The organism is Gordonia sp. OPL2, from assembly GCF_003797825.1.
Classification (GTDB): Bacteria; Actinomycetota; Actinomycetes; order Mycobacteriales; family Mycobacteriaceae; genus Gordonia.
The window spans coordinates 1-57,671 of the sequence record NZ_RKME01000005.1; the positions used below are offsets into that span (position 1 = coordinate 1).

Here is a 57,671-nt window from a genome sequence, read left to right on the forward strand (position 1 = left end):
TCCGCGTGCTCGTAGCAACAATCCACGATTCCCGTGGTAGGCCCCGCACCCCACACTGAGGAACTGGCTCACTGACACAAGGGAAGCGTCCGGGGACGGCCACGATCCACCCATCAATGATCCCCCCACCGACCCCAGGTGGCCAGCATCCACTCTTCGCTCCCCACCACGGCCGCCACCGGCGGCCTCAGACACTGAGGAGCGAGCTTGCGAGCGTCACGAAGGGCTCGTCAACCCTCCGACGACCCCGAGTCCGACGACCCCGAGTCCGACGACCCCGAGTCCGACGACTCAGAACCGTCTCCGTCGTCGGACGTCGATTCTCCTGATGTCTGATCGCTCGACGGCCCCGACTCCGAGCCTTCCGACTCCGAGCCTTCCGACTCCGAGCCTCCCGACCGCGAGCCGGCGGCCGATTCGGGCGCAGAGGATCCGGGCGCAGCGGATTCGGATGCAGAGGATTCCGATGCAGCGGTTTCCGTTGCCGAACCGGCCGGCGCCGTCGGCACCGATCGCGTCGGCACGGACTCGGTCGGATCCGACGACGGTGACCCGCCTGGAGGTGTCGTCGATGTCGAAGCGCTGGGCGAGGTGGCCGTTGACGATTGGTCTTGCGACGTCGGGGCAGAGGAGCTCGCCGACGACCGTGAGGTCTCGCCCGTCGCCACCGACGACGGGACGGTCACGTCATATCGACCGGCCGGCGTCGCCGACGGCGTGGCCTTGACCTTGACCGCGGCATTGTCGACGCCGGGTCGCTGCAGTGGATAGAAGGCCTCGGAGTCGCGATTCCAGCGGGCGACGTCGTCACCGGTGTACGACAGGCCGAGTTCGTCATGGGCCCATTGCGTGAGCAACGCCAGGGGATGGCCGGCGTCGTAGACCGCGTAACGGGTGTTGCCGTCGACGCTCTTGTACATGGTCGGTGTGTCGGAGCGATCCAACGTCGCATACGACTCTGGCCCATTTCCCAGGTGAATCGTCCAGAATCCGGCGGCGTCGACGATGAGCGACGACACCGGCCGATCCCATCGCCACTGGAAGTTGGCGGCCGGATCACCGGCGATGATCACCGACATCACGTCGGCGTCCTCGGTGTTCGCGGGATTCCGCGCATCGTCGGAGTCGATACCGACGACGCCCGCCACCTGTGGCAGGACCGGCATGTCGGCCAGCCACGCCTTGATCCCCCACGGACTGCGCGGATCGGACACGAGGACGACGCGACTGTTGTCGACGTCGAACAGTTCGTCCTCGACCGCTTTCTCGGCTGCATCACCGACCGCGTCGGCGCCTTGCGAATAGCCGGTGTAAACCGTCATCGGCGGCTTGCCCGCGCCCGCGGCCGTGAAGGCCGCCATGATCTTCAGGTTCTGCTCGACGGCGGTGGCCTTCGAGTCGGCATAGCCCGGCGCGAGAAAGAACGGTTTTCCGGATCGTCCCGCGATGATCGGGCCGAACGACTGCGGATAATTGACGATCAGTGCTTGCCGATTGGTGATCAGCGGTTTGATGCGCGGAAACAATGTGGTGTCGTCGGTGCCGGGTGTGACGACAATTGTCGACTTTCCGGGCAGGTCGTCGAAGAAGTCGATGTCCCCGGCGTCCGGGTCGTAATCGCGGCCCGTGACGTCGTAGACGATGCCGTCGGCTATGAGTCCGTCGACCACCGAAACCGTCTCTGCCGATGCGGTTCCCGTCGGTGCGAGTGTCGCGATGCACACGGCTCCGGCCACCGCCGAGAGGACCGTCACACGAGTGCCGACGGTGCTTCGGGAATGCGACATCGCTGATTGTCGAATCCGATGTTTGCCACCATGCACGCCCATGCGCCGATCGTACAAAGTGATTGATCGCGAATCACTCGTACGAAGAGACCATTCACAGAATGTTTGCCAGGCACACAATCCTGTGCAGAACCGACTGGTCACAAATGTTTTGACGGAGCGGCATGAGAAAATGCGACACGCTGTCTCTTGGTATCGAGCCTTGTTCTTACGGCATCTCGGTGAGACGACGGGAACCGGACCGCCGTGCCGGTTCGGTCAGCCGAGCGATGTCGGTAGGCGTAGATTGCAGTCTCATGCGCACCGAGCAGGACGATTCAGACCATGCGCAGGCGATCGTGTTCGTCGCGGAGTTCGAGCGGATCGCCGACGTGCTCGTCGCGGATCTCGAGAACCCACGGACGCCGAGCAAGCAGTTGGCCGGCCTTCGCGACGAGCTGTATCAGGTGCGAGCCCAGATAAGACGGCTCGAGGACGCCTACGGCCTCCGGGCGTCAGTACGCGAGCGCGGCTAGCTCGGCTCCGGCACGGCGCTCGACGAGCAGGGGGATGAAGTCGCGCACACGGGTGTCGCCCAGCTCGCGGTATGCGGCGTCGACGGTGGCAGCGACCGCGTCGGAGGACTGATCGGGGAAGCGTGCCGCCAACCGGTCGCGAACTTCGTCGATGTGCTGTTGTTCGGATTTCCCGCTCATGACCCGATCGTACGTCTGTGCAGGTCAGCGAGTAGAACTCGCTGTCTGTGATATTCAAGACAGTGCGTTCCGAATTTCACCCCCGGACACCGGTCGGACACCTCGGACGTGCGCTGTCGTCAGCCGCCCAGCTCCGCGATCGACGTCACGATGGTCACCGGGTCGTCGTCGGCGACGGGGGATGCATCGGTGTCGTGCTCGGTGAGCGTGAACTCCTTGACGTTGGCGAGTGCCACCACGTAGGCGGTGGTGTCCTTTCCCGTCGACAACACGATCGGTGCTCGGTCGCGGACGATGTCGCGGACGAAGCCGACCACGTCCGTCACCGGGTCGGTGAAGATGACGCGGATCGCGAGCTCGTCCGAGGAGAGAAGTGTTGCTGTCGCCATGACCATCGTTCCTGACCCGGCTATCGCCGAAAGAGTTTGTTACCCAGCCACACCAGCGGATCGTATCGACGATCCACCACCCGTTCCTTCATCGGGATCAAGGCATTGTCGGTGATCTTGATGTGCTCGGGACACACGTCCGTGCAGCACTTGGTGATGTTGCACAGGCCCAGGCCGTGCTCGGACTGGGCCGTCTTCCGTCGCTCGGCGACGTCCAGCGGATGCATGTCGAGCTCGGCGATGCGCATCAGGAAACGCGGCCCGGCGAAGCTCCGCTTGTTCTCCTCGTGATCACGCACGACATGACAGGTGTCCTGACAGAGGAAACACTCGATGCACTTGCGGAACTCCTGGGAACGCTCGACGTCGACCTGCTTCATTCGATACTCACCGGGTTCTAATCCCTCCGGCGGCGTGAACGACTGGATCTCACGGGCTTTCGCGTAGTTGAACGAGACGTCGGTGACCAGGTCGCGGATCACCGGGAATGTCCGCATCGGCGTGACCGTGATGACCTCGTCCTCGCTGAACGTCGACATCCGGGTCATACACAGCAGTTTGGGCCGCCCGTTCACCTCCGCCGAGCAGGATCCGCACTTGCCTGCCTTGCAGTTCCACCGCACAGCCAGGTCAGGAGCCTGGGTGGCCTGCAACCGATGGATGATGTCGAGCACCACCTCGCCGTCGTTGGCGAGCACGGTGTAGTCCTCGAGGCCGCCTGAATCGGTGTCACCACGCCATACCCGGAACTTCGCGTCGTAGCCCATGTCAGCTCTCCTTGTCGCCCCTGGCGTCGGGGTGCCCGGCGATCTCGTCGGCGGTGTAATACTTCTCGATCTCATCGAAGTCGAAGAGCTCCAGGAGTTCTGGTCGCATCGGGATCTGCTCCTCCTTGACCACCGTCACCTCGGGAACCGGCGATTCGTCCGCCTCGTCGGCGGTGCACACCAGCAGTGTGTTGCGCCAGGTGCTGTCCATCGACGGATGGTCGTCGCGGGTGTGTCCGCCACGGCTCTCGGTGCGCAACCGCGCTGCCTTGGCGACACATTCGCAGACCAGCAGCATGTTGCGCAGGTCGACAGCCAGGTGCCATCCGGGATTGAACTGCCGGTGTCCTTCGACCTGCATGTTGCCCAACCGGCCGCGGATGTCCGCGAGGACCTCGATCGCCTCTTCGATCTCCTCTTCCTTTCGGATGATGCCCACCAGGTCGTTCATGGACTGCTGCAGATCGGTGTGCAGGGTGTACGGATTCTCGGGTGAGCTGTCGGACGGCGGGTCGAAGGGAGCCAGCGCAAATGCGGCCGCGCGGTCGATGTCGTCGGCGGAGATCTCCGGCCGCGATCTCAGCGATTCGACATACGACGCGGCGCCGAGTCCGGCGCGTCGACCGAACACGAGGAGGTCGGACAACGAGTTGCCGCCCAACCGGTTCGAGCCGTGCATCCCGCCCGAGCACTCACCGGCCGCGAACAGGCCGGGCACCCGCGCGGCCCCGGTGTCCGGATCGACCTCGACCCCGCCCATCACGTAGTGACACGTGGGCCCGACCTCCATGGGCTCGGCCGTGATGTCCACGTCGGCGAGCTCTTTGAACTGGTGATGCATAGAGGGCAGTCGGCGGATGATCTCATCGGCGGGCATCCGCGAGGCGATGTCGAGGTAGACGCCGCCGTGCTCGGTGCCGCGGCCGGCCTTGACCTCCTCGTTGATCGCGCGGGCAACCTCGTCGCGCGGTAGGAGATCGGGTGTGCGGCGGGCACTGTCGTTGTCGGCAAGCCACTTGTCGGCCTCGTCCTCGGTCTCGGCGTACTGCCCCTTGAACACCGGGGGGATGTAGTCGAACATGAAGCGCTTGCCGTCGGTGTTCTTCAGGACGCCACCGTCACCTCGGACGCCCTCGGTGACCAGGATCCCCTTGACGCTGGGCGGCCACACCATCCCGGTCGGGTGGAACTGGACGAACTCCATGTTGATGAGACTGGCACCGGCGCGCAGCGCGAGCGCATGGCCGTCTCCGGTGTACTCCCAGGAGTTTGATGTCACCTTGAACGACTTGCCGATCCCGCCGGTGGCCAATACCACCGCGGGGGCCTCGAACACCACGAAGCGACCGGATTCGCGCCAGTACCCGAACGCCCCGGCGATCGCATCCCCGTCCTTGAGGAGTTCGGTGATGGTGCATTCGGCGAAGACCCGAATCCGTGACTCGTAATCGCCGGTGGCGGCGTAATCCTCCTGCTGCAGAGAGACGATCTTCTGCTGCATTGTCCGGATCAGTTCGAGACCTGTGCGGTCGCCGACGTGCGCCAGCCGCGGGTAGGTGTGGCCGCCGAAGTTGCGCTGGGCGATGCGACCGTCGGGCGTTCGATCGAACAGCGCCCCATAGGTTTCCAGCTCCCAGACCCGGTCAGGGGCCTCCTTGGCGTGCAGTTCGGCCATCCGCCAGTTGTTCAGGAACTTGCCACCGCGCATGGTGTCCTGGAAATGGGTCTGCCAGTTGTCCTTCTCGTTCGCGTTGCCCATCGACGCCGCGCAGCCACCCTCGGCCATCACGGTGTGCGCCTTGCCGAACAGCGACTTGCATACCACGGCGACCGAATAGCCCTTCTCGCGGGCCTCGATGACGGCGCGTAGGCCGGCGCCGCCCGCGCCGATCACGACGACGTCGTACTTGTGGCGTTCCGGTTCGGTCATCCAGCAGGGCTCCCAGCGTGAAATCGGTTGAGTGACAACAAGAGCGGTACGGTCACGGGATCAGCCCACGAATCGCAGGTCGGAGATCGTGTTGCTGGCCACCAACATGATGTAGAAGTCGGTGAGCACCAGCGTCCCGAGCGTGATCCAGGCGTACTGCATGTGTCGGGTGTTGAGCTTCGAGACCTGGGTCCAGATCCGGTATCGGATCGGATGTGCCGAGAAGTGCTTCAGGCGACCACCGGTGACGTGCCGGCACGAGTGACACGACAACGTGTAGACCCACAGCAGGATCACGTTCCCGACCAAGATGACGTTGCCCAGCCCGAAGCCGAAACCGCCGCCTTTGCCGTGGAATGCCGTCACCGCGTCGTAGGTGTTGATCAGCGAGACGATCAGTGCCACGTAGAAGAAGTAGCGATGCGCGTTCTGGAGGATCAACGGGAGTCGGGTCTCTCCGCTGTACCGGCTGTGCGGTTCGGCCACGGCACATGCCGGCGGCGACAGCCAGAACGACCGGTAGTACGCCTTGCGGTAGTAATAACAGGTGAGGCGGAAGCCGAGGAGGAAGGGCAGCACGACGAAGCCGAGCGGGATCCACATGGGGAGTTCCGGAAACGGGGTCCCGAAATGGCTTGACCCGGGAACGCACGACTCGCTCAGGCACGGCGAATAGAACGGCGTCAGGTAGTGGTAATCAGCAACCCAGTAGGCGCTGCGGACGAACGAACGAACCGTCGCATAGACGACGAACGCCGACAGACCGAGCACAGTCAGCAGCGGGGACACCCACCACCTGTCGACTCGAAGTGTGCGCGCCAGGATGCGCGCTCGTCCCGGAGAGAAGACCCCGGTTGCCTCCCGCTCAGTCGCGGGGGCGCTCACTTCGTTCGCTCACGCGAGTGGAAGCCCAGCCCTTCGTCTTGCGCCCCGAGCCATGCGGCTTCGTCTGACTTGCTGTCGGGAACGTAGACGACGTCCTCCCGCTTCGACGGCTTGAGCAGAGGCGGCGGCGAGTGCTCGAAGTCGTGTAGATCGATCTCCAGTCGGTCGAGGTCGTTGGTCATCCGTCGGACGGCATCGACGTCCCCGTACTGCACCTTCAGGCTGCTGATGTGATGCCGTAACAGCCCGATACTTCGGCGGAGGTCCTTCATCTCGATGGTTGCCATGCCACTCCCTCCAAACGGTGTGATGTGTACCACAGTAACGGCAGGGATGGTCGAGTCAACGGCTTTGGTCGAACGTGTCGGATGGAGCAGGGGTCTCACCTGCACTGATGGGTGGTCGACGCTGATGTGGTGCCCCCAGTCGGACTCGAACCGACACTGGGCGGATTTTAAGTCCGCTGCCTCTGCCAATTGGGCTATAGGGGCGCGCTCAACAGCATGCCATGCACGTCGGAGGCGCCGACGAGGGCCGACGGGCGGGCTCACACGAACACCGGGGCCCTGCGCTGTCCGCGCAGGGCCCCGGGCCTGTGAGAAAGGTCAACAACATGGGGGAGGGTCAAGGCAGATGGGGAACAACGCCCGTAAATGTCAGTCCCCCGTGTGACTTCGGCCGGAGGTCGATTCAGCCCAGGCTGAACGGTTTCCCGTACAGCCAGACGACCTGTGTGGTGTGTTCGGTCTGGATCGCGACCTTGGCGTATGACCGTGCCTGCGCGTAGCCCGCGCATCCGTTGATCATCATCGTCTCGTTGGTGTAGGCGACGGCGCCCTCTCCGCCACGGAACTTCACCGCCGATTCGTGTGCCCGCGAACCGAATGCGTCCGCATACTCGATGTCGTTGATGACGTAGTTGGCGGCCTGGCCCGGTCCCAGTGTGACGGCGGCGCCGGTCTGTGCAGTGCCGGTGATGGCGACTTCCTGGCCTGGCGAGCCGGCTCCGGGCTTGGCCGTCGACGTCGTCGAGGATTTGCCGCCCAAGGTCAGCTGACAGCCGACGATGTACCCCGAGCCGATGCCGAACTTGGCCTTCTTGTCCGACGTGGTCACGTCGTACCGTCCGGAAACCCACGCGTTGCGGTGCAGAGGGGTGCCGCCGAGGGACGGATTGATCCGCGCGCGCTCGTTGGTGCGCTTGATGGTGATCGTGGACCCGTCGGCAAGCTTCTTGGTGACGGTCTGGTCCGGCAACCGCACGAAGGTGTCGGCGTGGGCGACGCCCTGATCCATCAGCGGTAGCGCCGCGAGCACGCCGATCGTCAGCGCGCCGGCACGGCATGCGTTGCGTGAGAGCCGTGTTCTGAGAATGTTGTTCATGTCGACCTCTGTCATCCGATGGAGAAGGGCTTGCCGTACAGGTTCACCTTCTGGTGCAGCTTGCCCGTCGTCTCGACGGTGCTGAAGGCGCGGGCCTGCGCGTAGCCGCCGCAGTTCTGGATGGCCAGCTGTGCACGGTCGTAACCGATGTTGTACGTACCCGGCTTCTCGATGTCCTTCCGCGAGAGCTGCACGAACGCAACCTGTCCCGCCGCGAGCGGAACCGACAGGCTCGCCGTCGCCGACGGTGCTGCGGACAGGGTGGCGGACAGATCGCCCGACAGCCCCTTGATGTCGACCTGGCAGCCGACGATGTAGCCGGTCGACAAGGTGGCCGCCGCACCGTTCGTCATGGTTCCGTTGCTGCCCGGGAGCTCGGACTCGCCGGCGGGCCCCGCACTCGGTCCTGCCTTGGCGGGCTTGAGTTTCGGCGCCTTCAGGGTGACATTGCCGCTCACCCACGCGGTCCGGGACGCCGGGTTGCCGGCCATCGACGCCGAGACCTGCGCGCTCTCCCCGCTGCGGCTCAGCGTGATGCCTTCCCCGTGGACGGTTCCCCCGGGCAGTCGAACGAAGGCGTCGGCTCCGGCCGAGCCGACTCCCGCCACGGCGGCGGCGGCCGCGGCCCCGATCGCGGTTGCGGTCACACCGGCAACCCGAAAGGCCTTGTGTCTATACGTCATCCACTCCTCCTCGTTTGTGCGGCACCGAGCTCCCCGGGTCCCGACCGTGCCCGGAGCAGGAGTGATCGATGACGAGCCGGGCGCTCTGCCCGCAAGTATGAGTACCGCATAAGTAAGAGTTAGGAAAGTCTAATGTGACCGTCGTCATGTCTGCGCGCGCGCGCGGGGTCGTTGGTCGGTGCAGGAGGGGGCGCTGCGAATGAGCGGTTCGTCGACCATCCGACCCCGGTGGGGGTTGCGTCGGGATAGTGAGCTTAGGTAAAGATAGCCTTAGTAAACCGAGCGACACCCGCCATCGGTCAGGGGGACCGGGGCGAAATCGACGAAACGGACACCACCACCGCGGTGGTGTGAACGCGACGGGGATGACAGTGACGCAGCTGGTAACACCATGCTCCTTGATGAGCGACGCGCAGGACTGCTATGGATGCAGCCCGGCCGTGACGATCGACGGCGATGCCGTCGACTTCGAGCGATTCGCCGAATGTGTCGAGTTCCTCGCCGACGACCTGATGGCCTGCGGGGTCGTGAGGGGACGACGCGTCGGCCTCGGCATCGCATCCGGATGGGTATTCGTCCTGACCTGGCACGCATTGGTGGCGGTCGACGCTGTCGTCGTTCCCGTCGACCTGTGCGACAGCTCGTCGATCGAGCGGGCGCGGGAACTCGACCTCGACTTCCTGCTCGCTCACGAGGAGTACAACGATGTGCTCGAGGACGCGATCGACGGCCTGATCGACGACGAGTCGTCGATCCCGGTGTTCCGGGTCGCCGACGAGTTCGCCCTGGTCGACGTCAGCTCGCCGGAGACCTCGCGGAACCCGCTCTCCGCAGGCGGGGGCGGCCTGGTGTCCGATCTGGACACGGGCCGCGTCGAGGCGACCGACGACCTGCTGGCCGAGGCGGATCGCCTCGGCCGGCGACTCGACCTGTGGCCAGGAGTCTCGGTGCAACTCGGGGGCGTACTCAACACCCGGCGCACGATGCTGTTGATCATCGCGTGCGCCGCACGGGGCGCGTGCGCGTGCGTCGACGCGACGCCGCCGATCGACCCCGGTGCCCGACGGCTGGAGATGGTCCCGGTGATCGATCGTCCGGAATGGCAGTTCGACGGCCCGCTGCTGTCGGTGGGCTGAGCTGCTGTCAGTGGGCTGAGGTCCGGGCCGCCCGGGTCAGCCGAGCGTGGCGCCGACGAGATCGGCCAGCTCGGTCTCTTTGCGGCGGCGTAGCGTCGCGACGATCTCATCCGCGTCCGCATCGGTGGTCAGCCACAGGGATTCGCGCAGGACGTCGAGCAGCGCACTCCGCGCGAGGCGGGACCGCCGGGGTCGGCCCAGCCGCGCCAGGATCTGCGCGGTCGGTGACCCGGTGGGCTCGACGTCGGCGACGCGCACATCGAATGTGGCGTCGGTGAAGTCGAGGAGGATCGGATCCCCTTCGGCCAGGCCGAGTTCGGTGAGGAATCGTTTGATGGTGCCCGACCGTGCCTGCACAGACACCCACATGAACGATTGCGGCCCGTGCCGCGTGGAAAGCTGAACCGGTGAGCCGGGCGCCACGCCGATGATGCCGGCCAGTGCAGACGGGACGTTGAACGCGGAACCCTTGAGGTGGGCGGCAGTTACGGTGGTGGACCAGTGGACGGTGCCGCCGTCCCGGTAGAGCCCGCGGGTGCGGGTGGGCGACTTCCGCGGCGTGTAGGGGCGGGTGCGTCGAGTCACGATGTCGTCGGTGGTGACGAAATCGCCTGCACTGGCGTAGGCGCGGACGCTCGCCTCGGTGACGTCGTATGTGCTGGTGATCTCCTCGATAATCGCGGGGAGCCGGGCGGATCCGCCGGCCCCGGTGAGGATGCGATCGATCTGGACGTGTACCGGTACGTAGGGAGCCAGACCCCAGCGACGCAGCCCGTAGCTGCTGCGGTCGGTCTTGACGATCCGGTCATCGGAGACCAGCGCGTTGCGCACCGACGACGGTGCGCGCGGGAAATCGGTGAGACCACTGATGATCTCGTCGAATGTGCGGGGTGCACCCGCCGTCGACAGGACGCCCGCGACCAGGTCGCCGGTCGAGGCGGTCGAGGAGATCACGTGGTCACCGAGGAACGAATACCCGCTGCGCCGCAGCCATTGTCGTGTGGCGCCGACGGAGAGTCCCAGACCATCGGCCACCGCCGCGAGTGCGGACACGTTTTCCGGGCTCGCCACCGAGTCGACGGTGGCGCGGGTGGTGGCGGCGGCCTCTTTCAGTGAGCCCCGCACGATCCACTCGTCCACGGTGAGCAGGTCTGGTGCACCGATCGTGAGCAGGTGCCACATCGGTATGCCCAGGGAGGAGACGACCACGGCGAGAGTCGGAAACTCCATGGTGATTGAATCGATGTCGACGACGGGATCGGTGCGGCGCAGGATCTCGGCCTCGAGGTCGCGCAGGCCCGGCGTGGCGTCGAGTAACTCGCGCAGACGATGCCGGAGACTCCGGTCGATCTGGGTCACCCGTTCACGCGAGGTGCCCAGCATCCCGGCGAGTTCGGACTGCGTCCGAGGACGGGCGGCGAGGACACGGTCGAACAGGACGAGCCGGTCACGTTCGGTCAGTTCGGCGACGAATGCGCGTATGTCGTCCTCGCTGACAGTGCCCGGTCGGGTCACGTCCTCCGTGGCGCGCTCGCGCACGACCCCCGATCGCGCGACCAGCCGTGCGATCAGATTCACGACTGTCACCGGGCCGACTCCGGGAAAGTGCATCAGGTCCGCCACCGACAAGGTCATGAGTTCGGCGATGGTCCCGACGCGCTCGGTCGCGAGGGCGTCGCGGGTCGACCGGGGCAGTGGGAGAGGCTCGGATCCGGCTCGTACGGCGGGGAAGTCGTCGGTGAGCCGTCGTGCGGAACGATCGGCGACGTAACGCTCGGCGATGCGGTGACAGAAGCGTTCGTGGTTGACGTCGGTCAGCGTGTCCGACGGCGAACTGCGAATCCACGCGTTGACGACGATCTCGTCGTCGGCGAGGATTCCCGGACCGCGTCGATACTCGGACAGCCACGGCAGCAGTTCGATCCACGGGCTCTCGGACAGACGCTGACCGCGGAGCCGTTCGGCGAGCTCGCGGTCGTCGGGGACCATGGCGTCGTCGGAGGTCAGAACCTCGGACGAGGACGATGACATCGGTGGCGACTTCCCTGACTGGTGAAACACGACGATTTCAGAATAGCCTATCGCCGAACGGCCGCAGCTGCGGTGAAGCGCTCAACCCGCGATGTCCAGGGCGGATAGCACGGTGCGGAATTTGGCGGAGGTCTCGGCGAGTTCGGTTGCGGGATCGGATTCGGCGACGATTCCGCCTCCGGCCCAGGTGATCAGCTCGCGTCCGTCGGATGCGAGGTCGGCGCACCGGATGCTCACCATCCATTCGCCGTCGCCGTTCGCATCACACCAGCCGACGGCCCCGGCATAGAACCCACGGTCACCCTCCACTGCCAGGATGTGATCGCGCGCCGCAGGGGTCGGTGTGCCGCAGATGGCGGGCGTCGGATGCACCGCGGCGGCGAGGTCGAGAGCGGTGGTCGCCGGATCCGCGACGTGTCCGCTGATCGCACTGCCGAGATGCCACATCGTCGGGGTGGAGGTGAGCGACGGTTCGGTGGGCACGTCGAGATCCGCGCACAGGGGTGCCAGCGCGGCCGCCAGCGCGTCGACCACGTAGCCGTGTTCGCGACGGTCCTTGGGTGATGACGCGAGACGTCGTCCGTTCTCGGCGTCCGCGATCGGATCGGGGTCGCGCGGCAGAGAACCGGCGAGTGGGTGGCAACTCACCACGTCGCCCTGTTTGCGGACCAGTACCTCGGGGCTCGACCCGATGAGATGACGACCGTCGAACGGCGGCCCGGCAGGCGAGAGATCGGTCGCGAATGCGTTCCCGTCATGGTCGCGGGCGCCGAGTCGGGCGGCGAGATCCCACGGCGACAACGGTTCTGCCGATCGCACGTCGAGCCGGCGCGCCAACACGATCTTGGCCACCCCGTTGGCCGGATCGGCGATCGCACGGACCGCATCCTCGACCCGGCGGACATGTTGGTCGGGTTCGGGATGGGACGCGGTGATCTGTGCGTCGACCGAGATGTCGGTGGTGCCGCAGTGCCATCGACCGGGTCGACGGGTCAGTTCGATCGGCGCCGTGAGAGCGCACGGTTCGCGCAGATCGAAGGGCAGGGCGCCGACGATGCCCGGGATCCCTCCGGAACCGAGGTGTTCGCGCGCCTCGTCGAGCCGATCGAATCGATTGCGGGTTCCGGTCGCGATCACGTGCTCGTCCGGTCGGGACAGCAGGAACACCGGGTCGTGACGCGTCTCATGCTCGCTCATGCACCGGAATCTACCAAGTGTGGTTGTTCTACGATAGGCTTTGTTGCTTGTGAGTGGCGGCACCCCGAACCGCCCGAATCGACCGATTACAGGGAGCTGAGATGCTGCGCACCGTTGTCAACGGAAAGATCCACCGAGCCACCGTGACCCAGGCCGACCTGCACTACGTAGGGTCCATCACGATCGACGAGAACCTCATGCGTGCCGCCGATCTGGTGGAGGGCGAGCAGGTCCAGGTCGTCGACATCACCAACGGCGCCCGCCTCGAGACCTATGTCATCACCGGTCCCGCCGACAGCGGCGTGATCTGCATCAACGGTGCCGCCGCGCATCTGGTGAACCCCGACGACCTGGTCATCATCATGTCGTTCCTGCAGCTCGACGAGACCGAGCTCATCGCGCATCAGCCGAAGGTCGTGCACGTGAACGGCGACAACGCCATCGTCGCCCTGGGCAACGATCCGGCCCAACCCGTCCCGGGTGCCACCGACCAGATGGCGTCGCGCTGAACGCATCGGCCACATCCACGGTGATGACATCCACGACACTGCCGACCGCTCGCCGCATCCGGGCCACCGACGCCCAGGCGGCGATGTGGTTCGGTCACCAGATGGTCGGCGATTCGGCCGCGTTCGTCGTCGCGCAGTCCTGGGAGCTGCGGGGAGAGGTCGACGTCGACCTCCTGCGGGAGTCGCTGTCGGTCGCGCTCACCGAAGCCGAGGGGCTCTCGGTGACGTTCGACGTCGACGCCGATGCCGTCACCCAGGACCTGTCGGCCCGCGCTGTCGGTGACGTCGCCGACATCGAGGTGGTCGACGTGGCCGATCGCACCGCCGCCGCGGAGTGGATGGACCGCGAGCGTCGTCTGCCGATCGACCCGTCGATCGGACCCTGTTGTGCCGCAGCCATTCTCACTGTCGACGTCGATCACGCCATCGTGTTCCTGCGTGCCCATCACATCGTCGCCGACGCCTACGGACTGACCCTGCTGGGCAGACGTGCGGCGCAGGTGTACACGGCGCGAACGGCAGGCGAGCCCGTGCCGGATCGCTGGTTCGGATCCCTCACCGACGTCGTCGACGAGGAGGCGTCCTACCGGACCTCGCCCCGTCGCGAGGCTGATGTCGCGTTCTGGCACTCCTACGGGCGGGGGCCCGGTGACGTCGCATCGCTGGCCCGGCGGCCCGGGGCCGGAACAGTCGCGACATCGGTGCGTTCGCATGCAGTGACCGTGGACCCGGCGATCTCCGCCGAGATGGCCGCCCGCGCCGCAGACAGCGGCACGACCTGGAGTGATGTGCTGACCGCCCTGATCGGCGCCTGGGTGGCGTCGCGCCGCTCGTCGTCGGAGGGCGCCCCGGTCACGGTCGGCTTCCCGATCATGAACCGATTCGGTTCGGCCGCGCTGACCGTACCCGTCACCGCCGTCAACGTGGTGCCGATCCGACTCGCACTCGGAGCCCGGACCACGCCGCTCGCAGCACTCGACGTGGTGCGCGAGGCCATCGCGGAGGTCCGGGGCCACACGACCCTGCGCGGCGAGGACATCGCGCGCCTCGGTGAGGGGCTGCGACCCGCGGTGTGGATCAACATCAAGCCGTTCGGTGACGAACTGCGTTTCGCCGACGTCACGGCGACCGTCGGCTCGCTGGCCCGCGGTCCGGTTCAGGAGCTGACCGTCACCGGACGACGTGTCACCGCCGACGGCTGCATCGAGTTGCAGTTCGATGCGGACGCCGAGCGCTACGACGACGCCGAGCTGACGGGCCTCGCCGAAGGTCTTGCCCAGTTCATCTCCGCGGCAACAGAACCCGATTGCTGGAAGCGGCCGATCGCCACGCTGCCCGCCGATGGGGTGCGGCGTGGGGGGCGCCACGAGACCGGGCGGGAGATCGACAACGAGGACCGGACGCTCGACGACCTGATCCTGACCGGGCGACGCCCCACCCTGCTCACCGCGAACTGCGAGATCTCCGCCGACGAACTCGATGTGCGGGTGGCCCGGCTGGCCCGGCTGCTCATCGATCGCGGCGTCGGACCCGATGATCACGTCGCCGTGATCCCGCCCCGTACCGACGATCTCGCCGTCGCCGTGCTCGCCGTCCTCGCGGCCGGGGCCGTGTGTGTGCCCGTCGATCCGGCTGCGCCCGACGCGCGACTGCGGATGATGATCGACGTCGCGGCTCCTCGCCTCGTCGTGACCTCGGCTGCGGTCGCCGCCCGATCGATCGTCGACGGCACCGTCCCCGTGGTGGCACTCGACGATGATGACATCGCCACGGAACTCTCCGGATCGGCGTCGGACCGGGTGACTGACAGCGATCGACACTCCCGGCTGCTACCGGCACACACCGCGGTCGCCATCTTCACCTCGGGCTCCACCGGGCACCCCAAATTGGTCGCCGTGCCCCATTCGGCTCTCACGAATCGTCTGATGTGGGCCGACCGCGAGTGGGACGCAGCGACATCTATCGACCCCGACCGCGGGGTTGCAACCCCCGACACCCGTATCGCCAAGTCCTCCATCGGATTCATCGACGGCATCACCGAGCTGCTCGACGGACTTCTCGCCGGGGCACGCATCGTGATCGCCGGCGACGACGAGATCGCCGATCCATCGCGCCTGGCGGATCTGGCCGACGCGTCCGCCGCCACTGCTTTGACCGCCGTCCCATCGGTGGCCGCCGCCATGCTCGACCGCATGGATGCCGATGCCGATGCCGAACCTGACGCCGACACCCGGCGCCTGCCCACGATCCGGCGCTGGACCCTCAGTGGTGAGGACCTGCCCGCGCGCGTCGTCGAACGGGTCCGCGCGCAGGGACCGTCGGTCATCGTCAACTCCTACGGCTCCACCGAGGTCACCGGTGACGCCACCTACTCCGACCTCTCCGACTCCGGCTCGACGGTGGACATCGGTACTCCGGTGTCCAACAGCGTCATCCGCGTGCTCGATCCGTGGATGCGTCCTGTCGGAGACGGCGAGCCGGGCGAACTGCACGTCGCAGGTGCGCAATTGGCCCGCGGATATGTCGGCCGTGCCGATGAGACCGCGTCACGTTTCGTCGCCGACCCCTGGGCGCAGCAGCCGGGCACCCGGCTCTACCGCACCGGTGATCGCGTCGTCCGGCGCGACGGCCGGCTCATCTACCTCGGCCGCACCGATCATCAGATCACGTTGCGCGGCCTGCGGATCGATCCCGGTGAGGTCGAGAGCGTGCTCGCGAGTCTGCCCGGTGTCGCCGCCGCTGCGGTCGCCGTACACGAACTCGTCGACGGAGAACCGGTGCTGGTGGCCTACGCGACACCCGTCGACGCCGAACAGCCGCCGGTCGCCGCCGACCTGCGCAGGCAACTCGCCGATCGCCTGCCTCGGCACCTCGTCCCGGCCACAATCGTCCATCTCGATCACCTTCCGACGACGCCCAACGGCAAACTGGACCGGACGGCACTTCTCGCACCGGACGGCGAAGACCATCTCTCCGACAACGAGGTCGGCGACGACGTCCGTCTGCTCTGTGACGCCTACGCCGACATCCTGGGCATCCCCGCCGTCGGACCGCGCGACAGCTTCTTCGCCCTCGGCGGACATTCCTTGTCCGCGAACCGTCTCGTCGCGCGGCTGGCCGCTCTCGGGATTCCTGCGACCATCCGGCAGATCTTCGATCACCCCGAACCGATCGATCTGGCCGAGATCCTGGTCAAGCCCTCGATCGACGATCCGGCTCCGCCGGCAATAGGCGACCTGGCGGACTACGAGCTCGGAACCTGCGCACCGGCATCGTATGGGCAGCAGGCACTCTGGCTGACCGAGCAGATGTCCGACGACCGCTCGGCCTATCGTGTCGGAGCCGTTTTCGACATCGACGGCACGATCGATGAGTCGACCTTGCAGCTGGCCGTGCGGGACCTGATCGAGCGGCATCCGATGCTGCGCACCGTCTATCGATGGGACGGCACCCAACTGCAGCAGCAGGTGCTCGACATCGACGAGGTCGACCACGCGGACGTGTTCCGGGTGCAGACTCCGTCCGGCGGACTCGGAGCCGACGGCGAGGTGGCCGAGACGATCCGCGAATTCCTCACCGCACCGATGGATCTGTCCACCGACACTCCGCTGCGAGTGTTGCTCGTACGCGCCGAGTCCGGCGACATGCTCGTCGTGTCCGGACATCACATCGCGACCGACGAGGGTTCCTTCCCGCTGGTCGTCGACGGGCTCGTCGAGGCCTACCGCCTGCGCGCCGCCGGGCGGGCTCCGGCGCGGAACCCGGGCACGGTGACGTACGCCCAGTTCGCGCGTCGCCACCGGGAGCTGCTCGGCGACCGGACCGAGCCGACCTCGCTCATCTCTCGCGATCTCGGGTTCTGGCGCAATCGATTCGCCGACCGCCCGTCGGTGCTCGACCTGCCACACACGACGCCTCCCGCGCCGGGACAGACCTACTCGGTCGCCAGCCGTCGCGTTCGCATACCGTCATCGATCGCCGGAGGACTACGCGCGTGGGGCAACGAGCACACCGCCAGCCCGCTGATGGTGACGGAACTGCTCATCGGCATCGCGCTGAAGGCCTACGGCGCCGGTGATGTCATACCGCTGGGAAGTCCGGCGACGCTCCGAGACGACGAGCGCCTCGCGCAGGTCGTCGGATTCTTCGTCAACACCCTCGTCTTCACCGTCGAACTGTCGGATGCCATCGACGCCACCGCGGCGTTGACCCGTGTCCGCGACGACAATCTGGAGGCCCTGTCACATCGCGCCACCCCATTCGAGTCGGTCGTCGACGCCGTCAGCGGCCCCGACGATGCAGCGCGCCGCACTGGGCGGACCCCGCTGTTCCAGGTGATGGTCGCCTATCGTGACGCCGGTGCGCGCCGCGAGTTCGACGCCTACCCGGCCACCCTGCGCCGGGTCGACCGGGCCGATCTCCTCGATCGCATCGGGATGATCCCGGATTCGGACACAGCGAAGTTCGAACTCGTCTTCGGCGTGGAAGAGACCGCGGACGGGGAGTGGCTCCTCGGCGTCGATTACGCACGTGAACTGTTCGACGAGGCCACGATGGACGGGCTCATGGAGACTGTCGCCGCGATCGGTGCGGCCATCGCGGTGGACCCGTCGACCACCGTCGCCGAACTCGCGGGACTGTCGACGCGTGCCCTGACCGACACGGCCGAGCCCGTCGACGTCATCGCCGAGGCAGACCGTGAGGCAGGCGCGGAACTCGCGGCGCAGATCGGCGAGATCCGGCTGCCCATCGGCGAACCCGTTCCCGTGTGGGCGGTGCGCCGGGCCTACCTGGCCTGTGCGCCGATCATCTTCGCTGCCGCGGACACCGCCACGACCACCGACACCGACCCCGCCGGAACCGTCGTCGCCGACGCACCGGTCCGCGGGCAGGATCCGCTGATGCCTGCGCACGCCGAGCATGCGATGGCGGTGGCAAGCGGCTTCACAATCGCCGACGACGCGGCGGACACGCTGTCACGCAGCGATATTGGGCTCGAGTGTGTCGTCGATGCGAACGGAATGGTCAGCGCTGGGCGACTGTCGATGCGCTATGGCGACCCCGTGATGGTGGACACCACCGCACAGGTGCTCGTGACGATCGCGACCGACCTGCAGACCGGCCAAGTGAGCAGCGCGCCGCATCCGGCGGTACCCGAGCCCTGCGACGTGACACGCCCGTGGGCCGATCTCGTCGACGATGATGCGCTCCTGGACGACGACTTCTGGGTCGAGTTCATCGAGGACACCGCCGACGCCGACACCTTCCGTCTCCCCGATGCCGGCAGTGCCGGGGACACGACGGTGACGCGAACGGCCGAGGTGAGATGTCCGGTCCGCGAACGCTCGTCGGTGGACACGATGCTGACGGCGCTCGCGCTGATGCTCGGTGATCAGGCGGGATTCGAGGGGACGGACACGGTCGTCATCGATCTCGAGACGTCGGCCCGTGACACCGAGGCCGCCTGTACGCCAGGACGTCTGGTCCATCGATGCCCGATCGCGATCCCCACCGACCTCGACATCGACGATCCCGACGCCGCGCACCGCTCGATCAGCGAACTGCGCGTCTCTCCGGAACAGGCGCGGCAGTATCACGTGCTGCGGCACGAGATCGTGCACACCCGCGACATGTTCGACGAGACGGATGACGCCGAGATCCTGTTGCAGGTGTTCGACACCGACGTGGAGTGTGGTCCCGGCAGCACCGAACTCGGCCGGTACCGACTGGTGGTGACGGCACACGTCGGTGCCGACGAGGGCGGCTCGCGCCGGGTACGGCTCTCTGCCGTCGGCGACGAAGGAATCGCGGAGGCCTCGGTGGACCTCGCAGTCATGGCCGACACCCTTGCCCGGCTCGGCGTGGAGACCGACGCGCAATTCCGCGCGCTGGTGCGCGAGGGCGCGGCGAACGCGGTGACCTCGGCCCACCCCGCCCCGCTTGTCGAGCTTCCGCCTGCCCACGCACATCGGGTGACCGACCTCTTCGGGCAGCCCGACGATGTACTGCCGGTGACGCCCCTGCAGGAAGGTCTTCTGTTCCACCTGCGGATGTCGGCCGAGCAGGGTGTCCCTGATCTGTATGCCTCGCAGGCGAAACTGCACCTGAGCGGTCCGGTCGACGTCGAGCGGATGCGGTCGGCCATCGCGGAGTTGCTACGGCGCCGGCCCAACCTGCGCGCCGGGTTCTGGACCCATGCCGATGCGAGCGTGGCCGTCATTCCCCGGACACAGGACGTCCCATTGCGGGTCGAACACGCGACACGCGGTGGGGTCGAGGCGATCCTGCGAGAGGAACGGGCACGCCCGTTCGCTGCAGAACGTCCACCGCTGATCCGATTCCTGCTCGTCGAGGAGGACCACGACACCTGGATCCTCGCAATCACGTTCGAGCACATCCTGATCGACGGCTGGTCCTATCAGTTGGTCCTGGGGGAGCTGCTGGCCCTCTACGACGACCCGACCGGGGCGACCCTCGCGGACCCGACCCCGTATCGCGACTACTGCACCTGGCTGTCGGCGCAGGATGTGCCCGCCGCGGCGGCGGCCTGGGGGCGGTATCTGTCCGGGCTCACCGAGCCGACGCTGTTGCGTCCCGACGCCGTCGACCGTGAGGCCGATCCGTCGGCCGCGCGCGATCATCACCGCGATCTCTCGCGCGAGACGACCGACCGTGTGCGTGCCCTGGCGCGCACGACAGGCACGACCGTGAGCACCGTGTTGCACGCGGCCTGGGGAATCACCCTGGCCCGTCTCACCGGATCATCGGACGTGGTATTCGGGACGACCGTGAGCGGTCGGCCCCCAGAACTGCCGGGCTCGGACGAGATCGTCGGACTCCTCTTCAACACCGTGCCCGTCCGGGTCGAGCTGAATCCCTGGGACACGGTGGCCGATCTGCTGGCGCGACAACAGCACGCCCAGATCGACGTCGTCGACGCCCCCTTCCTCAGCCTGGTCGACATCACCCGGGAAACCGGGCTGCACCAACTGTTCGACACGCTGTTCATCACCCAGAATCATCCGGCGACGGACACCGATCGCGGATACGGTCCCGACCCGGTCCGCGTGACCGACACCGTCCTCGACGATTCGACCCACTATCCCGTCTCCTTCGCGGCGCATCCGGGCGAGACGATCCACCTGCGCTGTGCCTATCGCGGCGACGTGCTCGACGACAACGAGATCATCACTCTCACCGATCGTTTCGTATCGGTTCTCGAGGAGATGGCCTCCGAACCGACGGTGAGCGTCGGTTCGCTCGACGTGATCACCGCCGCGGAGCGTGGGAAGGTCTTGACCACCTGGAACGACACCGGACGCGACGTCGCCGAGGTGACCGTCGCCGATCTGTTCGATCAGCAGGTGGCCCGCACCCCGGAGGCCGTGGCCGTGGTAGCCGGTGAACGCCGAATGTCCTTCGCCGAGCTCGGCTCGGAGGTCCATGCCACGGCGCGGCTGCTGATCTCGCGCGGGGTGGGTGTGGAGAGCCGGGTCGCACTGCTGCTCCCGCGGGACGAGCGCATGGTCGTGTCGATGTTCGCGGTGTTCGCCGCCGGTGCCGCCTATGTGCCGGTCGATCCGGATCACCCGGTCGAGCGGATCGCGTACATGCTCGATGTCGCGGAACCGGCAGTCGTGCTGACCACCACGTCGCTACGCCCCTTGCTCGACGAGACCGTTGTCGACGTGATCGAACTGGACGGCGAGGCCGAGCGCGCTGCACTCTCCTCGACCGCCGACGTACCCCTGACCGCCGACGAACGCGGCGAGGTGCGCCCCGACAACCTCGCGTACGTCATCTTCACCTCGGGCTCCACGGGACGGCCGAAGGGTGTGGCGGTCGGCTACCGCGGGCTGACCAACATGTACGTCAACCACCAGGAGAAGATCTTCGATCGCGTCGTCGCCCATCAGGACGGGCGACGGCTGGCGATCGCACACACGACGTCGTTCTCGTTCGACGCCTCCTGGGAACAGCTGTTCTGGCTGCTCACCGGACATCACACGCACATCATCGACGAGGAGATGCGCAAGGAACCGCTCGACCTGCTCGCCCATTACGACACGACGTCGATGGACGGATTCGATGCGACGCCGTCCTACATCGACGTCCTCGTGGAGAACGGACTTCTGGACCGCGATCGTCCGGCCGGCTTGTCGACGGCCGCCGACGGCACCGGTGTCGTGTTCGTCTCCCTGGGTGGCGAGGCCGTACCGGAAGCGCTGTGGCAGAAGCTGCGCGACGCGCCCGGCGTCGAGTCCTACAACCTGTACGGGCCGACCGAGTACACCATCAACGCCCTCGGCGCGGATCTGGCCGACAGTCCGTTCCCGACGCTCGGCGAGCCGATCGCCAACACCCGTGCGTACGTTCTCGATCGCGGGCTGCGCCCCGTGCCGCCGGGCGTGGTCGGCGAGCTCTACCTCGCCGGTGCGGGCACCGCCCGCGGCTACCTCGGCCAATCCGCCAAGACCGCAGAACGTTTCGTCGCCTGCCCCTGGGGTCGGGACGGGCAGGAGGGCGCCGGGGAGCGGATGTACCGGACCGGCGACCTGGTCCGCTGGAACAGCCGGGGCGCCCTGGACTATCTCGGGCGCAGCGACGATCAGGTCAAGATCCGTGGATACCGGATCGAACCCGGTGAGATCGCCGATGCACTCGCGACACATCCGAGCGTCGCCCGCGCGGCGGTCGTCGCACGCACCGGGACCACCGGGCAAGCGCAGTTGAACGCCTACGTCGTCCCGTCTGATCCGACGGCGGGTACCGATTCGGCGGATCTGCGCGCACATCTGCGGGACAGGTTGCCCGACTACATGATCCCGGCCGGGCTGGGCGAGGTGACGGCCATCCCGCTCACGGTGAACGGCAAGATCGACACGCGCGCACTCCCGCCCCTCGACGTGGCCGGCGAGCACCACGAACCGCCGGCGACAGAGACGGAGCGGCAGGTCGCCGACCTGGTCGCGGACCTGCTGGGCCTGGAGTCCGTCTCGGTCGCGTCCTCGGTGCGCGATGCCGGCGGCAACTCGCTGGTCGTCATGCGGCTCGTGTCACGGCTGGCCGACATCGATGGCGGAGAGCAGATCACGGTCCGGGACCTGTTGTCGGGGGCCACCTTGCGGCAGATCGCCGAGCGTATCGACGCCGACGCGCCGCAGACGCCGGCCGCGGACGAGTCGTCGGCCGGCTGCCATCCACTGGTCGTCGAGTTCGCCCCGACGCGTAACGGCCGCGTACTGGTCTGTCCGCCGGAGGGATTCGGTCTGGTCATCCCGTACGCGTCGCTGTTGCCCCATCTGCCGGACGGATGGGGCCTGGTCGCCCTGCGTGACCCGGCCCAGGCGGATACACCTGTCCCATACCACGACATCGCGGAGATGGCGTCGCTGTATGCCGACGCGCTCGAGTTCATCGGGGTCGCCGGTCCATCCGGTCCGGACCTGCTCGGCTGGTCCTACGGTGGTCATCTCGCGTTCGCACTCGCGAAGGAACTCGCAGATCGGGATCGCCCGGTGTCGTCGCTGACGATCGTCGACGCATATCCGACGACTCCGCGCACCGACGGGCCGATGACATCCGACGAGGCGATCTCCGAGACCTTGCGCGGGATGCGCTCTGCGACCGGTGCATCCCACGACATCGGCGGCGCCGAACTGGTTCGACGAATGCTGGGTCTGTCCGAGAGTGCGGCCGGCGGCGCTGCTCTGGCGGGTGGCAACGATCCGGACGGTGACGAACACCGGGACATGTTCGACGCCTATGCCCGATGTGAGCAGATGTTGTCGGGCGGTACGGTCGGGGCAGTCGGGGTTCCGGCCGTTCTCATCGGATCGACGACCTCACGTACGGCGGATCTGCCGTCGATCTCGCAGGCCTGGCGAGCACACCTGCAGGACATCCGGAGCGTCGGCGAGTACCCGATCCCGCACGCCCGTCTCCTCGACGAGGCGTCGGTGCGCGACTGGGTGTCGATCGTCGACGAGGTATGGCATCGCCCATGACGACGCCCCCGGTGGCCAGACGCCACGAGACGTTGCCCGATCGGAACACCGTCGGGCACCTGAGAAAGAGATGGAGAACCGAGAACATGCGACGAAATCTACGAGTGGTGACGGCCGCCGGTGTCGCGGTCGCGGCACTGGTCGCCTCCGGATGTTCGTCCGGCGCATCGGACGATGCAGGCAGTTCGGCCGATCAGGGCGCGACCCGCACCTTCGCCGCCGCCAATGGCAGTTTCGAGATCCCGGCGCAGCCGAAGCGCATCGTCGCCCTGTCGCGGGTGATACCGTCGCTGTTCATCGCGGATGCTGCCGTCGTCGGGGCCACATCGGGTTACGACACGAGCACCATCGTCGACGACGACGCGATCGCCCGGTACAAGGAGGTCGCCACCCTGTCGACCGGCTCGGCGAAGACGAATGCCGGTGGTGGCACGCAACTCTCGTACGAGCAGATCGCGGCGCTGAAACCCGATCTGATCATCTCGGGATTCCCGCAGAAGGCGTACAAGGCGTCGATCAGCGACGAACAACTGCAGGCGATCGCTCCGACGCTGAGCCTGGGTCCCGCCACGCCGACCGAATGGCGCGAGGTGGGGGAGAAGGCCGCTGATGCCGCCGGCAAGACCGACGAGTTCGATCAGCAGAAGGCCGAGTACACCGAGCTCGCCGACGAACTGAAGTCGAAGTACGCCGGGAGTATCGCGGGGAAGAAGTTCGCCGCGTTCTCCGTGTTCAACTCGACGCAGGCCGACTCCTACCAGCGTGAGTACGACGACTCGTTCACCACCAACATCGCCAACGACATCGGGATCACCTTCCCCGGCGGCACGCCGAAGAAGACCTCGGAGATTGTGTCGATCGAACGGCTCTCCGACATGGCCGACGCCGATGTGATCGTCTACCAGGTGAATCCGGACGGATCCCTGAAGTATCCGCGGATGCAGGAAGTACTCGACTCCGAGGCGTGGAAGAACCTGCCCGCAGTGAAGGCCGGTCGTGTGGTACCCGTGGTATGCGTCATCGGAGACCTACGCAGGTGCCATCAAGAGTCTGCAATCGCTGTCGGCAGGCCTCGACAAGTTGCCCGCGCCGACCACGGGGAGCTGACACCTGATTGTCTGACCACACACGCCCCTCGGTCCCCGAGGAGCCCGCGAGGAACGAGCCTGCGGCACCGGTCCCTGAGGAGCCCGCGAGGATCGTGCCTGCGGCATCGGTCCCTGAGGAGCCCGCGAGGAACGAGCGCGCGTCACGAAGGGCCCCCGTCGGGCTGATGCGCATCATCCGTCCGGTCCGGACGCAGGTGATGGCGTCGATGTTGCTGCAGATGCTCTGCGCGGTCATGGTCGTCGGGGCGTACATCGCGATCGTCGCCGCGGTGCGGCGGCCGGCGGATACGGGAGAGGTCTCGTGGACGCCGGTCGTCGTCGCATCGCTGCTGTTCCTGGCGGTCCCTGTGGTCCACGCCTGCTCGTACTCGGCGAGTTTCGCGGCGAGCCGGCGGATCGAACTGCGTCTGCGCACCGAGGTGACCGATCACGTGTCGCGGATTCCGTTGGGCTGGTTCACCAGCGGGTCAGCGGTCACGCGACTGCGCAAGACGGTCAACTCGGACATCGCTGCGGTGACCGGCATGATCGGGGAGGCGCTGCCGAACACGGCGCGGTACAGCACGGTCACCGTCGTCGCGTTCGGCTATCTGTTCACGGTCTCGTGGATTCTGGCCGCCGTCGTCGCCGTGCCCGTGGTGATCGCCTCGGCCGTCGAATGGCGAAGGATGGGAATGACATCCGAGGCGGACCGTCGACACGAGGAGACGACCGCGGAGCTGTCTGCGCGGACGACCGAGCTGACCCAGGGCATCGGAGTCGCCAAGATCTTCGGTATGGCCGACCGCGAGAACAATCGATTCCGCAGAGCAGCCGACGCCTACGCCGACAGTTATCTCCGCCGCGAGATCGACCAGCAGCGGCGAGGACGCGTCACGTCGGTGCTGGCGTCGTGGATGTCGATCCTCTCGATCGTCGTCGTCGGTGGTACCGCGCTCGTCTCGGCCGATCTCATCGACGCGGTGGATGTCGTCGCGTTCCTGATGCTGTCATGGATCGTCTCGCGCGGGGTGTGGGCACTGCCGATGGCGTTGATGACGTGGCGCCGGGCGAGGAACGTGCTGGGCGGTGTCGACGCGATACTCGGCATCCCGCCGCTGCCCACTCCCGACGAGGCGCCCCGGATGCCGACGGCGCCCGTCACGGTCACCTTCGACCACGTCGGATTCGGATACACACCGGACGAACCGACGCTGCAGGACATCTCGCTGCGCCTGGCACCCGGGACGACGACCGCTCTCGTCGGTGCCTCCGGTTCGGGCAAGTCGACCCTCGCGCGTCTCGTCCCGCGGTTCTGGGATGTCGACACCGGGTCGATCCGGATGAACGAAACCGATGTCCGGGATCTCGCGCCCACGGGCCTCTACCGGTTGGTCTCGTTCGTCTTCCAGGACGTCACCCTCATGCGTTCCTCGGTGGCGGACAACATCCGGCTCGCCCGACCCGACGCCGACCAGGCCACCGTCGAGGCCGCCGCGCGAGCCGCACGGATCCACGATCGGATCGAACGTCTGCCACGGGGGTATGACTCGGTGGTCGGTGTCGACGCCCATTTCTCCGGCGGTGAGGCCCAACGCATCTCGATCGCTCGCGCTCTCGTCGCCGACACCCCGGTCGTCGTCCTCGACGAGGCGACCTCCGCGGCCGACCCGGAGTCCGAGGCCGCGGTCGGGCATGCATTGGCCAGGTTGATGGAGGGCCGGACGGTCCTCACGATCGCGCATCGGCTCGCCACCATCGCCTCCGCGGACCAGATCGTGGTGCTCGACCATGGTCGTGTGGCCGAGATCGGCACCCACGACGAGCTGACCATCGCCGACGGTCATTACGCGCGGATGTGGCGGGCGGATCGGATGGCGTTGCGATGACGGATCATTCGCGGGAGACCCTTCGTGACGCTCGCAAGCTCGCTCCTCAGGGATCGGGGGAGGGCCGCAAGCTCGCTCCTCAGGGATCGGGGGAGGGCCGCAAGTCCGCTCTGACTCCGGTCCCTGGGGACGGTCGCAACTCCGCTCCGACTCCGGTCCCTGAGGAGCGAGGCGATAGCCGAGCGTCACGAAGGGTTCGTAACGGTCGCAAGTCCGCTCCAACTCCGGTCCCTGAGGAGCGAGGCGATAGCCGAGCGTCACGAAGGGGCGGCATGATCGCCGGTCTGCGTCAGGTGGTCGGACCGGATGCCAGCCGGCGACTGACGCGAGCGCTCGGCGTGGTGGCCGCGGCCGCGGTGCTCGAGGCCGGCTGCCTGGCGCTGGTGGTGCCACTGATGGTCGACCTGTTCGCCGACCGCTTTCCGCGGGCCTGGTGGTGGGCCGGCCTGTTCGTCGTCGTCGGCGGCATCGCACTCGCGTTGGAGCGCTGGGCGATCCGCGCGCAGCGCTCGGTGACGACAGAGGTGGTCGCGACCCTGCATCACCGCGTCGGGGACCACGTGATGACACTGCCCCTGGGATGGTTCACACCGGCACAGCAGGATTCGTTGAACCGACTGCTCAACGACGCCACCCAGTCGCTGGCGGTCATGCTCAACGCCATCGTCACCCTGAACGTCCGTGCGGTCGCGACCGCGGGAACGCTGTGGGTGGTGATCGCGGTGGTCGACCTGCCGACAGCACTCGTGGTGGCCGTCGCGGCGGGAGTGCTCGTCGTGATCTATCGCGTCGCGACGCATCTGAACCGCCAGGGCAACACCGCCCGGGTGGCCGCCACGCAGGAGATCGGCGCGCAGGTTCTCGAATTCGCCCAGAAGCAGGCGGTTCTGCGGGCACACGGTCGTCTCGGCGAAGCCGGCACGGACCTGCGCGCTGCGCTGCATCAGGTTCGTCGGGCGTCGTCGTCGTACTTCCGTGGTGCGATCATCGGTGTCACCGCCTTCTCGGTCGGGACGGCTCTGCTCGTGTCCGCCGTCCTGTGCACGGCATGGTGGCGCCTTCAGGACGGCGCCATCTCGGTGGCGGTGGCGATCTCGCTGGTCGTGTTGGCCACGCTGATCGTCGACGCCGTTGCCGCGCTCGGCCGCACGGGTAGCGTCATCTGGGCCGCGGAACAGACGGTGCACGAGATCGGCGAGATCCTCCAGACGCCACCGCTGGCGGAACCCGGCCAGTCGGCCCGTATCGCGGACGCAGGCGTCGAGTTCTGTGACGTGCGATTCGGTTACGAGGCGGATGTGCCGGTCGTCGACGGAGTCTCGTTCCGGATTCCGTCCGGTGGGGTGTGTGCCGTCGTCGGACCGTCGGGGACGGGCAAGACGACGCTCGTCCGACTGGCCGCCCGCTTCTGGGATGTCGACGCGGGTCGAATCCTGCTGGGCGGCGCAGATGTCCGCGAACTGCGCACCGTCGACCTGATGCGGCACGTGGCCGTGGTCTTCCAGGACTCGTACCTGTTCGACGGCACGATTCGTGACAATGTCACGATGGGGAAACCCGACGCCGCGCCCGCCGACATCGACCGCGTCGCAACACTCGCCCGCCTCGACGAGATCGTGGAACGTCTTCCCGCCGGCTGGGATACCCAGGTAGGCGATCGTGGCACCGCATTGTCCGGCGGTGAACGCCAACGGGTGTCGATCGCCCGAGCCCTGCTGAAGGATGCCCCGGTCGTCCTGCTCGACGAGGCCACGTCTGCGCTCGACCCGGAGAACGAGTCCGCCGTCCGCGAGGCGCTCGGACATCTCGGCGAGGGACGCACCCGCCTGATCATCGCCCATCGCCTGCAGACCGTGCGGGCGGCAGATCAGATCGTATTCCTCGACGGCTCGGGTGGCCCGGTATCCGTGGGCACACACGATGACCTGATGGACGGCAACATCCGATACGCCCACTTCTGGAAGGAGATGAGATGAGCACAGCCCGGCTCGCACCTCACCACACCGATGTCAACCTGGTCATGTACGACCTCACGCCACGGTTCCTGGAGGTGATCCGGTCGGAATCGTTGACCCCACAGATGCAGCGGGTGACGTTCCGCTGCACCGATCCGGACGGCTTCCACTTCGTACCGATGGCGCCCGACGAACACGTCAAACTGTTCTTCCCGCAGCCGGGGACCGACGAGATCGTGATGCCCGGGATCGGTCCGAACGGGATCGTGCCACCCGCCGACGGAGTGCGTCCGACCTATCGCGACTACACCGTTCGCGCCTTCGACGCCGAGCGAGCCGAGGTCGTCATCGATTTCGTCCTGCATACCCACGGGGTGGGTGGATCATGGGCGGCGAAGGCTCAACGGGGAGAGCGCCTCGGCATGCTCGGTCCGCGCGGCTCGCACATCTATCCGACCGGCTACGACTGGTATCTGCTCGCCGCGGACGAGACCGCTCTCCCCGCCATCGGCCGGTGGTTCGAGGAACTCCCCGCCGAGAAGGAGATCGTGGCGTTCATCGAGGTGTCGGGACCGCAGAACGAGGTCGACCTCCCGGCCCGACCCGGTGCGCGCGTCACCTACCTGCACCGAGGCGACTCCGAACCCGGCAGCAGTCCGCTGTTGCCGGAGGCCATCCGCGACGCCGAGTTCCCCGCGGGCGACTACTTCGCCTGGATCGCCGGCGAGGCGAACACGCTCAAACCGATCCGTCGGTACCTGCGCCGTGACCTCGGCGTCCCCAAGAACCGCGTCAAGGTCGACGGGTACTGGCGCAACGGAACCGTCAATCTCGATCACCACGATCCCGGCGACGACGAAGACTGACACGGTGCCACAGGACAATCGGCTCGAGCCACGGACGGCCGAGGCAGCTCCCGCGACGCCGCCGGCGCAGTACACGGTGAGCGCGTCGAACACACGACGCGTCATCGGCGCGGTCGTCGGTGTCGTGCTGCTCCTGGTCGTCTGCGCGCTCAGCGTCGCGATCGGCGCGAAGACGATCCCCCTCGGCACCGTCGTCGACGCCGTCTTCTCGGGCGCCCACACCGACGACGCGATCATCATCCGTGAACTGCGGGTGCCCCGAACAGTTCTCGGACTGATCGTCGGAATGGCGCTCGGCGTGGGTGGTGCACTCATCCAGGGCATGACGCGCAACCCGCTGGCCGACCCCGGACTGCTCGGTGTCAACGCCGGCTCGGCGTTCTTCGTGGCCGTGGCAGTCGGACTGCTCGGACTGACCGGGATCTGGTCGTACGTATGGTTCGCGTTCGCCGGTGCCGCCGTCGTGTCCGTCGCGGTGTACCTGCTCGGGTCGATGGGCCGCGCCGCACCATCCCCGATCCGGCTGACGCTCGCCGGGGTCGCGGTGAGCGCGCTGCTGACCGGTGTCACCACCGGCCTGACGCTCCTCGATCCCGAGGCCTTCGACCAGATGCGGTACTGGCGAGCGGGATCCATCGCGGGCCGTGACCTGTCCGTCACCGCCGCGGTCGCACCGTTCATCGTGGTCGGTCTCGTGCTGGCGGTGGTCGCGGCCCGGTCGCTCAACGCGCTCGCCCTCGGCGACGACACCGCGCGGTCGCTGGGCGCGAACGTCGGCCGCACTCGGGTCATCGGCACCGTCGCGGTCACGTTGCTCTGTGGCGCAGCGACTGCGGCAGCCGGACCGATCTCCTTCGTGGGACTGATGATCCCGCACATCGCACGCTGGGTCGTCGGGCCCGATCAACGGTGGATCGTCGCCTACAGCGTTCTCGGTGGAGCGATCCTCGTGTTGCTCGCCGACGTCGTGGGCCGAGTGATCATCCGCCCCGGGGAGATGCAGGTGGGCGTGGTCACCGCATTCATCGGTGCGCCGGTGCTGATCCTGCTGGTGCGCCGGGCGAAGGCGAGCGGCCTGTGACCCGCACACTGACCCGGGAGACCACGGCGATCGACTTCGGTCGATCGGTGATCGTCCTCCGTGGCCCACACGGATCGCCGTCGGTGCGCATCGGCGTCCGGTCTGTCATCGTCATCCTCACGCTCACCATCGCCGCCCTGCTCGTCGCCGTGGTCGCGCTTGGCACCGGAGATTATCCGATCGCCCCCGTGCGGGTGATCGAGACATTGGTCGGCGGCGGAACACGATTCGAGAACCTGGTGATCACCGAGTGGCGGTTGCCGCGCGTTGCCTGTGCCCTCGTCCTGGGTGCCGTGCTCGGGGTCAGCGGTGCGATCTTCCAGTCGCTCACCCACAACGCACTGGGCAGCCCCGACATCATCGGCTTCAACACCGGCGCCTATTCCGGCGCGCTGGTGACCATCCTGATCATCGGCACCGATCACCAGTACGGAACGGCGCTGGGCGCGCTCCTCGGCGGTGTCGCGACCGCGCTCGCGGTCTACGTGTTCGCATTCAAACGGGGCGTCCAAGGATTCCGGCTGATCATCGTCGGCATCGCGCTGAGTGCCATGCTCGCGTCGCTGAACACCTGGCTCATCCTCAAGGCCGACCTCGACGACGCGCTCTCGGCCGCCACGTGGGGCGCGGGCACCCTCAACGGCATCACCTGGGCGGATGCCACACCAGCGTTGGTGGTCTCGGCGATCCTGGTGCCGTTCATCATGATCGCGGCGTACATCGGGCCGGTGATGGAGATGGGCGACGACACGGCTCGCGCGTTCGGCGTGCGGGTGGAACCGACGAGACTGTTCGTGATCGTGCTCGGCGTCGCACTCACAGCGATCGCGACCTCCGTCGCCGGACCGATCGCCTTCGTATCCCTGGCCGCCCCGCAGCTCGCCCGTCGACTCACCCGCAGCGCGGGTGTGGCCCTCGCGCCAGCAGCCGCGATGGGTGCGCTCCTACTCGTCGGCAGCGACTACGTCGCCCAACATGCGTTCGCGCCCACCCAGCTTCCGGTCGGCGTCGTCACGGCATCGGTCGGCGGCGTCTATCTGGTCTGGCTCTTGGCACAGGAGGCTCGACGACAATGACCACGAACCACACACCGGTGCCTGCCGCAGAGAGCCGGCTGCGAGCGCAGGACATCACCATCGGCTATGACGAACGTGTCATCAGCGAGTCGCTGTCCATCGACATCCCGGATGGGGCCTTCACCGTCATCGTCGGGCCGAATGCCTGCGGCAAATCGACCCTGCTGCGGGCGCTCTCGCGACTTCTCACGCCGACGTCGGGATCGGTGATCCTCGACGGCAGGTCGATCCGCGCATATCCCGCCAAGGAGGTCGCGCGCCGTCTGGGTCTGCTGCCGCAGACATCGGTGGCGCCCGAGGGCATCCGCGTCGCCGAACTCGTCGCGCGCGGCCGATTCCCCCGGCAGTCGATGTTCCGGCAGTGGACACCGGACGACGAGTCGGCGGTGCAGGAGGCGATGGCCGCCACCGGGGTCACCGAACTCTCGGCTCGGTTGGTCGACGAACTGAGTGGTGGTCAGCGACAACGGGTCTGGGTGGCGATGGTCCTCGCCCAGGAGACCCCACTGGTCCTGCTCGACGAACCCACCACGTTCCTCGACATCGCCCATCAGATCGAACTGCTCGATCTGTGCCACGAACTCAATCGGGAACGCGGCCGCACCATGGTCGCCGTGCTGCACGACCTCAATCACGCCTTCCGGTACGCCGATCACCTCGTGGCGATGAGGGACGGGCGGATCGTGGCCCAGGGGCGGCCGGCCGACATCGTCGACGCCCAACTGATCGACGAGGTCTTCGGCCTGCGTTGCCGAATCATCGACGACCCGGAATCCCATACACCACTGGTGATTCCGCGACTGAGAGGAACCTGATGACCGAACAGACCGTCACCGCGATCGGCGTCACCGGCGCCCAGGCGGGAGTCTGGTACGGCCAACAGCTGATCGGGCCGTCGTCGACATTCGTCGTCGGACAGGTGTGGGAACCCCACGAACCCGTCCACCTGCGTTCGCTCGTCGACGCGATCTCCGCCGCAGTCGGCGAGGCGCCCGGACTGTCCTGCGCGTTCGGCACCGCCGACGGTGAGGTCATCGCCCGGCCCCATGCACACCGGGTGGATGACGTCTCCGTGATCGACCTGTCCGGGGAGGTCGACCCGGCTGCCGCAGCCACCAGATGGACGTGGGACGCTGCGCACACACCCCTCGACCCCGCCACCGACCCCTGCTTCGAGGCGACGGTGCTCCGGCTGGGTGAGGACTCCCCGGAGGCGCCGGGCCACACCCCGGTCATCGTGTGCGTGCGTGCACATCACATCGTCGCGGACGTGTTCGCGCTCGGACTGCTCGGCCGGCGCGTCGCCGAACTGTACGCCGCCGGCCGAACCGGGTCTCCGGCTCGTGAGGCGTGGTTCGATCCGCTGACCGACGTGCTCGACGCCGAGTCGCGCTACCGCTCGTCCGAAGATCATGCTCTCGACCAAGACTTCTGGCGCGACGAACTGGCCGCCACCGGAGACGTCACCACCCTGCGCCGGCCCGACGGGCCGGAACGTCGGACGAGCGGGGTCATCTCGGATCGGGCGACCGTCGACGGCGCCACCGCCGAGCTTCTCGCCGACCTCGGTGCGCGGCACGGCGGGTCGTGGGGGGATGCGGTCACCGGAATCCTCGCCGCGCACATCGGCGGGCGAGCGGGGTCGCCTCGGGTCGTGCTCGGCTATCCGATGATGAACCGGCTCGGCACACCGGCCTTCGCCGTCCCGACGATGGTGGTCAACGTGGTACCACTCGCTCTGTCGGTCGACGGGTGGTCGACGGTCGACGAAGTGACATCGGCCGCCATGACCGGCATCCGGCGCATCCGTCCGCACTCCCGATTCCGGGGCGAGGACATCGCGCGTCTCGGGGAACGCGGACTGCCGTCGATCTGGCTGAACGTCAAGGCCATCGACGACCATCTGAGCTTCGGCGACGTGGACGTGACGGTGCACTCGCTGGCGCGTGGCCCGGTCGAGGAACTGACGGTCACGGTGCGACGATCCGTCGGCGGTGCCATCGAATTGCAACTCGACGCCGACGACTCGCGATATGACCGCCGGCGGCTGTCCGAACTGGCCGGGGATCTCGCCGACGTGCTCTGTCACGCAGCACAACCCGAAGGGTGGGAAAAACCGGTCGCTCGAGCGGCGCAGGTCGCATCGTTCACCGACGTGCAGTCGGCGGATCCCGCGCTGTCGGTGTCGACGTTCGCAGATGCGCTGTCGGCGAGCCTGGGTGCCGGCGCCTGTACCGATCGTGACGGGATGGCGGTCGTCGCCGGGGATGTGCAGATCGGCCGGGCGGATCTCGAACGGCGCGTTCGGCTGCTCGCCGGGCTGTTGCTCGCCGACGGCGTCCTGCCCGACGACCGGGTGGCCGTACTCCTGCCGCGCGACGAGTCCGCGGTCGTCGCACTGGCCGCGGTCGCCATCACCGGAGCCACTCTCGTCCCGATCGATCCCGACTATCCCGCAGATCGCCTACGCCACATACTCACCGACAGCCGTCCGAGGATCGTCCTCACCCGGCAGGATGTCGCAGTGCCGGACACAGCCGCGACGGTCGTGCATCTCGACGACCGCGCGACATGGGCGCGTGCAGAGGCACTGGAGTCCGAACCACCTCGCGCAGAGGCACATCGGATTCCGATGCACCCGGATCACCTGTCCTGCATCGCATACACCTCCGGCTCCACCGGCGTCCCGAAAGGCGTGATGGTCACCCAGGCGGGCCTGGTGAACAGACTGGCCTGGGCGGCGCGGGAGTGGCTGCACCACGACGTGGGGCACAGCCCATCTGATCGGACCACGTTGTGGAAGAGCCCGATCGGCTTCATCGACGGGATCACCGAGGTGTTCGGGGCGCTCGTCCGCGGCGATCGGATCGTCGTCGCCGATGGCGATGCCGCCAGGGACCCGCGGGCTCTCGTCGACTTCCTGGCCCGCCACCACGTCGCGAGTCTGACTGCGGTGCCGTCGCTCCTTCGCGAACTCGTCGACAGCGGCAACGGGGCGACGACGTCGACCGGCCGGCTGTGGGTCTCGAGCGGTGAATCGTTGCCGGAGGCGGTCGTGCGCCGGGTGTACGAGTCCGATCCGGCTGCGCGGCTGATCAATTCGTACGGCTCCACGGAGGTCACCGGTGACGCGACCTATGGTGAGGTCCGCACCGACGAGGTGGTGACGATCGGATCCGCGGTCCCCGGATGCCGGGTGGCGATCCTGGACTCGTGGTTGCGTCCGGTGCCGGACGGCGACGTCGGAGAGCTCTACATCGGCGGCATCCAACTCGCGCGCGGCTATCACGGCCGACCGGAATGGACCGCCGACCGCTTCATCGCGGACCCGAGCGCATCGGGCGCCCGGATGTATCGCACCGGCGACCGTGCCGTCCGCGGCGACGGCGGTCGCATCCGGGTGATCGGACGTGCCGACGACCAGGTCAAGATACGTGGTGTCCGGGTCGAACCGGCCGAGGTGGAACGTGCTGTCGCGCAGGCACCCGGGGTCGACGAGGCGATCGTGTCGGTCGTCCGCGACGCACACGACGACCCGATGTTGGTCGCCTATGTCACCGCGTTGACGTCACCGATCGATGTCGCGACGGTGCGTGCGCACGTCGCAGATGCTCTGCCCTCGCAGATGATCCCGTCGAGCATCGTGGAGATCGCCGAGGTCCCGCGATCGGCACACGGGAAGATCGATCGGCGGGCGCTACCCAAGTTCCACGTCCGATCCGACGACCTCACGCCGCCCGCGACAGCGACCGAGGCGGCGGTGGCCGAGGCGTTCTCGACGGTCCTCCGGCGGGGTGGCCGATCGCGGACCGACGACTTCTTCGCTCTCGGCGGACATTCCCTGCTCGTCACCCGGTTGCTCAACACCCTCGGCGAGCAGTTCGGTGTGGGTCTGGAGATGCGCGACGTCTTCGACCGTCCCACCGTCGCCGAGATCGCCGACATGATCGACCGACGCCGGGACGATGCACGTCCCGAGAGCATCGTTCCCCGGATCGGCGACGTCGGGCCACGACCCGCGATCACCGGGTTGTCGGCGGCGCAGGAACGGCTGTGGTTCCTGTTCCGGCTCGAAGGCCCGACCGCGGCCTACAACATCCCCATCGTGTTGCGTGTACCGGAAGAACCCCATCTCGCGGCGCTCGACGCCGCCCTGTACGACGTGATCGAACGTCACGAGACGCTGCGGACCGTCATCACCGAGGACGGTGACGGTGTCGCCTGGCAGCAGGTCCTGCCGATGGACGAGGTGCGGTGGACCGCAACGGTGATGGATGTCGACAGCCGAGCCGCCGACGATACGATCCGCTCGGTGGCGGCGTACCGCTTCGACCTCGCGACACAGACACCGTTCCGCGCCGTCGTCATCCGTGAGGGCGCCGGTGTGGACGGTACCGAATCCGACTGTTGGATCGTGCTTCTCGTCCATCACATCGCCGGGGATGAATGGTCATCGCCGATCCTGGTGGACGATCTGTCGCGTGCCTACCTCGCGCGCGCCGCCGGTGACTGGACATCTCCGTTCGCCACCGCGCCCTTGCCGGTGTCCTACCGCGATCACACGCATTGGCAGCACGTGGTGCGTGATCATCCCCGACGACAGGAGGGGATCGACCGGTGGCGGCGCCGATTGGACGGTGCGCCCGAGGAACTCGCGTTGCCGTATGACCGTTCACGGCCGTCGATCACCAGCTACCGCGGTGACCGGGTGGCATTTCGCCTCGATCCGGCGATCGCCGATCGTCTGCGGGGGACTGCTCGCGACCGTCGGGTGTCGATGTTCATGCTCGTCCATGCGGCAGTCGCCCTGGCGCTGTCCGAAGACGGTGCGGGCGACGACATCGTCGTCGGCACGCCGGTCGCCGGACGCGACGATGCCGCCGTTCACGCGCTGGTGGGGTTCTTCGTCAACATGGTCGTGCTGCGTACCGATCTCGGCGGTGACCCGACACTGGGTGAACTGATCGACCGGATTCGGGCCGACGACCTGGATGCCATGTCGCTGTCGGATGTGCCGTTCGAAGCCGTCGTCGACGCGGTGTCGCCGGAGCGGGCCATGGGTCGACATCCGTTGTTCGGCGTCATGGTTCAGTTCCGGGCGGACTGGGGGATTCCCGACTTCGCCGGCCTGCCCACCGAGGTCACACCCGTCGATCCGGGGACCGCCAAATTCGATCTGACCGTCGACGTGACCGAGCATACGGGCTCCGGCGCCATCGACGTCCGGCTCGACTACGCGACCGACCTGTTCGACCGCGCGACGGTCGAGATGGTGGCGCGACATCTGGATCGTGCACTGGGGCTTCTGTGTTCCTCACTCGACCTGCGCCGCTCGCAGGTCAGCCTTCTCGACGACGACGAGCGCGCGGTGGTGCTCCGGGAGTGGGCACTGCCGTCCGCAGATCCCGCATCGCCCGGAACGGAGCGTCCGTGTGGCCGAACCACAGTCGACCAGCAGCTCCGGGAAGTCGCCACCCGGTACGCGGACAAGCCCGCGATCCGCCTCGGGGAGACCGTGGTCGATCACCGGGACCTGGACCGCGCGGCCACATCGGTGGCCGACAGGTTGCGCCGGGCGGGTGTCGTCGGTGGCGACCGCGTCGCGGTCCTCATGTCACGCAGCGAGCTCCTGCCGATCGCGATCGCGGGAGTGTGGCGCGCCGGCGCCACGTGCGTGCCGGTCGATGCGACCCATCCGGCCGATCGCATCGAGCACGTCCTGCGTGATTCCGGTGCCACGGTCGTGCTCGGGGATGGGGTGACCCTTCGTGACGCGCCGCTCGTTCCTCGCGGCGCTCCTCAGGGATCGGGCGGTGACGCGCCGACGGGTGGCTCATCGGCTGATGAGGAGCGAGCCGGTGCGGGTGGCTCACCGGTCCCTGAGGAGCGGGCCGGTGCGTGTGGCTCACCGGTCCCTGAGGAGCGAGCTTGCGAGCGTCACGAAGGGCCCCAGACGATCCTCCTCGACCGCGACATCCTCGACCGCGACACGCTAGAGCCGACCGCGCCGGACGTCGTCGTGTCGCCCGTCGATCCCGCGTCGTCGGCGATGCTCCTCTACACGTCGGGCTCGACGGGGACGCCGAAGGGCGTGGTGCTGTCGCATGCGGCGCTCGCCCATCGGATCGGGTTGGCGGAGAGCGACTTCGGGATCGGTCCGGACGCAGTCGGAATATCGAAGTCCGCCATCGGATTCGTCGACGCGTCGACGGAACTGTTCGGTGTGCTCTGCGCGGGTGGGACCGTCGTGATCGCCGACGACACGACCGCCCGCGATCCGTCTGCGCTCGCCGAGATGATTCGCGCACAGCAGATCACCGAACTCGTCACTGTCCCGACGATGGCTCGTCTCGTAGCCGATGCGGGCGCGCTGCCGTCGCTGCGCCGATGGGTCTGCTCGGGTGAGGTGCTGACCGCGGAGACCGCACGACGGATGGCCGCCTGCGCACCTGACGCGACGATCGTCAACCTGTATGGGAGTACCGAGATCACCGGTGATGTCACCGGTCACACGGTCGGTGCCACGGACCCGGACGCGTCGGTGTCGATCGGGCGTCCGTTGCCCGGATCGTCGGTGTACGTGCTGGATCGCAGTCTGCGCCCGACTGCGCCGGGCGTCCGGGGCGAACTCTACGTCGGCGGAGCGCATCTGGCCGACGGCTATCTCGGCCGCGGCCCGGAGACCGCACTACGGTTCATCGCCCACCCCCTCGCCTCCACACCGGGCGAGCGGCTCTACCGCACCGGTGATCTCGCCAGATGGGACCGTGCGGGAGCACTCCATGTCCTCGGTCGCTCGGACGACCAGGTCACGATCCGCGGTGTGCGCATCGAACCCGGTGAGATCGTCGGCGTTCTCGAGGCGCTGCCGGACGTCGAGGGAGCCGTCGTCCTGCCCACGACCTCGACACGCACGGGGGCGACGATGCTCGTCGCCTACGTCGTGCTGCGCGAACCGCATCGGGGATCGGATCGATCCGATGGGCAGACACTGCGGGCGTCGTTGATCGGTCGACTTCCGGAGAGCATGATCCCGGCCGCGGTGATCATCCTGGACCGGTTCCCGGTGACACCGAACGGCAAGATCGATCGACGCGCGTTGCCCGCTCCGGAGGCCGACGCGCCGACGCGGCATCGCGAACCGACCACCGAACGAGAGGCGACATTGCGCGAGATCATCGCGCGCGAACTCGGTCTCGGGCCGGACCGGATCAGCGAGGTGGGCGTCGACGACGATTTCTTCGCCCTCGGAGGTGACAGCATCGCATCGCTACGGGTCGTCGCGGCCGCGGTGCAGGCGGGGATTGCGGTGACCTCCCGGCAGATGCTGGAACTGCGAACGGTGGCCGCGCTCGCCGAGGCGGCCGGAGAGATCGACGATCACGGTGACGGACCGAAGTCCGAATCTGTGGTGGACACTCCGATTCCGATGCCGCCGAACCCCGTTGTGCACTGGCTGCGCGCATCGGGTCGGGACGTCGACGATTGCGTGGTGACGGCCGAAGTCCCCCTCGACACACCACCCGATGACGCTGCCTTGGCAGAGGCGGTCGGCGCCGTGACCCGACGTCACGATGCATTGCGGCTGCGGGTGACCCCGAAGAACAAGCTGGTGTGGGTCACCGAGGTGATGCCGGTGGACTCCGTTGTCGCAGAACGCCCTTCCGAGGCGCCGTCGGCGTCGGTCGCGGACGCAGCCGAGCGCGCCGTCGGACGGGTGCGCATCACCGGGGGCGCCCCGCTCGCGGTCGAGGTGGTGGCGGGTCGACGACCGTCGATCGTCGCCGCGGCCCATCAGGTGGCAGTCGACCGCGAATCCCTTCGTGCGGTGTCGGCCGAGATCGTCGGAGCCCTGGAGGGACGCGCACCCACGGCGTCGGTCCCGTCGATCGTCGAGATCACCACCGCCCTGGACGATCTGGCCCGTTCGGAGGAGGCCGAGCGGCGTGCCGAGCGAATGGTCGCCGGCGCCCCGGCCGTGCTCGCGGCCCGACCAGCGCTTGCAGGTTACTCCGGGCGAAGCCCGGTCGCCGCCGCGACCGGCGTCCTCGCGACCGCAGATCCGGACGCGATCCGCGATGCCTACGTCGCGGCCCTGCTCGCGGAGACAGGCGACGGGACTGTGGACGTCGTCGTCGATCTCGGCGCCCTGCTACCGGATCCGGGCGCCTTCGGCGTGGCAGCCCGGTCGGCGGTTCATCCGTGGTCGGCCGCCGACGGTACCCCCCTCGACCTCGGGATCGACGGCGTCCCGGCAGAGGCGGGGGCGTGGTTCGCGTTGCTCCGCCACGGGCATCGTGGGGCGCGCAAGGCGTTCAAACGGCTCGCGAACGGTCCTGCATTGCTGACCGGGAGCCATGGTCTCCCGTCCGCCCGTCCCGCGACGCGTGAGGGAATCGAAGCCGACCATCTCATCGTCGGCCGATTCCGGATCGCCGACGACCCGGACACCGGCCTCCCGGCCGCGACGGAGATCACCGTGCTCGCACCCGGCGCGGAGCTGGCCGAGCGGCTCGTGGCGACATGGGCCTCGGAGACCGCCGAGCGAAAATGACCGAGGGAGATGACCAGGTGGGATCGTCCGGTCAGACGATCCCGCTCGGCGCCCTGCGGGTACCGGGTTGCTGGCGCGGCATGCGGTTGGGCGGGACCGGGTAGGGCCGGCCCCTGCCGAGGGTTCCCGCTGCGACATTGGGTCCGCACTGCACCAGCGCATTCTGCACGCCCGGTACCGGATCGCCGAAGTGCGGTCGCGCCGCGTCGGGTCGGCGGGCGAGGTCGAAGGTGGAGGTCATGTCGCCGACGACGCGACGCCGCCATGGCGTCAGGTTCGGGACGTCGACGCCGAATCGCTTCTCGATGAGCCGCAGCTGGGAGGTGTGGTCGAAGGTCTCCGACGAGACGAGACCTCCGCGGCTGTACGGTGAGATCACGAAACACGGTACGCGGTAACCGAGTCCGATCGGGCCTCGGATGCCTTTCGACGATGCGACGGCACCGATGTCGGGGACGCTGACGTATTCGCCCGGGGTGCCCGCCGGCGGCGTCGGTGGGGTCACGTGGTCGAAGAACCCGCCGTTCTCGTCGTAGCTGATGATCAGTGCCGTCTTCTCCCACACCTTGCGGTTCGAGGTCAGGATGTTGAGCAGTTCGACGATCCCGACGGCACCCATCGCCGCGGGCAACGCCGGATGCTCGCAGTTGAGTGCCGATGGGATGACCCAGGAGACCCCGGGCAGACGATCGGCGGCGACATCGGCCGCGAAGTCGGTGGGATAGGTGGGTGCGATCCCGCGCCGTGCCAGTTCGGATGCCGGATTCTGGGCTTGCTTGAAGCAGCCCATCATCCCGTCGAGGACCACACTCGACACCGGCCCGAGATCCTTGTTGTTGTAGATCTTCCAGCTCACCCCCGCATCACGGAGGTTCTCCGGCATCGTTCGCCAGGTGTAGGCGAATTTCGGTATCAGAGTGGGTGTCTCGAGCAGGGGTCCGCCGTGGGTGCCGGCCGGATCGATGGTCGCGCTCATCCAGTAGAGCCGGTTCGGGTCGGTGGGGCCGAGGACCGAACAGTGGTAGTTGTCGCAGAGGGTGAAGGCCTCGGCGAGTGACCGATGCACCGGGATGTCCTCGCGCTCGTAGTAGCCCATCAGCGCAGGGGCATTCGCCGGGCCGACGGACGCGATCGACATCGGAAGCCAGCCGTCGTTGCGACCGCCGTTCCACGATCGATGCATACCGGCCCACGAATGATCCGGATCGTTGATGCACTCTCCGTCGAGGTTGGCATCGTTGCGGGTGTCGAGCCGAAACGGCAGCGTGTAGCCACTCCTCGTCGGACCGACACCGGGAGCCCACCCGTGCTGCTTCCAGACCGCGGATGCCTCACCGAAACCGCGCACGCCCGAATAGGTTCCGAAGTAATGGTCGAACGACCGGTTCTCCTGCATGAACAGGACGATGTGCTCGATGTCGTCGAGCGAGCCGGTCCCGGCCGGGTCGGCCGACGCGTACGCCCGGTCGATGATGGGGGCCGCCCAGGACGTCAGGAGGGCGCCCCCTCCGACCGCGCCCACACGGGCCAGGAATTCGCGACGGGACAGGCCCGCGAACGGTGTATCCGACATGACTCTCCCATCGGGGCTTTCACGGAGCCGTGTCAGTGTAGCCGGTGAATCCGTATTGCTCGTGTGGTCCGATGGCAGCGAATTCGAACAGCCCACAACCGTTTTCCTCGTTGTCGCCGTCGAATCGGACGAATCGGGTGAAGTGGTCGGTCACGCAGAACAGCTTCATCGTCGGATCGAGCTCGGAGACCTTGAGGTGGAGATCGGAGACCTTGAGATCGCCCTGCCACATCCCGTGCCGCCAATCGGCCTCCAGCCCGTAGCCCGTGCCGAACGCGAGAAAGTTCGCCAGATCGGGATGACAGGTGACGGTCGTGACCGCGCCGGACGGGCGGGTGAAACGCAATGTCGCCTCGGCCGCCTCCCGCGTGCCGGGCACGAAGGTGATCTCGTGGGACACATGACCCAGCCATTCGGGCTCGCGGTTCGGATCGTGCCAGACGCGTCGGGCGTCGTCCATGACACGCTCGCCGGTCTCGGTTTCCTGGACGACGACCACGATCGCGTGATCGGAGAACTCCATCACCGAGTAGATCCAGAAGAAGGTCCCGGAGATCGAGGCATCGGCCCGACGGCCCGGCGGTTCCGGTTCGCCGACGGGACGCACACCCCACGAGCGGTCGCGGTTGCCGCGCCACGGCCCCGGTTCGACGTCGAACCGCGCGCCGTCGACGGCCAGCCGGCCCGACCACAGGCCGGTCTGCACGAACCGTTGCGTGTCGAAGGTGACTCGTTCCATCTGACGTTGGAAGTGTCGCGGTTCCAGCGCCGCAGGCCCGTTGGCGACGAACTCGAGGTCGAAGGACAGATCGCCGTGTCCGTCCTCGAGCGCGACCCGGATGCGCCGCAGACCGTCGAGGATCTCGACGGTGAACGGTCCCACGGTCAGGTCCGTGCGGTCGGCGCCCAGTGCCTTCGACGCCCGCACCACGATGTGTTCGTCACGGTGGCGCACCACGGCGAAGCAGTCGGTGACCCCGAGGTTCGGGTAGACGCCTAGTCCGATGATGAGCCACGGCGAATCGGCATCGGGGCCATGGCAATTGAAGTAGTAGCGGTCGTAGAAGTTGCGGTCCGAGGTCTCGACATGGCGGATGACCTCGGCGACCTGGTGGATGGGGTAGTCGTCCATCGGTGACAGCATCAGCGCACTCCCGCCCAGTAGGTGCCGGCCAGCATCGTCTCGACGGTGCCACGATGCAGGATCATGTCGTCGGTGTCGGCCGGCTCCTCGGCCTGGCCGAAGTGGATCGCGCGCGACTGGATGCGATACATCACGACGGCGTGGATGAGAGCCGCGTAGGTGATGTAGAAGTCGAGGTCGCGCGGCTCGTATCCGCTGGTTCGTGCATAGGCGTCTGCGACGTCGTCGCGGCGCAGGAAATCGGGCAGGCCGGCCATCCCGGCCATCTCCGCGAGGTCTTGGAAGAAGCGATGCAGGAAGATCAGCCACGCGACGTCGAGTTCGCGCGGACCGTAGGCGGCCATCTCCCAGTCGAGTATCGCGACCGGCGAGAGGTCCCGATAGATGACGTTGCCGATACGGGCGTCGCCCCACGTCAACACGGGGTCGGACTCAAGGGGGAGATGCTCGTCCACCCACGCGAAACCGCGCTCTATCAAGGGTGATCCGGCGCGTCCCCGCGCGGCCCAGGCGTAGAACTCCCGCAGCCGTCGGACGTGCGCGCGCAGGGGGCTCTCGCCGGGTCGGGGAAGGTCGAGCAGACTCTCGGGCACCGGTGCGGAGTGGATCATCGCCAGCGTCTCGATCGTCTTGTCGGCGACGGTCCGCCGGTCGTCGTCGGAGACCTCGGTGAGCCAGGAGCCGAAGGTGTAGGGCATGACATCAGGCGGGATCACCCCGTCCACGCGGCCCATGAGGAAGAACGGGGCGCCGAGCGGCCCCGGGTCGGGCTCGGACCAGTACAGCGTCGGCAGCGGTACGTAGGTGGTCGACGCGACGTGCTGGATGAGCCTGAACTGACGGTCGAGATCGTAGGTCGGGAACACGGGATCGCTGTCGGGTGTGGGGGCGACACGGGCCACCAGGCGGTGTTCGGTGTCCTCCCACACGGCATCGAGCACGATCGTCTCGCTCGACATGCCGTTGGCCGACGGGATCTCCAGGCGGGTGATCGTGGCGGGCGACCGCGTGACGGTGGGCAGCCAGTCGGTGAGACGTCCACGCAGCCAGTCGGGGTCGCGGCGCGACGACGACGGGCGCGCGACCTCGGTCGGGTCGATCGAATCGTTCTCCGGCATAAGCACATCCATCGGCGAGTGGGAGTGTGGGCGGAGAGAATTAGAACATGTTCCACCCGTGCCGTGGGCCGGGTCGGCCGGATCCGTCTGGGACGACCGACTGCACCGAGCGTCTGAGAGGACACGGCGTCGGGCCGTCCGCCCACATGCTTGACCTGCGGACACGCGGTGATCACCATGGACGTGTGGACGCCGCGTCGATCACCGGAGCGCGCAACTGGGAAGCGGTCCGAGAGCGTCACCCCGAGGCCGTGGCCGGCCTCGAGGACGGACTCGTGCGCTCCGATGATCTCGCCGACGCGGTGATCGCACAGATGCATCAGCGCGGTGTGGCCTGGCCGCGCCTCCTGGACATGGTCGCGACCGGCGCCGAGGAGCCCGACACGCTGCCGGCGCTGGCCGACCTGTTGCGTTCGGCGAGTGAGTGCCCCGCGTGGTTCGACCCGGCGCTGGCCGAGGCGGGAGCCCGCGCCTGGTGGCGATTCGGCACCCTGCAGTCGTCGACGCTGTATCAATCGCTCATCTACGGCTACAAGGCGCAAGGATTCGTCCGTCCGCTGGCGGCGACGGGTCGACTGGGGGAGGGAACCCTCGAGCGCGTGCAGAACACCGCACGCTGGGTAGCCGAGGCGACAGCGCCGGGATCGATGCGTCCCGGTGCGGCGGGCTGGGTCGCCACGATCAGGATTCGGCTGCTGCACGCACTGATCCGCGATCACCTGCTCGTCGACCGCTCGGGTTCGGGAGTCGCGTGGGATGTCGACGCCTGGGGGGTGCCGATCAACCAGACGTATTCGGCCCTGACCATCAGCGGGGGCTTCCTGGTGCTGCCGCTGATGATCGGGCGCGATCTCGGCATCCGGTACAGCAGCGCCGAACGCGAGGCGATCACCCACCTCTGGCGTCGCATCGGCGCCGTCATCGGCGTCGACGACGATCGGCTGCCCGGCGACTTCGCGGCTGCGCGAACCTTGTTCACCATCGCCGCCGAATTCGAACTCGAGCCGGATGAGGTGTCCAAACAGTTGACACGGGCGCTTCTGCGTGACGGTTACGACCTGCAGAACGCGATCCCGCTACCCGGTCCGGTCGTGTCGGCGATGGGTTTGGTGATCAAACCCGTGCTGTCGACGTCGTTCTCGGCGATCAGCACGCGGTGGGTGGAGGAGTCGGCCGTCGGTGGACTCGGTCTGCGCCGGACGCCACTGCACCATCTCGTGGATGTCGCGCGTCCGGCCGTACGTCTGCGCGAAGTGCTCCGCGCCACCGGGGTTCTGGGTTCGGAGAGGGCCGTCGTCCGTCGTGAACTGCGCACCGTGCGACGCGGACTCGGCTTGCCGCCCGTCGACGCCGAGGCATTGACCCAGCCAGGTTAGTGTTGATAACTTAACGCCGGTAAGCCACCGGTGGGAGTGTGTATGTTGGCCAGATCGACCGACCTGATCCTTCGTGCACCTCGTGTCGTCCTGGGGATCGCAGTCCTGGTGCTCGCGTTCGCGGGCCTCTACGGCGCCACTGCGGCCCAGCATCTGCTCGCCGGCGGGTACAGCGATCCGCAGTCCGCCTCCTCCCGCGCCGATCAGGTCCTGGAGGACACCTTCGACCGCGGCGGTCTGCAGGTGGTGCTCAAGCTCGACGGCCCGGCCGGCATGAACATGGCCACCGATCCGGCCGCACGCGCCGTCGGGGCCGAGATCGTCGATGAACTCGAGACCATCGACCATGTCCAGCGGCCGATCCTCTCCGTCTGGGAGAGCCCGGGTCTGGCGCCGGCGCTCGTCAGCGAGGACGGGAACTCGGCCCTCGTGGTCGCCACACTCTCGGGCGGCGAGGAGGACGGCCCGGCCCACGCCCAGGAGATCGAGGAGCGCTTCACCGGTGAGCGCGACGGCATCTCCGTCCGTGTCGGCGGGCAGGGGCTGGTGTTCAGCCAGGTCAACGAGCAGACGACGAAGGATCTCGCGGTCGCCGAGGCCATCGCGATCCCGATCAGCTTCCTGGTGCTCATCGTCGTGTTCGGAGGTCTCGTCGCGGCCGCGCTGCCCGTCGTGATCGGCATCGTGGCGATCGTCGGCACCTTCGCGCTGCTGCGTCTGATCGCCGAGTTCGCCGACGTCTCGATCTTCGCGCTGAACCTCACCACCGCGATGGGCCTCGCACTGGCCATCGACTACACGCTGCTGATCGTGACCCGTTACCGCGAGGAGGTCGACAGGGGCGCGGAGAGGCCGGCCGCGATCCGGACGACGATGGCCACGGCCGGCCGGACAGTGGCGTTCTCGGCAGTGACCGTCGCCCTGTCGCTCGCGGCCCTGGCGATCTTCCCGATGTACTTCCTGCGCTCGTTCGCCTACGCCGGGATCGGGGTGGTCGTGGTCGCATCGATGGCCGCCCTGATCCTCACGCCCGCACTGCTGATGGTGCTCGGCCGACGCGTGGATGCTCTCGACGTCCGACGACCGGTCCGTCGATTGCTGCGCAGGCCCGCGCCATCACCGCGGCCCATCGAGGAGACGCGCTGGTACCGGTTGGTGCAGTTCGTCCTCCGTCATGCAGTGCCGGTGGCCCTCGTGGTGACCGCGCTCCTGCTCGTGCTCGGGGCGCCCTTCCTCGGGATCCGCTTCGGGTTCCCCGACGACCGGGTCCTGCCGCCGTCGGCGTCGTCCCACGCGATCCAGCAGGAGATCCGCGACGACTTCGCGCAGAACCTGTCGTCGTCGGTCACCGTGGTGGCCTCCGGCGTTCCCGACCAGCGCGCCCTCGCCGACTACACGGCGGCGCTGTCGCGGGTCGAGCGGGTGGACTCGGCGTCGTCGTCGGCCGGCACCTTTGTCGACGGCCGTCAGGTCGGCGCCGGGTCTCCCGACGACACGCGCGGCAACCAGTCGATCGTCTCGGTCGCGACCCACCTGGAGCCGATGCGGGATGAGGGGTCGGCCCAACTCGACGAGTTGCGCGCGGTCGCGTCGCCACCGGGTGCCGAGGTCCTGTTCACCGGACTCGCGGCGACCAACCAGGACACCGTCGACGCGATCTACGCCCACCTGCCGTGGGTGATGGGGACGATCGCCGTCGCGACCTTCGTGCTGCTGTTCCTGTTCACTGGCAGCGTCGTGCTGCCGGTGAAGGCGCTGGTTCTCAACATCCTGTCGCTGTCGGCGACCTTCGGGGCGATGGTCTGGTTCTTCCAGGACGGACACCTCGGCGGGCTCGGCACGACGGCGACCGGCTACCTCGTCGCGACCATCCCCGTCCTGATGTTCTGCATCGCCTTCGGGTTGTCGATGGACTACGAGGTGTTCCTGCTCGGGCGCATCCGGGAGGAGTGGCTCGCCTCCGACGGCAGCCGCACCGGCAGCGATCACGCAGTCGCGGTCGGATTGGCCCGAACCGGTCGGGTCGTCACGGCCGCCGCTCTGTTGATGAGCATCGTGTTCGCCGGGATCGCCGCCTCCGAGGTGTCGTTCATGCGTATGTTCGGGGTGGGTCTGACCCTCGCAGTGCTGATGGATGCCACGCTCATCCGGATGCTGCTCGTGCCGGCGTTCATGCGCCTGGCCGGCCGCGCGAACTGGTGGGCACCGGGCCCACTGCGGCGTCTGCACGATCGGATCGGGCTCTCCGAATCGGCTCACTCCGAGTCGGCCCAGCCCCCACGCCCTGCGAATCAGGAGAGCAGTGACCAGCGCGACGAATCACAACATGATGAAGCGGACCCGGTCCCCCCGCGGCTCGGGTGAACTCCTGGGCGACGAGATCATCGAGGCGGCAACCGCGCTGTTGCTCGAACACGGCGATGCGGCCGCGGTGTCGATCCGTGCCGTCGCGACGAGCGTGGGCGTCACCCCGCCGTCGATCTATCTGCACTTCGTCGACAAGGAGGCACTCCTCGACGCGGTGTGCGCCCGTTACTTCGAACATCTCGACGGGGCGCTGGCCGAGGCGTCGGTGGGTGTCGACGATCCGCTCGAGCGTGCCCTGCAGCAGGGGCTCGCGTACGTGCGGTTCGCGGTGTCGACACCGGTGCTCTATCGGATCGCCTTCCGGCAATCCGCGCCGGCCGGGCCGTCGAAGGTCGACGAGGTGCTCGCCGCCTCGGCCTTCACCCGGGTCTCCGAGACGGTGAGCGAACTCGCCGGCGAGGGCTTCTTCCCGGAGACGGACGTGGCCGAGGTGATGCTGGAGTTCTGGGCGGCGGCACATGGGGTGGCCTCACTGATGCTGGCCAAACCGGGATTGCCCTGGGGAGACGATCTCGCGCTGGCCGAGTCGCTGATGCGATCGGTGTGTCTGGGCCGCGCGGCACGGGGTGTCCTGGGCGCCGCGGATCGCCCGCGCGATGTGCGCGCCTGGCTGGACCGGCAGAGGTCGGCGGACTGACACGATCGCCGACACCGGGTTCTCGCACGACATGAAAGTCAAGAGAAGGTAAAGTCGGAACTCGACGGTGTCCGTATCCGTTGTCAACCCAGAGCAACTGTCACCGCAGACACGACGACGAAGGAGCACATTCGTGCGAGAGAGCAGCAATCCGGTTATGCGCGGTGTCGTCCGCGATAACCAGACCGGCTACGCCGGTTTCGGCGCCGGAGCGGCCGCCGCCGGTCAGGGTGCCATGTGGGGTCAGCAGGGGCAGCAGACCGATCCGTACACCCAGGCCCCACCGGTCAGCCGTCAGCTGACCATCGACGACGTCGTCACCAAGACCGCCATCACCCTGGGCGTGCTGACGATCTCGGCCATCGCCACGTATTTCGCGATCAGCAGCCGCGCCACGGAATCCGCTCAGGCGAGCCTGGCGATGCCGCTGATGCTGGTCGGCGCGCTCGGTGGTCTGGCCCTGGTCCTTGTCGCCTCGTTCGGACGCAAGCAGGACAACCCGGCCATCGTCCTGGCCTACGCGTTGTTCGAAGGTCTCTTCGTCGGTTCCATCTCGTTCGTCTTCGCGAACATGGTGGTCGCCGGAGACACCTCGGCGGGAGCACTGATCGGACAGGCCGTGCTGGGCACCTTCGGTGTCTTCTTCGGCATGCTCCTGGTCTACAAGGTCGGCGCGATCCGCGTCACGCCGCGATTCACCCGCATGCTGTTCGCCGGCATGATCGGCGTCATCGTGCTGATGCTCGGCAACTTGGTGATCGGACTGTTCAACGGAGGTGAGGGCTTCGGTCTCCGCAACGGCGGTCCGCTGGCGATCATCTTCTCGCTCGTCTGCATCGCCCTGGCCGCGTTCAGCTTCCTGCTCGACTTCGACGCCGCCGACCGGCTGATCCGTGCCGGTGCACCGGAGCGGGCCGCCTGGGGCGTCGCCCTCGGCCTGACGGTCACCCTGGTCTGGCTCTACGTCGAGATCCTGCGACTGCTGAGCTACTTCAACTCCGACTAGTCGACTGCGACCAGCCGACCCGACTCGAGAAACCCCGCGCCGCATCGTCGGCGCGGGGTTTTCCGTTGCTCGGGGCCGGCGTCGGCCGGGCCGATCGATTGCCGGGCCGATAGTTTGGCGGGCCGATCTAGTGCCGGTAAACCACTCGCGCGATGTCGGCGGGGATTGATAGCGTTCCGATTCATGTGGTGAGCGCACTGATGCAGGCGATGAGTTCTCACGCCTGTCCCGGTCAATCCATCCGACGCCGTCGACCGAGGCGGCCGTGGCCAACTCCTGGCCACCTCGTACTCCGAAGGACTTCCCGTGCCCGCTGCCCACTCCTCACCCGAGACCGCCGGCGACACCATCTCGCGGCAGAACCTCCTGCTGATCGGCGTGCTCCTCGTCGCGTCGTTCGTGGTCATCCTCAACGAGACCGTCATGAGCATCGCGATCCCGGTGCTGCAACGCGATCTCGACGTTCCGCCCAGCGTCGGCCAGTGGCTGACCACCGCCTTCATGCTGACGATGGCCGTGGTGATCCCGCTGACCGGCTTTCTCATCCAGAGTGCGGGTACCCGCACCCTGTTCGTCGTCGCGATGTCGGCGTTCACGGCCGGAACCGTGATCGCCTTCTTCGCACCGGGATTCGAGGTGTTGCTGATCGCGCGGGTCATCCAGGCGATCGGCACCGCGATCATGCTGCCGTTGCTCATGACGACGGTGATGACAGTGGTCCCCGAGCACCGCCGTGGTGTCATGATGGGCAACATCTCCGTCGTCATCGCCGTGGCTCCCGCGCTGGGACCCACCGTGTCGGGGTTCATCCTCGATCACTTCGGCTGGCGGTGGATCTTCGGCTTCGTCGCCCCGATCGCGGTCGCCGCACTGATCCTCGGCGCAGTCCTCGTCCGGCCCGTCGGGGAGCGGGTGTCGACACCCATCGACTATCTGTCGGTCCCGTTGGCCGTGCTCGGGTTCGGCGGACTCGTCTACGGCCTGGCCGGCATCGGCGAGTCGGCCGAGTCGGATTCCTCGGTGCCGGTGTGGGTTCCGTTCGTGGTCGGCGTCCTCGCGCTGTCCGCGTTCATCGTGCGCCAGCTCGTGCTGCAGCGCAGCGATCGGGCCCTTCTCGATCTCCGCGTGTTCCGGTCCCGACAGTTCTCGCTGTCGATGGGTGCCATGGTCGTGGCCATGGCCACCATGCTCGGCACCTTCATCGTCGTGCCGTACTTCGCGCAGACGGTCCTCGGGCTCGATCCGCTCACGACCGGCCTGCTCACCCTGCCGGGCGGTTTGATCATGGGGCTCGCAGGACCGATCGTCGGACGGATCTACGACACCCACGGGCCGCGGGTGTTGGCGATCCCGGGCACGATCATCGTCAGCATCGGTGTGTGGATGCTGGTGTTCGTCAGCCCGTCGACCTCGCTCTGGTGGCTGCTCGGCGCGAATGCACTTCTCTGCCTTGGACTCTCGGCGACCTTCACGCCGCTGATGACCTTGGGACTGGGGTCCGTCGAGCCGCGACTGTATTCACACGGGTCCGCTGTGCTGGGCACCTTCCAGCAGGTGGCAGGCGCCGCGGGGACGGCGCTGTTCATCACCGTCATGACCGTCGTGTCCACCGCCGACCGCGAGGTCGGTGTGGCGGAGGCCGAGGCGATCAGCCACGGCGTGCAGCGGGTCTTCACCGTCGCCGGTGTGCTCAGCTTCGTCCTGATCGCCGTCGTTCTGTTCATTCGCACACCCGACGACCCGGCGGCACGGCACACCGAGTCGTCCGATGAGCGCTCGGAGCTGCCCGAGCCGGTCTGAGCCTTCCGGCTGCCAACCACATGGGGAGCTGCCGTTCACGGGGGAGATCTCCCAGGTGAACGACAGCTTCCCCATGTGGATGCAGAGCGGGCTGTGCCCGCCACGGTCAGCTGAGGCGCTCGAGCACCATCGCCATGCCCTGGCCGCCACCGACGCACATCGACTCGATGCCGAAGGTCTTGTCGTGGGTCTGCAGGTTGTTGAGCAGCGTGGTGGTGATGCGCGCACCCGTCATGCCGAACGGATGGCCGAGCGCGATGGCCCCGCCGGAGACGTTGAGCTTGTCGTGGTCGATGCCGAGTTCGGCGGCCGAGCCGAGCACCTGCACGGCGAACGCCTCGTTGATCTCGACGAGGTCGATGTCCGAGATGGACATGCCCGAGATCCGGAGCACCTTGCGGATCGCCTCGATCGGGCCGAGACCCATGATCTCCGGCGACAGACCGGTGGCGGCGGTGGCCACGACACGCGCCAGCGGCGTCAGGCCCAGTTCCTTGGCCTTGGTGTCGCTCATGATGACGAGAGCTGCTGCGCCGTCGTTGAGCGGGCAGGCGTTGCCCGCGGTGATCGTCCCGTCCGGCCGGAACACCGGCTTGAGCTGGCTGACCTTCTCATAGGTGGTGCCGGCGCGCGGTCCGTCGTCGGTGGTGACGCTGGTGCCGTCGGGGAGGATGACCGGGTCGATCTCGCGCTCGAAGAACCCGGCCTTGATCGCATCCTCGGCACGGTTCTGACTGAGCACACCCCACCGGTCCTGATCCTCGCGGGAGATACCGGTGAAGCTGGCGACGTTCTCCGCGGTCTGACCCATGGCGATGTAGACGTCGGGGATCAGGCCGTCCTGGCGCGGATCGTGCCACGCCGGTGCGCCGCCCTCGGCGGACTTCTCGGTGCGGGTCATGGCTTCGTCGAAGACCGGGTTCTTGGAGTCGGGCGCACCGTCGGCGCCGCCGGAGATCCCGAAGCTCGAGACGCTCTCGACGCCACCCGAGATGAGGACGTCGGCCTCGCCCGCCTTGATCGCATGCAGGGCCATGCGGGTCGTCTGCAGGGACGACGAGCAGTAGCGGTTGACCGTCACGCCCGGCACGTGATCGAGGCCGAGTTCGACGGCGATGACGCGGCCGATGTTGTAGCCGCCCTGACCACCGGGCTGGCCGATGCCCCAGTGGATGTCCTCGATGTCGGCGGTGTCGAGTGCCGGCACCTTGGCCAGTGCGGCGGCGACCATCTGACGGGAGAGCTCGTCCGGGCGGACGTCTTTGAGGGATCCCTTGCCGGCACGGCCGATCGGGGAGCGGGCATGGGCGACGATGACTGCTTCAGGCATGGCAGTCAGATTACTCCCTAGCACTTGCTTGGTCCGTCTGGCGTCCGATGAGTCTCCGTGCCCGGCTGATCAGGCGATTCTGCTCGACCGCCTCGGACACCTCGGGCGGCTTCGGCAGCGGGGCGCTACCCCATTCGCCGATGGCCGAGAGCACCTCGGGGAGCAGGATGTCGGCGGCGAGCGCGTATCCGGCGGCCGACGGGTGGTACTGATCCGGCGAGAACATGTGGTCCGGCCTCGCGAGGAACTCCTTGGCGAGGAGGTCGGCCATCGGCACCGCGCGACCGCCCGCTGCGCGGACGGCTCCCCGCTGTGCCGATGCCAACTGGAGGCCCCACCGCCGCAACACCGACCGCAGCGGCTGCGGGATCGCGGTGATCACCCCGAAATCGGGGCACGTGCCGACGACGACTGCGGCACCGCTGCGGACGAGGAGGTCCACGGCCTCGCCGAGACGCTTTGCCGACGACCGGATGCCGTTCGACGCGGTCACGTCGTTCGCGCCGATCAGGATGACCGCGACGTCGGGGTGCTCGCGGGTGATGAGCATCGCGTCGATCTGCGCGGCCAGGCCCTTCGACGTGGCGCCGACGATCGCCTTGTTCGCGTAGCGGATGGTCTTGCCGGTCTCGGCGGCAACCCGCCGGACGACCTGCACACCGGGTGTCTGATCGGCGGTGTCGGCGCCCAAGCCCGCAGCCGTCGAGTCGCCGAAGACGACCAGATAGAGGTCGACGGCGCTGTCCCTGGTGTACCGATGTGGCCCGGTCCCGTCGGGCAGGTACACGCCGTCGCCGTTCGGGGCGTCGTCGGTGCGATGCGGGATCACGGTCCGCGCTTCGGCGGCCTGGTTGTTCAGGTAGTTGTATGCGGCCCACGAGGCGCCGGCGCTCGCCGCGGTGGCGGCCACCGTCGCGCCGACGTCGCGGAGGAGACGAGTGCTGTCCATGGCGTGCCGACTAACCGAAACCTGGCGACCTGAACTCGGACACGGCTGCCAGCTTAGTCCGGCTTCCCGCCGATTCCGCGCCTCTGGGACGATGGACACATGCGCATCGCTGATCATGTCGTGGACCTGGTGGGCAACACCCCGCTGGTCAAGCTCAACTCGGTGACCACACCCGGCGCGGGACTGGTCGCGGCCAAGATCGAATACCTGAACCCCGGCGGCAGCAGCAAGGATCGCATCGCCGTGCGCATGGTCGATGCGGCCGAGGAGTCCGGCGCGCTCAAGCCCGGGGGGACCATCGTCGAACCCACCTCGGGCAATACCGGTGTGGGACTCGCGCTGGTCGCCCAGCAGCGCGGTTACCACTGCGTCTTCGTGTGCCCCGACAAGGTCGGCGAGGACAAGCGCAACGTGTTGCGTGCCTACGGCGCCGAGGTCGTGGTCTGCCCGACGGCAGTACCGCCGGATCATCCCGACAGCTACTACAGCGTCTCCGATCGCCTCGTGCAGGAGATCGACGGCGCGTGGAAGCCCGATCAGTACTCCAACCCGGCAGGCCCGCAGAGCCATTACGAGACCACCGGCCCGGAGATCTGGGCCGACACCGACGGCACCGTGACACATTTCGTGGCCGGCGTCGGGACCGGCGGGACCATCACCGGTACGGGTCGCTATCTCAAAGAGGTCTCCGACGGCAAGGTCAAGGTCGTCGGCGTGGACCCGGAGGGTTCGGTCTACTCCGGCGGCACCGGCCGTCCCTATCTCGTCGAGGGCGTCGGCGAGGACTTCTGGCCCAGCGCCTACGACCCGGCCATCCCGGACGAGATCATCGCCGTCTCCGACGCCGACTCGTTCGACATGACCCGTCGTCTGGCCCGGGAGGAGGGGCTTCTGGTCGGTGGATCGTGCGGCATGGCCGTCGTCGCCGCCCTCCAGGTCGCCGAGCGCGAGGGCCCGGATGCGGTCGTGGTCGTCCTGCTGCCCGACGGCGGACGCGGCTACCTCGGCAAGATCTTCAACGACAAGTGGATGAGCAGTTACGGCTTCCTGCGTACCCCGCTCGACGGCAAGGCGAAGGAGCCGCTCGTCGGCGACGTGCTGCGCGGCAAGACCGGTGCGCTGCCGGACCTGGTGCACACCCACCCGTCCGAGACACTCCGCGACGCCGTCGAGATCCTCCGCGAGTACGGGGTCTCCCAGATGCCCGTCGTCGGTGCGGAACCACCCGTGATGGCCGGTGAGGTGGCGGGAGCCGTCACCGAGCGCGATCTGCTGAGCGCGGTGTTCGAGGGACGAGCCAATCTTGCCGATCCGGTGTCGGCGCACATGGGGGATCCGTTCCCGCTCATCGGGTCCGGTGAGCCGGTCTCGGCGGCAACCAAGGCGCTGTCGGATTCCGACGCGCTGATGGTGGTCGACGACGGAAAGCCGGTCGGCGTGATCACCCGCCACGACCTGTTGGCGTTCGTCAGCAGCAACCCCATCGTCGGATAGGAGAACCATGAGCGAGCAGCGCAGCGCAGCCGATCAGTCACGCTGGCAGGGATTTTCGACGCAGGCCATCCACGCCGGTTACGAACCCGACCCGCAGACGGGTGCGGTGAACGTCCCGATCTACGCCAGCTCCACCTTCGCCCAGGACGGCGTCGGCGGACTCCGTGATGGATTCGAGTACGCACGCACGGGCAACCCGACGCGCCGGGTCCTCGAGGCGAATCTCGCCGCGCTCGAACGGGGTTCGTACGGACGCGGTTTCGCCTCCGGGATGTCGGCGACCGATGCGCTCCTGCGGGCGACCCTGCGACCCGGTGACCACCTGGTCATCCCCAATGACGCCTACGGCGGAACCTTCCGTCTGATCGACAAGGTCTTCACGCAGTGGGGGATCACCTACTCCGTGGCGCCGGTGTCCGACGTCGACGCGGTACGCGCGGCCATCACCCCGGCGACCAAGCTGGTGTGGATCGAGACCCCGACCAACCCGCTGCTCAACGTCGGGGACATCGAGGCGATCGCCGGTGTCGCGCACGAGGCCGGGGCGAAACTGGTGGTGGACAACACCTTCGCGTCGCCGTATCTGCAGCAGCCGCTGCTGCTCGGTGCCGACGTGGTCCTGCACTCGACCACGAAGTACCTCGGCGGGCACTCGGATGTCGTCGGCGGCGCGCTGGTCACCAACAGTGAGGAGATCGACGAGGCCGTCGCGTTCCTGCAGAACGGTGCGGGCGCCGTCCCCGGCCCCTTCGACGCCTACCTCACCATGCGCGGCATCAAGACGCTCGCGGTGCGCATGGACCGGCACTGCGACAACGCCGAGCAGGTCGTCGATTACCTGTCGTCGCATCCGAAGATCGACTCGGTCCTCTATCCCGGTCTCACGGAGCATCCCGGCCACGACGTGGCGGGTAAGCAGATGCGTCGCTTCGGTGGCATGGTGTCCGTGCGGGTCAAGGGGGGACAGGTTGCGGCACAAGACTTTTGCGCACGAACCGAGGTGTTCACCCTGGCCGAATCGCTGGGCGGCATCGAATCCCTGATCGAACACCCGGGTGCCATGACACATGCGTCGACGGCCGGCTCGTTGCTGGAGGTACCGGCCGATCTGGTCCGGCTGTCCGTGGGGATCGAGGACATCGCCGATCTCCTCGGTGATCTCGAGAACGCGCTCGGCTGAGTACGGCCCCACCATGGTGGTGACCTGGGACGACATCGACGCCGCCGCGGAGTCATTGGCGAAGGTCATGCGCCGGACCCCGATGATCGCGTCGCGCGTGTTGTCGGAGCGTGGTGACTGCGAGGTCTGGCTGAAGTGCGAGAACCTGCAACGCACGGGCTCTTTCAAGCCGCGCGGCGCCTACAACCGGATCTCCCGGCTGTCCGCCGACGAACGTGCTCGCGGTGTCGTGGCGGCTAGTGCCGGCAACCACGCCCAGGGTGTCGCCTGGTCGGCCACCCAGCTCGGGATCTCCTCGCGGGTGTACATGCCGCGTGGTGCGGCGCTCCCGAAGATCGCGGCGACGAAAGCCTATGGGGCCGAGGTGATCCTCGACGGCTCGACGGTCGACGAGGCCCTGGTCGCGGCCCAGGCGTTCGCCGACGAGACCGGCGCGGTGCTGATCCACCCGTTCGACCACCCCGACATCGTGGCCGGACAGGCGACCGTGGGCGCCGAGATCCTCGAGCAGATGCCGGATGTCGATGCCATCGTCGTACCCCTCGGGGGAGGCGGGCTGCTGGCCGGGATCGCCGCCGCCGTCAAGCAACGTCGACCCGAGGTCACCATCGTCGGGGTACAGGCCGCGCAGGCGGCGGCCTGGCCGCAATCGCTGGCCGACGGACATCCGGTCGCACTGACGGCGATGAACACGATGGCCGACGGCATCGCGGTCGCCCGGCCCGGAGACGTGCCGTTCGCGCACATCTCCGAGCTGGTCGACTCGATCGTCACGGTCAGCGAAGAGGCTCTCAGCACCGCCCTGCTGCTGATGCTCGAGCGCGCGAAACTCGTCGTCGAACCTGCGGGTGCGGCCGCCGTCGCAGCACTGACCACGGGCACTCTCGAGCTGTCCGGGAAGGTGTGCGTCGTCGTGTCGGGCGGCAACATCGATCCATTGCTGCTCAGCCATGTGACCACTCACGGACTCACCGCCGCGGGACGCTTCCTGACGGTGACGGCGACAGTCTCCGACCGGCCCGGCGGGCTGATCGCGCTGCTGGAGCTGCTGCGCGATCGCGGTGCCAGCGTCGTCGATGTCGTGCACTCCCGTGTCGCCGACGACCTCTATCTCGACGAGGTCCAGGTGACGGTCAGTGTCGAGACGCGCGGCCCCGAACACCAGCGCGAGGTGCGCCGGGCACTGTCGGATGCGGGCTTCCTCCGCTCCTGATCAGGTCTGCGGTGCCAACGTCGCGAAATGTCGGATCGTGTCGGTCTCGACGGTCTTGAACACCGTCGACGCGGTGGGTCCGGAGAAGGCGTTGACGGCCTTCGCGGAGGTGGCGAGTTCGAGGGCGAAGAGCCAGATGAGCCGACAGCCGACGTCGGCTGGGCGGATCTCGGTCAATTCGCCGAATCTCCGCAATCCGGGTGTCGAGGCGGTCACCGCGTGAAAAGCGTTGCGGTAGTTCCCGGTCGTCTCGTCGGTGTCCCAGACGAAGAAGTGCTCGGACAGCCCGGCAAAGCCCGGTCCGAGTGACGCCTTGCGGGTGGTGCCCACGCCGTACGGCGGCGGTGAGGTGAATTCGATGGATTTGATTGCGCGACACCAGTCGAGCGTGTTCTGCCGGGTGAGCTCGGCCCACGCCCGCCTGGGCGAGACAGGCAGATTCACGTCGATCCGGTAGGTGATCGGGGCGGTGTCGAAGAAGTCGAGGTCGATGTCCTCGAGGGGGTAGCTGCGCGCCATGGATCCATTCAAACACGGGGTGGGGCTAACCTGACGGGGTGTCCGCGCCCGACAATC

General features: G+C 67.6%; 38 protein-coding genes and 1 tRNA gene (1 of these 39 running past the window's edge). 21 read left to right on the forward strand and 18 right to left on the reverse strand.

The window, feature by feature from the left end:
• Positions 1-230: 230 nt before the first annotated feature.
• Positions 231-1,787 carry a hypothetical protein gene (locus tag EEB19_RS06995; protein WP_187584547.1) on the reverse strand — a complete coding sequence of 519 codons (1,557 nt, stop codon included), beginning with the start codon at positions 1,785-1,787 and terminating at the stop codon, positions 231-233.
• Positions 1,788-2,083: 296 nt separating this feature from the next.
• Between EEB19_RS06995 and EEB19_RS07000 the strand changes: the two genes are divergently transcribed.
• Positions 2,084-2,302, forward strand: coding sequence for a hypothetical protein (locus EEB19_RS07000; protein WP_187584549.1), 219 nt, complete (start codon positions 2,084-2,086; stop codon positions 2,300-2,302).
• Here the strand turns inward: EEB19_RS07000 and EEB19_RS07005 are convergent.
• The 9 genes from EEB19_RS07005 to EEB19_RS07045 form a co-directional block, all read right to left on the reverse strand.
• The gene (locus EEB19_RS07005) at positions 2,282-2,482 is read right to left on the reverse strand and encodes a three-helix bundle dimerization domain-containing protein (protein ID WP_187584551.1); all 201 of its coding nucleotides are present in this window, start codon (positions 2,480-2,482) and stop codon (positions 2,282-2,284) included. The genes EEB19_RS07000 and EEB19_RS07005 overlap by 21 nt on opposite strands.
• A 119-nt stretch (positions 2,483-2,601) precedes the next feature.
• Positions 2,602-2,871 (reverse strand): hypothetical protein, encoded by a 270-nt coding sequence (locus tag EEB19_RS07010; protein WP_187584553.1) that lies wholly within the window; start codon positions 2,869-2,871, stop codon positions 2,602-2,604.
• 20 nt (positions 2,872-2,891) lie between these two features.
• Entirely contained in the window at positions 2,892-3,638 is a 747-nt protein-coding gene (locus EEB19_RS07015; RefSeq protein ID WP_187584554.1) for a succinate dehydrogenase/fumarate reductase iron-sulfur subunit, read from the reverse strand.
• Between the two features lies 1 nt (position 3,639).
• Entirely contained in the window at positions 3,640-5,568 is a 1,929-nt protein-coding gene (locus tag EEB19_RS07020) for a fumarate reductase/succinate dehydrogenase flavoprotein subunit (protein ID WP_187584556.1), read from the reverse strand.
• A gap of 60 nt (positions 5,569-5,628) precedes the next feature.
• Positions 5,629-6,453, reverse strand: a complete 825-nt coding sequence (locus EEB19_RS07025; protein WP_187584558.1) for a hypothetical protein — start codon at positions 6,451-6,453, stop codon at positions 5,629-5,631.
• Entirely contained in the window at positions 6,450-6,740 is a 291-nt protein-coding gene (locus tag EEB19_RS07030; RefSeq protein WP_187584560.1) for a hypothetical protein, read from the reverse strand. The genes EEB19_RS07025 and EEB19_RS07030 overlap by 4 nt, the downstream gene beginning before the upstream one ends.
• Positions 6,741-6,867: 127 nt before the next feature.
• A tRNA-Leu gene (locus EEB19_RS07035) sits at positions 6,868-6,944 on the reverse strand.
• A gap of 199 nt (positions 6,945-7,143) precedes the next feature.
• Positions 7,144-7,836, reverse strand: coding sequence for an MspA family porin (locus EEB19_RS07040; protein ID WP_187584562.1), 693 nt, complete (start codon positions 7,834-7,836; stop codon positions 7,144-7,146).
• A gap of 11 nt (positions 7,837-7,847) precedes the next feature.
• Positions 7,848-8,519, reverse strand: coding sequence for an MspA family porin (locus EEB19_RS07045; protein WP_187584564.1), 672 nt, complete (start codon positions 8,517-8,519; stop codon positions 7,848-7,850).
• Positions 8,520-8,920: 401 nt separating this feature from the next.
• On the opposite strand from EEB19_RS07045, the gene EEB19_RS07050 reads away from it, so the two are divergent.
• Positions 8,921-9,655 carry a hypothetical protein gene (locus EEB19_RS07050; protein ID WP_187584565.1) on the forward strand — a complete coding sequence of 245 codons (735 nt, stop codon included), beginning with the start codon at positions 8,921-8,923 and terminating at the stop codon, positions 9,653-9,655.
• Positions 9,656-9,691: 36 nt separating this feature from the next.
• Here EEB19_RS07050 and EEB19_RS07055 read toward each other — a convergent pair whose 3' ends face one another.
• Both EEB19_RS07055 and EEB19_RS07060 read right to left on the reverse strand, forming a co-directional pair.
• Complete coding sequence (locus tag EEB19_RS07055) at positions 9,692-11,686, reverse strand: sigma factor-like helix-turn-helix DNA-binding protein (RefSeq protein ID WP_262365500.1); 1,995 nt, start codon at positions 11,684-11,686, stop codon at positions 9,692-9,694.
• Positions 11,687-11,767: 81 nt separating this feature from the next.
• Positions 11,768-12,883, reverse strand: coding sequence for an isochorismate synthase MenF (locus EEB19_RS07060; RefSeq protein WP_187584567.1), 1,116 nt, complete (start codon positions 12,881-12,883; stop codon positions 11,768-11,770).
• A gap of 101 nt (positions 12,884-12,984) precedes the next feature.
• Between EEB19_RS07060 and panD the strand changes: the two genes are divergently transcribed.
• From panD to EEB19_RS07110, 10 genes are all read left to right on the forward strand, one after another.
• Entirely contained in the window at positions 12,985-13,392 is a 408-nt protein-coding gene (gene panD / locus EEB19_RS07065) for an aspartate 1-decarboxylase (RefSeq protein WP_187584569.1), read from the forward strand.
• 23 nt (positions 13,393-13,415) lie between these two features.
• Complete coding sequence (locus EEB19_RS07070) at positions 13,416-23,399, forward strand: non-ribosomal peptide synthetase (RefSeq protein WP_187584572.1); 9,984 nt, start codon at positions 13,416-13,418, stop codon at positions 23,397-23,399.
• A gap of 86 nt (positions 23,400-23,485) precedes the next feature.
• Positions 23,486-24,673 carry an ABC transporter substrate-binding protein gene (locus EEB19_RS07075; protein WP_187584573.1) on the forward strand — a complete coding sequence of 396 codons (1,188 nt, stop codon included), beginning with the start codon at positions 23,486-23,488 and terminating at the stop codon, positions 24,671-24,673.
• Positions 24,673-26,376, forward strand: coding sequence for an ABC transporter ATP-binding protein (locus tag EEB19_RS07080; protein WP_187584575.1), 1,704 nt, complete (start codon positions 24,673-24,675; stop codon positions 26,374-26,376). The genes EEB19_RS07075 and EEB19_RS07080 overlap by 1 nt, the downstream gene beginning before the upstream one ends.
• A gap of 272 nt (positions 26,377-26,648) precedes the next feature.
• On the forward strand, positions 26,649-28,352 hold the full coding sequence (locus EEB19_RS07085) for an ABC transporter ATP-binding protein (protein ID WP_187584577.1): 1,704 nt from the start codon (positions 26,649-26,651) through the stop codon (positions 28,350-28,352).
• A complete protein-coding gene (locus tag EEB19_RS07090) occupies positions 28,349-29,197 on the forward strand; it encodes a siderophore-interacting protein (RefSeq protein ID WP_187584579.1) in 849 nt (282 codons plus the stop codon). Before EEB19_RS07085 ends, EEB19_RS07090 begins: the two co-directional genes overlap by 4 nt.
• Before the next feature lie 76 nt (positions 29,198-29,273).
• Entirely contained in the window at positions 29,274-30,278 is a 1,005-nt protein-coding gene (locus EEB19_RS07095; RefSeq protein WP_262365513.1) for an iron ABC transporter permease, read from the forward strand.
• A complete protein-coding gene (locus tag EEB19_RS07100; protein ID WP_262365501.1) occupies positions 30,275-31,354 on the forward strand; it encodes an iron chelate uptake ABC transporter family permease subunit in 1,080 nt (359 codons plus the stop codon). Before EEB19_RS07095 ends, EEB19_RS07100 begins: the two co-directional genes overlap by 4 nt.
• The gene (locus tag EEB19_RS07105) at positions 31,351-32,169 is read left to right on the forward strand and encodes an ABC transporter ATP-binding protein (protein WP_187584583.1); all 819 of its coding nucleotides are present in this window, start codon (positions 31,351-31,353) and stop codon (positions 32,167-32,169) included. Before EEB19_RS07100 ends, EEB19_RS07105 begins: the two co-directional genes overlap by 4 nt.
• The gene (locus tag EEB19_RS07110) at positions 32,169-39,908 is read left to right on the forward strand and encodes a non-ribosomal peptide synthetase (protein ID WP_187584585.1); all 7,740 of its coding nucleotides are present in this window, start codon (positions 32,169-32,171) and stop codon (positions 39,906-39,908) included. The genes EEB19_RS07105 and EEB19_RS07110 overlap by 1 nt, the downstream gene beginning before the upstream one ends.
• Before the next feature lie 31 nt (positions 39,909-39,939).
• On the opposite strand, the gene EEB19_RS07115 is transcribed toward EEB19_RS07110, so the two are convergent.
• The 3 genes from EEB19_RS07115 to EEB19_RS07125 are packed head-to-tail and all read right to left on the reverse strand — an operon-like array spanning position 39,940 to position 43,743.
• Positions 39,940-41,481, reverse strand: a complete 1,542-nt coding sequence (locus EEB19_RS07115; RefSeq protein WP_187584587.1) for a phospholipase C — start codon at positions 41,479-41,481, stop codon at positions 39,940-39,942.
• 19 nt (positions 41,482-41,500) lie between these two features.
• Positions 41,501-42,625, reverse strand: coding sequence for a hypothetical protein (locus EEB19_RS07120; RefSeq protein WP_187584589.1), 1,125 nt, complete (start codon positions 42,623-42,625; stop codon positions 41,501-41,503).
• Complete coding sequence (locus EEB19_RS07125) at positions 42,625-43,743, reverse strand: phosphotransferase family protein (RefSeq protein ID WP_187584590.1); 1,119 nt, start codon at positions 43,741-43,743, stop codon at positions 42,625-42,627. Before EEB19_RS07125 ends, EEB19_RS07120 begins: the two co-directional genes overlap by 1 nt.
• A gap of 185 nt (positions 43,744-43,928) precedes the next feature.
• Between EEB19_RS07125 and EEB19_RS07130 the strand changes: the two genes are divergently transcribed.
• The 5 genes from EEB19_RS07130 to EEB19_RS07150 all read left to right on the forward strand — a co-directional run bounded on the left by EEB19_RS07130 (position 43,929) and on the right by EEB19_RS07150 (position 50,929).
• Positions 43,929-45,119: an oxygenase MpaB family protein gene (locus EEB19_RS07130; protein ID WP_187584592.1), complete on the forward strand. Its 1,191-nt coding sequence runs from the start codon at positions 43,929-43,931 to the stop codon at positions 45,117-45,119.
• Positions 45,120-45,161: 42 nt separating this feature from the next.
• Positions 45,162-47,483, forward strand: coding sequence for an MMPL family transporter (locus tag EEB19_RS07135; RefSeq protein ID WP_187584593.1), 2,322 nt, complete (start codon positions 45,162-45,164; stop codon positions 47,481-47,483).
• The gene (locus EEB19_RS07140; RefSeq protein ID WP_187584595.1) at positions 47,446-48,123 is read left to right on the forward strand and encodes a TetR/AcrR family transcriptional regulator; all 678 of its coding nucleotides are present in this window, start codon (positions 47,446-47,448) and stop codon (positions 48,121-48,123) included. Before EEB19_RS07135 ends, EEB19_RS07140 begins: the two co-directional genes overlap by 38 nt.
• Before the next feature lie 133 nt (positions 48,124-48,256).
• Positions 48,257-49,129, forward strand: a complete 873-nt coding sequence (locus tag EEB19_RS07145; RefSeq protein ID WP_187584597.1) for a Bax inhibitor-1/YccA family protein — start codon at positions 48,257-48,259, stop codon at positions 49,127-49,129.
• A 306-nt stretch (positions 49,130-49,435) separates the two neighbouring features.
• Positions 49,436-50,929 (forward strand): MDR family MFS transporter, encoded by a 1,494-nt coding sequence (locus EEB19_RS07150; protein WP_262365502.1) that lies wholly within the window; start codon positions 49,436-49,438, stop codon positions 50,927-50,929.
• 106 nt (positions 50,930-51,035) lie between these two features.
• Here the strand turns inward: EEB19_RS07150 and EEB19_RS07155 are convergent, their stop codons facing one another.
• Together EEB19_RS07155 and EEB19_RS07160 are read right to left on the reverse strand one after the other, a co-directional pair.
• Entirely contained in the window at positions 51,036-52,259 is a 1,224-nt protein-coding gene (locus EEB19_RS07155; protein WP_187584599.1) for an acetyl-CoA C-acetyltransferase, read from the reverse strand.
• 10 nt (positions 52,260-52,269) lie between these two features.
• Positions 52,270-53,208, reverse strand: a complete 939-nt coding sequence (locus EEB19_RS07160) for an SGNH/GDSL hydrolase family protein (protein ID WP_187584601.1) — start codon at positions 53,206-53,208, stop codon at positions 52,270-52,272.
• A 99-nt stretch (positions 53,209-53,307) separates the two neighbouring features.
• On the opposite strand from EEB19_RS07160, the gene EEB19_RS07165 reads away from it, so the two are divergent.
• Genes EEB19_RS07165 through ilvA form a run of 3 tightly spaced genes read left to right on the forward strand, consistent with a single transcriptional unit; the run spans position 53,308 to position 57,095 of the window.
• On the forward strand, positions 53,308-54,702 hold the full coding sequence (locus EEB19_RS07165; protein ID WP_187584603.1) for a cystathionine beta-synthase: 1,395 nt from the start codon (positions 53,308-53,310) through the stop codon (positions 54,700-54,702).
• A 7-nt stretch (positions 54,703-54,709) separates the two neighbouring features.
• Positions 54,710-55,882, forward strand: coding sequence for a cystathionine gamma-synthase (locus tag EEB19_RS07170; RefSeq protein ID WP_187584605.1), 1,173 nt, complete (start codon positions 54,710-54,712; stop codon positions 55,880-55,882).
• A 13-nt stretch (positions 55,883-55,895) separates the two neighbouring features.
• Positions 55,896-57,095: a threonine ammonia-lyase gene (ilvA, locus tag EEB19_RS07175; protein WP_187584607.1), complete on the forward strand. Its 1,200-nt coding sequence runs from the start codon at positions 55,896-55,898 to the stop codon at positions 57,093-57,095.
• On the opposite strand, the gene EEB19_RS07180 is transcribed toward ilvA, so the two are convergent.
• Positions 57,096-57,614: an SRPBCC family protein gene (locus EEB19_RS07180; protein WP_187584609.1), complete on the reverse strand. Its 519-nt coding sequence runs from the start codon at positions 57,612-57,614 to the stop codon at positions 57,096-57,098.
• A 38-nt stretch (positions 57,615-57,652) separates the two neighbouring features.
• On the opposite strand from EEB19_RS07180, the gene EEB19_RS07185 reads away from it, so the two are divergent.
• Positions 57,653-57,671: the 5' portion of a BTAD domain-containing putative transcriptional regulator gene (locus EEB19_RS07185; RefSeq protein ID WP_187584611.1), read on the forward strand. It continues 3,311 nt past the right edge of the window; only the first 19 of its 3,330 coding nucleotides appear in the window; it begins with the start codon at positions 57,653-57,655; its stop codon lies off the right edge, out of view.

Bases quoted from the DNA above. Each gene is read 5' to 3' on its own strand.
- EEB19_RS07075 (WP_187584573.1), top strand. From the start codon at position 23,486: ATGCGACGAAATCTACGAGTGGTGACGGCCGCCGGTGTCGCGGTCGCG.
- EEB19_RS07010 (WP_187584553.1), bottom strand. From the start codon at position 2,871: ATGGCGACAGCAACACTTCTCTCCTCGGACGAGCTCGCGATCCGCGTC.
- EEB19_RS07020 (WP_187584556.1), bottom strand. From the start codon at position 5,568: ATGACCGAACCGGAACGCCACAAGTACGACGTCGTCGTGATCGGCGCG.
- EEB19_RS07080 (WP_187584575.1), top strand. From the start codon at position 24,673: ATGCGCATCATCCGTCCGGTCCGGACGCAGGTGATGGCGTCGATGTTG.
- EEB19_RS07085 (WP_187584577.1), top strand. From the start codon at position 26,649: ATGATCGCCGGTCTGCGTCAGGTGGTCGGACCGGATGCCAGCCGGCGA.
- EEB19_RS07005 (WP_187584551.1), bottom strand. From the start codon at position 2,482: ATGAGCGGGAAATCCGAACAACAGCACATCGACGAAGTTCGCGACCGG.
- EEB19_RS07115 (WP_187584587.1), bottom strand. From the start codon at position 41,481: ATGTCGGATACACCGTTCGCGGGCCTGTCCCGTCGCGAATTCCTGGCC.
- EEB19_RS07000 (WP_187584549.1), top strand. From the start codon at position 2,084: ATGCGCACCGAGCAGGACGATTCAGACCATGCGCAGGCGATCGTGTTC.
- EEB19_RS07160 (WP_187584601.1), bottom strand. From the start codon at position 53,208: ATGGACAGCACTCGTCTCCTCCGCGACGTCGGCGCGACGGTGGCCGCC.
- ilvA (WP_187584607.1), top strand. From the start codon at position 55,896: ATGGTGGTGACCTGGGACGACATCGACGCCGCCGCGGAGTCATTGGCG.
- EEB19_RS07105 (WP_187584583.1), top strand. From the start codon at position 31,351: ATGACCACGAACCACACACCGGTGCCTGCCGCAGAGAGCCGGCTGCGA.
- EEB19_RS07050 (WP_187584565.1), top strand. From the start codon at position 8,921: ATGAGCGACGCGCAGGACTGCTATGGATGCAGCCCGGCCGTGACGATC.
- EEB19_RS07170 (WP_187584605.1), top strand. From the start codon at position 54,710: ATGAGCGAGCAGCGCAGCGCAGCCGATCAGTCACGCTGGCAGGGATTT.
- EEB19_RS07090 (WP_187584579.1), top strand. From the start codon at position 28,349: ATGAGCACAGCCCGGCTCGCACCTCACCACACCGATGTCAACCTGGTC.
- EEB19_RS07030 (WP_187584560.1), bottom strand. From the start codon at position 6,740: ATGGCAACCATCGAGATGAAGGACCTCCGCCGAAGTATCGGGCTGTTA.
- EEB19_RS07140 (WP_187584595.1), top strand. From the start codon at position 47,446: ATGATGAAGCGGACCCGGTCCCCCCGCGGCTCGGGTGAACTCCTGGGC.
- EEB19_RS07015 (WP_187584554.1), bottom strand. From the start codon at position 3,638: ATGGGCTACGACGCGAAGTTCCGGGTATGGCGTGGTGACACCGATTCA.
- EEB19_RS07155 (WP_187584599.1), bottom strand. From the start codon at position 52,259: ATGCCTGAAGCAGTCATCGTCGCCCATGCCCGCTCCCCGATCGGCCGT.
- EEB19_RS07040 (WP_187584562.1), bottom strand. From the start codon at position 7,836: ATGAACAACATTCTCAGAACACGGCTCTCACGCAACGCATGCCGTGCC.
- EEB19_RS07045 (WP_187584564.1), bottom strand. From the start codon at position 8,519: ATGACGTATAGACACAAGGCCTTTCGGGTTGCCGGTGTGACCGCAACC.
- EEB19_RS07055 (WP_262365500.1), bottom strand. From the start codon at position 11,686: ATGTCATCGTCCTCGTCCGAGGTTCTGACCTCCGACGACGCCATGGTC.
- EEB19_RS07180 (WP_187584609.1), bottom strand. From the start codon at position 57,614: ATGGCGCGCAGCTACCCCCTCGAGGACATCGACCTCGACTTCTTCGAC.
- EEB19_RS07070 (WP_187584572.1), top strand. From the start codon at position 13,416: ATGACATCCACGACACTGCCGACCGCTCGCCGCATCCGGGCCACCGAC.
- EEB19_RS07110 (WP_187584585.1), top strand. From the start codon at position 32,169: ATGACCGAACAGACCGTCACCGCGATCGGCGTCACCGGCGCCCAGGCG.
- EEB19_RS07120 (WP_187584589.1), bottom strand. From the start codon at position 42,625: ATGCTGTCACCGATGGACGACTACCCCATCCACCAGGTCGCCGAGGTC.
- EEB19_RS07060 (WP_187584567.1), bottom strand. From the start codon at position 12,883: ATGAGCGAGCATGAGACGCGTCACGACCCGGTGTTCCTGCTGTCCCGA.
- panD (WP_187584569.1), top strand. From the start codon at position 12,985: ATGCTGCGCACCGTTGTCAACGGAAAGATCCACCGAGCCACCGTGACC.
- EEB19_RS07125 (WP_187584590.1), bottom strand. From the start codon at position 43,743: ATGCCGGAGAACGATTCGATCGACCCGACCGAGGTCGCGCGCCCGTCG.
- EEB19_RS07135 (WP_187584593.1), top strand. From the start codon at position 45,162: ATGTTGGCCAGATCGACCGACCTGATCCTTCGTGCACCTCGTGTCGTC.
- EEB19_RS07165 (WP_187584603.1), top strand. From the start codon at position 53,308: ATGCGCATCGCTGATCATGTCGTGGACCTGGTGGGCAACACCCCGCTG.
- EEB19_RS06995 (WP_187584547.1), bottom strand. From the start codon at position 1,787: ATGTCGCATTCCCGAAGCACCGTCGGCACTCGTGTGACGGTCCTCTCG.